The sequence below is a fragment of the Pseudomonas sp. GQ91 genome, assembly GCF_059758795.1.
This window is the reverse complement of the sequence record NZ_JCAXED010000014.1, coordinates 1-57,671: the sequence shown is the minus strand read 5'-3', so window position 1 is coordinate 57,671 and position 57,671 is coordinate 1. Positions and strand designations below refer to the sequence as shown.

General features: G+C 59.0%; 50 protein-coding genes and 2 tRNA genes (1 of these 52 running past the window's edge). 33 read left to right on the top strand and 19 right to left on the bottom strand.

Translation table 11 applies throughout. The features are described 5' to 3' along the window. The 3 genes in view from carB to AC6CIA_RS20425 are tightly spaced (at most 28 nt apart) and all read left to right on the top strand, a layout consistent with a single transcriptional unit that may run on beyond the window. Positions 1-2,028: the 3' portion of a carbamoyl-phosphate synthase large subunit gene (gene carB / locus AC6CIA_RS20435; RefSeq protein ID WP_498314609.1), read on the top strand. The gene continues 1,194 nt to the left of window position 1, outside the view; 2,028 of the gene's 3,222 nt are visible here — the last part of the coding sequence; its start codon lies off the left edge, out of view; the stop codon is at positions 2,026-2,028. Next, positions 2,025-2,501, top strand: a complete 477-nt coding sequence (greA, locus tag AC6CIA_RS20430; RefSeq protein WP_339530974.1) for a transcription elongation factor GreA — start codon at positions 2,025-2,027, stop codon at positions 2,499-2,501. Before carB ends, greA begins: the two co-directional genes overlap by 4 nt. Positions 2,502-2,529: 28 nt before the next feature. Next, a complete protein-coding gene (locus AC6CIA_RS20425; RefSeq protein WP_498314607.1) occupies positions 2,530-2,934 on the top strand; it encodes an MFS transporter in 405 nt (134 codons plus the stop codon). An 8-nt stretch (positions 2,935-2,942) separates the two neighbouring features. Here AC6CIA_RS20425 and yhbY read toward each other — a convergent pair whose 3' ends face one another. Next, entirely contained in the window at positions 2,943-3,251 is a 309-nt protein-coding gene (yhbY, locus tag AC6CIA_RS20420; protein WP_498314605.1) for a ribosome assembly RNA-binding protein YhbY, read from the bottom strand. Between the two features lie 105 nt (positions 3,252-3,356). Between yhbY and rlmE the strand changes: the two genes are divergently transcribed. The 16 genes from rlmE to AC6CIA_RS20340 all read left to right on the top strand — a co-directional run bounded on the left by rlmE (position 3,357) and on the right by AC6CIA_RS20340 (position 19,561). After that, entirely contained in the window at positions 3,357-4,007 is a 651-nt protein-coding gene (gene rlmE, locus AC6CIA_RS20415) for a 23S rRNA (uridine(2552)-2'-O)-methyltransferase RlmE (RefSeq protein WP_084379076.1), read from the top strand. 200 nt (positions 4,008-4,207) lie between these two features. Beyond that, the gene (gene ftsH / locus AC6CIA_RS20410; RefSeq protein ID WP_498314604.1) at positions 4,208-6,118 is read left to right on the top strand and encodes an ATP-dependent zinc metalloprotease FtsH; all 1,911 of its coding nucleotides are present in this window, start codon (positions 4,208-4,210) and stop codon (positions 6,116-6,118) included. Positions 6,119-6,126: 8 nt separating this feature from the next. Then, positions 6,127-6,978, top strand: coding sequence for a dihydropteroate synthase (gene folP / locus AC6CIA_RS20405; protein ID WP_498314602.1), 852 nt, complete (start codon positions 6,127-6,129; stop codon positions 6,976-6,978). Between the two features lie 16 nt (positions 6,979-6,994). After that, positions 6,995-8,332, top strand: coding sequence for a phosphoglucosamine mutase (glmM, locus tag AC6CIA_RS20400; protein ID WP_498314600.1), 1,338 nt, complete (start codon positions 6,995-6,997; stop codon positions 8,330-8,332). A 66-nt stretch (positions 8,333-8,398) separates the two neighbouring features. Further along, the gene (gene tpiA, locus AC6CIA_RS20395; protein WP_498314598.1) at positions 8,399-9,154 is read left to right on the top strand and encodes a triose-phosphate isomerase; all 756 of its coding nucleotides are present in this window, start codon (positions 8,399-8,401) and stop codon (positions 9,152-9,154) included. Positions 9,155-9,158: 4 nt separating this feature from the next. Next, entirely contained in the window at positions 9,159-9,542 is a 384-nt protein-coding gene (gene secG, locus AC6CIA_RS20390; RefSeq protein ID WP_084379081.1) for a preprotein translocase subunit SecG, read from the top strand. 29 nt (positions 9,543-9,571) lie between these two features. Then, positions 9,572-9,657: transfer RNA gene (locus tag AC6CIA_RS20385), tRNA-Leu, on the top strand. Positions 9,658-9,753: 96 nt separating this feature from the next. Then, a tRNA-Met gene (locus AC6CIA_RS20380) sits at positions 9,754-9,830 on the top strand. Between the two features lie 140 nt (positions 9,831-9,970). Next, positions 9,971-10,429, top strand: a complete 459-nt coding sequence (gene rimP, locus AC6CIA_RS20375; protein ID WP_032873230.1) for a ribosome maturation factor RimP — start codon at positions 9,971-9,973, stop codon at positions 10,427-10,429. A 47-nt stretch (positions 10,430-10,476) separates the two neighbouring features. Further along, positions 10,477-11,958 carry a transcription termination factor NusA gene (gene nusA, locus AC6CIA_RS20370; RefSeq protein ID WP_339530960.1) on the top strand — a complete coding sequence of 494 codons (1,482 nt, stop codon included), beginning with the start codon at positions 10,477-10,479 and terminating at the stop codon, positions 11,956-11,958. 27 nt (positions 11,959-11,985) lie between these two features. After that, a complete protein-coding gene (gene infB / locus AC6CIA_RS20365) occupies positions 11,986-14,502 on the top strand; it encodes a translation initiation factor IF-2 (RefSeq protein WP_498314596.1) in 2,517 nt (838 codons plus the stop codon). 159 nt (positions 14,503-14,661) lie between these two features. Further along, on the top strand, positions 14,662-15,057 hold the full coding sequence (gene rbfA / locus AC6CIA_RS20360; protein WP_003176137.1) for a 30S ribosome-binding factor RbfA: 396 nt from the start codon (positions 14,662-14,664) through the stop codon (positions 15,055-15,057). A gap of 3 nt (positions 15,058-15,060) precedes the next feature. Beyond that, complete coding sequence (gene truB, locus AC6CIA_RS20355; RefSeq protein ID WP_339530954.1) at positions 15,061-15,978, top strand: tRNA pseudouridine(55) synthase TruB; 918 nt, start codon at positions 15,061-15,063, stop codon at positions 15,976-15,978. 115 nt (positions 15,979-16,093) lie between these two features. Continuing rightward, positions 16,094-16,363, top strand: coding sequence for a 30S ribosomal protein S15 (rpsO, locus tag AC6CIA_RS20350; protein WP_003176135.1), 270 nt, complete (start codon positions 16,094-16,096; stop codon positions 16,361-16,363). A gap of 194 nt (positions 16,364-16,557) precedes the next feature. Next, a complete protein-coding gene (pnp, locus tag AC6CIA_RS20345; protein ID WP_339530950.1) occupies positions 16,558-18,663 on the top strand; it encodes a polyribonucleotide nucleotidyltransferase in 2,106 nt (701 codons plus the stop codon). Between the two features lie 295 nt (positions 18,664-18,958). Continuing rightward, a complete protein-coding gene (locus AC6CIA_RS20340) occupies positions 18,959-19,561 on the top strand; it encodes a BON domain-containing protein (RefSeq protein ID WP_498314594.1) in 603 nt (200 codons plus the stop codon). 176 nt (positions 19,562-19,737) lie between these two features. On the opposite strand, the gene AC6CIA_RS20335 is transcribed toward AC6CIA_RS20340, so the two are convergent. The 14 genes from AC6CIA_RS20335 to dksA all read right to left on the bottom strand — a co-directional run bounded on the left by AC6CIA_RS20335 (position 19,738) and on the right by dksA (position 39,367). Further along, positions 19,738-22,671 carry a DUF748 domain-containing protein gene (locus AC6CIA_RS20335; protein WP_498314592.1) on the bottom strand — a complete coding sequence of 978 codons (2,934 nt, stop codon included), beginning with the start codon at positions 22,669-22,671 and terminating at the stop codon, positions 19,738-19,740. A 109-nt stretch (positions 22,672-22,780) separates the two neighbouring features. Then, positions 22,781-23,797: a class I SAM-dependent rRNA methyltransferase gene (locus AC6CIA_RS20330; protein WP_498314591.1), complete on the bottom strand. Its 1,017-nt coding sequence runs from the start codon at positions 23,795-23,797 to the stop codon at positions 22,781-22,783. A 77-nt stretch (positions 23,798-23,874) separates the two neighbouring features. Next, on the bottom strand, positions 23,875-24,744 hold the full coding sequence (locus tag AC6CIA_RS20325; RefSeq protein ID WP_498314590.1) for an oxygenase MpaB family protein: 870 nt from the start codon (positions 24,742-24,744) through the stop codon (positions 23,875-23,877). A 15-nt stretch (positions 24,745-24,759) separates the two neighbouring features. Beyond that, positions 24,760-26,697 (bottom strand): acetate--CoA ligase, encoded by a 1,938-nt coding sequence (acs, locus tag AC6CIA_RS20320; protein ID WP_498314589.1) that lies wholly within the window; start codon positions 26,695-26,697, stop codon positions 24,760-24,762. A 106-nt stretch (positions 26,698-26,803) separates the two neighbouring features. Beyond that, on the bottom strand, positions 26,804-28,468 hold the full coding sequence (gene pgi / locus AC6CIA_RS20315; protein WP_498314588.1) for a glucose-6-phosphate isomerase: 1,665 nt from the start codon (positions 28,466-28,468) through the stop codon (positions 26,804-26,806). A 224-nt stretch (positions 28,469-28,692) separates the two neighbouring features. Further along, positions 28,693-29,547 (bottom strand): pantoate--beta-alanine ligase, encoded by an 855-nt coding sequence (gene panC / locus AC6CIA_RS20310; protein ID WP_498314587.1) that lies wholly within the window; start codon positions 29,545-29,547, stop codon positions 28,693-28,695. Beyond that, the gene (gene panB / locus AC6CIA_RS20305; protein ID WP_498314585.1) at positions 29,544-30,344 is read right to left on the bottom strand and encodes a 3-methyl-2-oxobutanoate hydroxymethyltransferase; all 801 of its coding nucleotides are present in this window, start codon (positions 30,342-30,344) and stop codon (positions 29,544-29,546) included. The genes panC and panB overlap by 4 nt, the downstream gene beginning before the upstream one ends. 250 nt (positions 30,345-30,594) lie before the next feature. Next, complete coding sequence (gene folK, locus AC6CIA_RS20300; RefSeq protein ID WP_498314583.1) at positions 30,595-31,077, bottom strand: 2-amino-4-hydroxy-6-hydroxymethyldihydropteridine diphosphokinase; 483 nt, start codon at positions 31,075-31,077, stop codon at positions 30,595-30,597. Positions 31,078-31,082: 5 nt separating this feature from the next. Then, positions 31,083-32,489, bottom strand: coding sequence for a polynucleotide adenylyltransferase PcnB (locus AC6CIA_RS20295; protein ID WP_498314581.1), 1,407 nt, complete (start codon positions 32,487-32,489; stop codon positions 31,083-31,085). A gap of 723 nt (positions 32,490-33,212) precedes the next feature. After that, positions 33,213-34,646 carry a sigma-54-dependent transcriptional regulator gene (locus AC6CIA_RS20290; protein WP_498314579.1) on the bottom strand — a complete coding sequence of 478 codons (1,434 nt, stop codon included), beginning with the start codon at positions 34,644-34,646 and terminating at the stop codon, positions 33,213-33,215. A gap of 22 nt (positions 34,647-34,668) precedes the next feature. Continuing rightward, on the bottom strand, positions 34,669-37,623 hold the full coding sequence (locus AC6CIA_RS20285) for a sensor histidine kinase (RefSeq protein ID WP_498314577.1): 2,955 nt from the start codon (positions 37,621-37,623) through the stop codon (positions 34,669-34,671). Continuing rightward, positions 37,607-37,783, bottom strand: coding sequence for a hypothetical protein (locus AC6CIA_RS20280; protein WP_003176118.1), 177 nt, complete (start codon positions 37,781-37,783; stop codon positions 37,607-37,609). Before AC6CIA_RS20280 ends, AC6CIA_RS20285 begins: the two co-directional genes overlap by 17 nt. Positions 37,784-37,951: 168 nt before the next feature. Then, positions 37,952-38,839, bottom strand: a complete 888-nt coding sequence (gene gluQRS, locus AC6CIA_RS20275; RefSeq protein WP_498314575.1) for a tRNA glutamyl-Q(34) synthetase GluQRS — start codon at positions 38,837-38,839, stop codon at positions 37,952-37,954. 84 nt (positions 38,840-38,923) lie between these two features. After that, a complete protein-coding gene (gene dksA / locus AC6CIA_RS20270) occupies positions 38,924-39,367 on the bottom strand; it encodes an RNA polymerase-binding protein DksA (RefSeq protein ID WP_498314573.1) in 444 nt (147 codons plus the stop codon). Between the two features lie 310 nt (positions 39,368-39,677). Between dksA and AC6CIA_RS20265 the strand changes: the two genes are divergently transcribed. Next, positions 39,678-40,850, top strand: coding sequence for a pyridoxal phosphate-dependent aminotransferase (locus tag AC6CIA_RS20265; protein WP_498314571.1), 1,173 nt, complete (start codon positions 39,678-39,680; stop codon positions 40,848-40,850). Beyond that, the gene (gene sfsA, locus AC6CIA_RS20260) at positions 40,850-41,563 is read left to right on the top strand and encodes a DNA/RNA nuclease SfsA (RefSeq protein WP_498314569.1); all 714 of its coding nucleotides are present in this window, start codon (positions 40,850-40,852) and stop codon (positions 41,561-41,563) included. The genes AC6CIA_RS20265 and sfsA overlap by 1 nt, the downstream gene beginning before the upstream one ends. Here sfsA and AC6CIA_RS20255 read toward each other — a convergent pair. Further along, entirely contained in the window at positions 41,560-41,877 is a 318-nt protein-coding gene (locus AC6CIA_RS20255; RefSeq protein ID WP_498314567.1) for a Rieske (2Fe-2S) protein, read from the bottom strand. The two genes, sfsA and AC6CIA_RS20255, sit on opposite strands and share 4 nt — an antisense overlap. A 206-nt stretch (positions 41,878-42,083) precedes the next feature. On the opposite strand from AC6CIA_RS20255, the gene AC6CIA_RS20250 reads away from it, so the two are divergent. Genes AC6CIA_RS20250 through AC6CIA_RS20240 form a run of 3 tightly spaced genes read left to right on the top strand, consistent with a single transcriptional unit; the run spans position 42,084 to position 44,763 of the window. Then, a complete protein-coding gene (locus AC6CIA_RS20250; protein WP_498314565.1) occupies positions 42,084-42,962 on the top strand; it encodes a heme/hemin ABC transporter substrate-binding protein in 879 nt (292 codons plus the stop codon). Positions 42,963-43,012: 50 nt separating this feature from the next. Continuing rightward, positions 43,013-43,996 carry a FecCD family ABC transporter permease gene (locus AC6CIA_RS20245; protein ID WP_498314788.1) on the top strand — a complete coding sequence of 328 codons (984 nt, stop codon included), beginning with the start codon at positions 43,013-43,015 and terminating at the stop codon, positions 43,994-43,996. Beyond that, a complete protein-coding gene (locus tag AC6CIA_RS20240) occupies positions 43,996-44,763 on the top strand; it encodes a heme ABC transporter ATP-binding protein (RefSeq protein ID WP_498314563.1) in 768 nt (255 codons plus the stop codon). Before AC6CIA_RS20245 ends, AC6CIA_RS20240 begins: the two co-directional genes overlap by 1 nt. A gap of 256 nt (positions 44,764-45,019) precedes the next feature. On the opposite strand, the gene AC6CIA_RS20235 is transcribed toward AC6CIA_RS20240, so the two are convergent. From AC6CIA_RS20235 to AC6CIA_RS20225, 3 genes are all read right to left on the bottom strand, one after another. Beyond that, positions 45,020-45,292, bottom strand: a complete 273-nt coding sequence (locus AC6CIA_RS20235; protein WP_339530922.1) for a TfoX/Sxy family protein — start codon at positions 45,290-45,292, stop codon at positions 45,020-45,022. 205 nt (positions 45,293-45,497) lie between these two features. Then, on the bottom strand, positions 45,498-45,842 hold the full coding sequence (locus tag AC6CIA_RS20230) for a pentapeptide repeat-containing protein (protein WP_498314561.1): 345 nt from the start codon (positions 45,840-45,842) through the stop codon (positions 45,498-45,500). Between the two features lie 92 nt (positions 45,843-45,934). After that, on the bottom strand, positions 45,935-47,491 hold the full coding sequence (locus AC6CIA_RS20225; RefSeq protein WP_498314559.1) for a bifunctional aminoglycoside phosphotransferase/ATP-binding protein: 1,557 nt from the start codon (positions 47,489-47,491) through the stop codon (positions 45,935-45,937). Positions 47,492-47,608: 117 nt separating this feature from the next. Between AC6CIA_RS20225 and mrcB the strand changes: the two genes are divergently transcribed. The 9 genes from mrcB (at position 47,609) to msrQ (ending at position 57,423) form a co-directional block, all read left to right on the top strand. Next, positions 47,609-49,933 carry a penicillin-binding protein 1B gene (mrcB, locus tag AC6CIA_RS20220; RefSeq protein WP_498314557.1) on the top strand — a complete coding sequence of 775 codons (2,325 nt, stop codon included), beginning with the start codon at positions 47,609-47,611 and terminating at the stop codon, positions 49,931-49,933. A gap of 16 nt (positions 49,934-49,949) precedes the next feature. Beyond that, on the top strand, positions 49,950-50,681 hold the full coding sequence (locus tag AC6CIA_RS20215) for a tetratricopeptide repeat protein (RefSeq protein WP_498314555.1): 732 nt from the start codon (positions 49,950-49,952) through the stop codon (positions 50,679-50,681). Continuing rightward, positions 50,681-51,010: a YqcC family protein gene (locus tag AC6CIA_RS20210; protein WP_084379111.1), complete on the top strand. Its 330-nt coding sequence runs from the start codon at positions 50,681-50,683 to the stop codon at positions 51,008-51,010. The genes AC6CIA_RS20215 and AC6CIA_RS20210 overlap by 1 nt, the downstream gene beginning before the upstream one ends. Positions 51,011-51,441: 431 nt before the next feature. After that, positions 51,442-53,166, top strand: coding sequence for an acetolactate synthase 3 large subunit (locus AC6CIA_RS20205; RefSeq protein ID WP_339530913.1), 1,725 nt, complete (start codon positions 51,442-51,444; stop codon positions 53,164-53,166). A 2-nt stretch (positions 53,167-53,168) separates the two neighbouring features. Next, a complete protein-coding gene (gene ilvN / locus AC6CIA_RS20200; protein ID WP_339530912.1) occupies positions 53,169-53,660 on the top strand; it encodes an acetolactate synthase small subunit in 492 nt (163 codons plus the stop codon). Between the two features lie 47 nt (positions 53,661-53,707). Beyond that, on the top strand, positions 53,708-54,724 hold the full coding sequence (ilvC, locus tag AC6CIA_RS20195) for a ketol-acid reductoisomerase (RefSeq protein WP_339530910.1): 1,017 nt from the start codon (positions 53,708-53,710) through the stop codon (positions 54,722-54,724). A 145-nt stretch (positions 54,725-54,869) separates the two neighbouring features. Continuing rightward, positions 54,870-55,727, top strand: a complete 858-nt coding sequence (pssA, locus tag AC6CIA_RS20190; RefSeq protein WP_084379112.1) for a CDP-diacylglycerol--serine O-phosphatidyltransferase — start codon at positions 54,870-54,872, stop codon at positions 55,725-55,727. A 62-nt stretch (positions 55,728-55,789) separates the two neighbouring features. Next, a complete protein-coding gene (gene msrP, locus AC6CIA_RS20185) occupies positions 55,790-56,803 on the top strand; it encodes a protein-methionine-sulfoxide reductase catalytic subunit MsrP (protein WP_498314551.1) in 1,014 nt (337 codons plus the stop codon). Then, positions 56,803-57,423, top strand: coding sequence for a protein-methionine-sulfoxide reductase heme-binding subunit MsrQ (msrQ, locus tag AC6CIA_RS20180; protein WP_498314550.1), 621 nt, complete (start codon positions 56,803-56,805; stop codon positions 57,421-57,423). The genes msrP and msrQ overlap by 1 nt, the downstream gene beginning before the upstream one ends. Positions 57,424-57,671 lie beyond the last annotated feature (248 nt).

Here is a 57,671-nt window from a genome sequence, read left to right as displayed (position 1 = left end):
CTGCGCGGCCTCGAAGTGGGGGTTTGCGGCCTGGACGAGAAGCTCGACCTGAGCAACCCGGAAAGCATGAGCGTGCTCAAGCGCGAGCTGACCGTGCCGGGCGCCGAGCGTATCTGGTACGTGGCGGATGCGTTCCGCGCCGGTCTGAGCGTCGAAGATATCTTCGGCATGAACATGATCGATCCGTGGTTCCTGGTGCAGATCGAAGATCTGATCAAGGAAGAAGAGAAGGTCAAGACGCTTGGCCTGTCCGCCATCGACCGCGACCTGATGTTCCGTCTCAAGCGCAAGGGCTTCTCCGATCAGCGTCTGGCCAAACTGCTGGGCGTGACCGAGAAAAACCTGCGGACCCATCGTCACAAGCTGGAAATCTTCCCGGTCTACAAGCGCGTTGATACCTGCGCGGCAGAGTTTTCCACCGACACCGCCTATCTCTACTCGACTTACGAGGAAGAGTGCGAGGCCGCACCGTCGGGCCGCGACAAGATCATGATCCTCGGCGGCGGGCCAAACCGTATCGGCCAGGGCATCGAGTTCGACTATTGCTGTGTTCACGCCGCGCTCGCCCTGCGCGACGATGGTTACGAGACCATCATGGTCAACTGCAACCCGGAAACGGTTTCCACCGACTACGACACCTCCGATCGCTTGTACTTCGAGCCGGTGACCCTGGAAGACGTGTTGGAAATCGTCCGCGTCGAGAAGCCGAAAGGCGTGATCGTCCAGTACGGCGGCCAGACCCCGTTGAAACTGGCGCGTGCCCTGGAAGCCGCTGGTGTGCCGATCATCGGCACCAGCCCTGATGCCATCGACCGTGCGGAAGACCGTGAGCGCTTCCAGCAGATGGTCGAGCGCCTGAACCTGCGTCAGCCGCCAAACGCCACTGTGCGCAGTGAAGACGAAGCCATTCGTGCGGCCAGCAAGATCGGGTACCCGCTGGTGGTGCGTCCGTCCTACGTATTGGGCGGCCGGGCGATGGAAATCGTCTACGAAGAAGATGAACTCAAGCGTTACCTGCGTGATGCGGTGAAAGTCTCCAACGACAGCCCGGTGCTGCTCGACCACTTCCTCAACTGCGCCATCGAGATGGACGTGGATGCGGTCTGTGACGGCAAAGACGTGGTGATCGGTGCGATCATGCAGCATATCGAGCAAGCCGGCGTGCACTCCGGTGACTCCGCGTGCTCCCTGCCGCCATACTCGCTGCCCGCGCACATCCAGGACGAGATGCGCGAGCAGGTCAAGAAAATGGCCCTGGAGTTGGGCGTGGTCGGCCTGATGAACGTCCAGTTGGCGCTGCAAGGCGAGGATATCTACGTCATTGAAGTCAACCCGCGCGCTTCGCGTACCGTGCCGTTCGTATCCAAGTGCATTGGCGTGTCCCTGGCGATGGTCGCGGCGCGTGTGATGGCCGGTAAGACCTTGAAGGAAATCGGTTTCACCAAGGAAATCATTCCGAACTTCTACAGTGTGAAAGAGGCGGTGTTCCCATTCGCCAAGTTCCCTGGCGTGGACCCGATCCTGGGCCCTGAAATGAAGTCCACGGGTGAAGTGATGGGCGTCGGCGACACCTTCGGTGAAGCGTTCGCCAAGGCCCAGATGGGCGCCAGTGAAGTGCTGCCGACCGGCGGGACGGCCTTCATCAGTGTGCGTGATGACGACAAGCCACTGGTTGCAGGCGTGGCCCGTGATCTGATCAACTTGGGCTTCGAAGTCGTGGCTACCGCCGGGACTGCCAAGCTGATCGAAGCGGCAGGCCTGAAAGTGCGCCGCGTGAACAAGGTAACGGAAGGCCGTCCGCACGTGGTCGACATGATCAAGAATGACGAAGTCACGCTGATCATCAACACCACCGAAGGTCGCCAGTCGATCGCGGATTCCTATTCCATTCGTCGTAACGCCTTGCAGCACAAGATCTACTGCACCACCACTATTGCTGCTGGCGAAGCTATCTGCGAAGCGCTCAAGTTCGGTCCGGAAAAGACCGTGCGCCGCTTGCAGGATCTACACGCAGGATTGAAGGCATGATCAAATACCCAATGACCGTCCAGGGCGCCAAGGCCCTGGAAGAGGAGCACGCTCACCTGACCAAGGTCGTTCGTCCGAAGCTCAGCCAGGACATCGGCACGGCTCGCGAGTTGGGCGACTTGAAGGAAAACGCTGAATACCATGCTGCCCGTGAGCAGCAAGGTATGGTCGAGGCGCGGATCCGTGATATCGAAGGTCGCATGCAGAATGCAGTGATTATCGATGTCACGACCATCCCGCACACCGGCAAAGTGATTTTCGGTACCACCGTGGAAATTGCCAACGTCGAGACGGATGAAAGCGTGACTTACCACATCGTGGGTGAGGACGAAGCGGACATCAAGCAAGGCAAGATCTCTGTCGGTTCACCGATTGCTCGCGCCTTGATCGCCAAGGAAGAGGGTGATGTGGTGGCCGTCAAAACGCCAGGTGGCGTGATCGAGTACGAGATTGTCGAAGTTCGTCACATCTGACCCGTGGCGCCCGTTTCGTGCGGGCGCAATGCTCTGGCAACTGACCCAGATGCTTTGGGTGGGTGGTGTGTGGCTATTGCATCTCGGTGTAGTGCCGGCGTTGGGCCTGATTGGCCTGGCGCCGTTGCTGATCGAAGAGATCGGCGGATTATTGAGCGTACTGCTGGTCGGTTTCGCGGCGGCGGGCGTGACGCTTCAAGCGTTGGTGCTGGTCAAGGCCGAGGGCTTGCGGAGTTTGTGGCGGGATATGCGTGGCCAGCTGCTGCTGATGGCGTTGTATGCGTGTGCAATGTATTGCGTGGTGCGCATGCTGCTGCCGGAAGCGTTGCGCTGGCAGCTTTTCAGCTATCTTGTGCTAGGGTTCTCCGGCCTGTTACTGGTTTTGCAGCCGGTGCCCGGATGGAGTGACAGGGCGCGCGAAGCACGCCCATGACCCTTGTATCATTTGAAGCGATGAACGTTCGACAGTTGCTTGTTGGCGCTGAAGTTCTTGCGATACAGCAGTGCCATCTTGCCGATGACCTGAACCAGATCGGCTTTGCCGGACTTGCAGAGTTCTGCAATCGCGGCGAGGCGGGCTTCACGATCCGGGATGCTGACCTTGATCTTGATGAGTTCGTGATCGCTCAATGCGCGTTCAAGCTCGGCTAACACACCTTCAGTCAAACCGTTATCAGCCACAATCAAAACTGGTTTCAGATGGTGGCCAATGGATTTGTACTGTTTCTTCTGCTCTTGAGTGAGCGGCATAATCTGACCCCTGCGTCTGATCTTGTAAAAAGCGGCGGCCAGTTTACCCGAGCGAGTCCGGGACCGCCCAGTTAATCACGACCCGTTTTATTTTCGAGGTGGCCCGTGGCCCGTTCCAAAACCAGCCTTAACTGGCTCAAAGAGCATTTCAACGATCCTTACGTCAAAAAGGCGCAAAAGGATGGCTACCGTTCCCGGGCCAGCTACAAGCTGCTTGAGATCCAGGAAAAGGACAAGTTGATCCGACCAGGCATGAGCGTTATCGATCTTGGCGCGGCCCCGGGTGGCTGGTCCCAGGTGACCAGTCGTCTGATTGGTGGGCAAGGTCGATTGATTGCGTCCGATATCCTGGAAATGGACAGTATTCCCGACGTGACCTTCGTTCACGGCGATTTTACCCGGGACGACGTGTTGGCCCAGATTCTCGAGGCCGTTGGAAATTCGCAGGTAGACCTTGTGATTTCCGATATGGCCCCCAATATGAGTGGATTACCCGCCGTGGATATGCCACGTGCGATGTTCCTCTGTGAATTGGCATTGGATCTGGCCGGGCGGGTTTTGCGTCCTGGCGGTGATTTTTTGGTCAAGGTCTTCCTGGGTGAAGGTTTTGACGAATACCACAAGAACATGCGCAAGCTGTTCGACAAGGTTCAGACGCGCAAGCCTGACTCCTCGAGAGACCGGTCCCGCGAGCAGTATTTGCTGGGCCGCGGGTACCGTGGCATTGAAGGTGCCGCCAGTGAGGAGCGTCTTTAAGAGATTCAAGGGAGTCGATAGGTTTTTTTATATCGCTTTCGTCATGAAGCTTTACGAATATTGTGTAGTCAAAGTTTCACAAAGGGTTACAGACGGCGCCTGCCAGAGTTGTAGGTAATGTAGTAAGTTAGGCCGGTGAATATCATGCGAAGCGCGCGCCAGTAGCGGAGCTTGCTTCAGAGGGTAGTTAATTGAACGATATGGCAAAGAATCTGATCCTGTGGTTGATCATCGCGGCAGTCCTGGTGACGGTGATGAACAACTTCTCCAGCCCTAACGAGCCGCAGACCCTCAACTATTCCGACTTCATCCAGCAAGTCAAGGATGGCAAGGTCGAACGCGTCGCCGTCGATGGCTACGTGATTACTGGTAAGCGCAACGATGGCGACAGCTTCAAGACCATCCGTCCGGCGATCCAGGACAATGGCTTGATCGGCGATCTTGTGGATAACAAAGTCATCGTTGAGGGCAAGCAGCCTGAGCAGCAGAGCATCTGGACCCAGCTTCTGGTGGCCAGCTTCCCGATCCTGGTGATTATTGCCGTGTTCATGTTCTTCATGCGCCAGATGCAAGGTGGCGCGGGAGGCAAGGGCGGGCCGATGAGCTTTGGCAAGAGCAAGGCGCGGCTGCTTTCCGAAGACCAGGTGAAGACTACGCTGGCTGACGTCGCGGGTTGCGACGAAGCCAAGGAAGAAGTCGGTGAGTTGGTCGAGTTCCTGCGCGATCCGGGCAAGTTCCAGCGCCTCGGTGGTCGTATTCCTCGCGGTGTGCTGATGGTCGGTCCTCCGGGTACCGGTAAAACCCTGTTGGCCAAGGCCATCGCTGGTGAAGCCAAGGTCCCGTTCTTCACCATTTCCGGTTCTGACTTCGTTGAAATGTTCGTCGGTGTCGGTGCGAGTCGTGTGCGTGACATGTTCGAGCAGGCCAAAAAGCACGCGCCATGCATCATCTTCATCGATGAGATCGACGCTGTGGGTCGCCATCGTGGCGCCGGCATGGGCGGTGGTCACGACGAGCGTGAGCAGACCCTCAACCAGTTGCTGGTCGAGATGGATGGCTTCGAAATGAACGATGGCATCATCGTGATTGCCGCGACCAACCGACCTGACGTGCTTGACCCTGCGCTGTTGCGTCCAGGGCGTTTCGACCGTCAGGTAGTGGTCGGCCTGCCGGATATCCGTGGCCGTGAGCAGATCCTCAAAGTGCATATGCGCAAAGTGCCGATGGGCGACGACGTGGCTCCGGCCGTGATCGCCCGTGGTACACCGGGTTTCTCCGGTGCCGACCTGGCCAACCTGGTCAACGAAGCGTCGCTGTTTGCCGCCCGTACCGGCAAGCGCATCGTTGAAATGAAGGAATTTGAACTGGCGAAAGACAAGATCATGATGGGCGCCGAGCGCAAATCGATGGTCATGTCCGAAAAAGAGAAGCAGAACACCGCTTATCACGAGGCTGGCCACGCCATTGTCGGTCGTGTCGTGCCTGAGCATGACCCGGTCTACAAGGTCTCGATCATCCCACGTGGTCGCGCACTGGGTGTCACCATGTTCCTTCCGGAAGAAGACCGCTACAGCCTCTCCAAGCGGGCCTTGATCAGCCAGATCTGCTCGCTGTACGGCGGGCGGATTGCCGAAGAGATGACGCTGGGCTTCGACGGTGTGACCACGGGCGCCTCCAATGACATCATGCGCGCCAGCCAGATTGCGCGAAACATGGTCACTAAGTGGGGTCTGTCCGAGAAACTGGGTCCATTGATGTATGCCGAGGAAGAAGGCGAAGTATTCCTGGGGCGTGGCGGTGGTGGTCAAGGTGCCAGCTTCTCGGGCGAGACAGCCAAACTGATCGACTCCGAGGTGCGCAGTATCATTGACCAGTGCTATGGCACGGCCAAGCAGATCCTGACGGATAACCGCGACAAGCTCGATGCCATGGCGGATGCCTTGATGAAGTACGAAACCATTGATGCCGAGCAGATCGACGACATCATGGCGGGGCGTACGCCGCGTGAACCTAAGGATTGGGAAGGTGGCTCGGGGACTTCGGGCACTCCGCCAGTAGTACAGAACGAGCGTCCTGATGCCCCGATTGGCGGCCCGGCTGCCGACCTTTAAGGTTTGAAATGACTTCTGTGTTGCCCTCCACCCGGTTGCCTTGCGGCAGCCGGGTTCTTGATTTGGCCCGTGCGCATGTCATGGGTATTCTCAATGTAACTCCAGACTCCTTTTCCGATGGTGGGCGCTTCAGCCAGCTTGATGCGGCGCTGCGTCATGCCGAGGCGATGGTTGCTGCGGGTGCGACTTTGATCGATGTGGGCGGCGAGTCGACTCGTCCCGGTGCGCGTGCTGTTTCGCCGCTGGAGGAGTTGGAGCGTGTTGCGCCGATTGTCGAGCGTATCCATGGCGAGCTTGATGTGATCATCTCGGTGGACACCTCGACGCCGGCTGTCATGCGTGAAACCGCTCGCCTGGGCGCCGGATTGATCAATGATGTGCGCTCGTTGCAGCGTGACGGAGCGCTTGATGCCGCGGCTGCGACCGGGTTGCCGGTATGCCTGATGCATATGCTCGGCGAACCTGGAACGATGCAGGATGACCCGCGCTACGGCAATCTCGTGGGTGAAGTGACTGCGTTTCTCGCCGAGCGCATTGCGCAGTGCGCCACGGTCGGCATTGCTCCCGAGCGGATTATTCTCGATCCAGGGTTTGGCTTTGCCAAGACCCTGCAGCACAATTTAAGTCTGTTCAAGCATATGGAGGCCCTGCATGCCCTTGGTCGGCCGCTATTGGTCGGCGTTTCGCGCAAGAGCATGATAGGCATGGCATTGAATCGTCCGGTGGGGGAGCGGCTGCATGGCGGCCTGGCTCTCGCGGCGCTTGCGCTGGTCAAGGGTGCGCGCATCTTGCGCGTGCATGACGTTGCCGAGACGATGGACGTGGTACGGATGATTGAAGCAGTAGAATCAGCCGAATAAGAATGATGGAGCACTTATGACTAAAAAATATTTTGGCACCGACGGTATTCGTGGTCGGGTCGGCGAGTTTCCTATCACTCCAGACTTTATGCTCAAGCTCGGTTGGGCGGCTGGCATGGCGTTTCGCAGTATGGGTGCGTGCCGCATCCTGGTAGGCAAGGACACGCGAATTTCGGGTTACATGTTCGAGTCCGCGCTTGAGGCGGGCCTGTCTGCCGCCGGGGCTGATGTGATGCTGCTGGGGCCGATGCCTACGCCGGCGATCGCTTACCTGACACGCACCTTTCACGCTGAAGCCGGTATCGTGATCAGTGCTTCGCACAATCCCCATGATGACAATGGCATCAAGTTCTTCTCGGGCCAGGGCACCAAGCTGCCGGACGAGATCGAACACATGATTGAAGAGCTGCTGGATGCGCCGATGACTGTCGTCGAGTCGAGCAAGCTGGGCAAGGTTTCGCGGATTAACGATGCTTCCGGTCGTTATATTGAGTTCTGCAAAAGCAGCGTGCCCACCAGTACCAATTTCGCAGGCCTCAAGGTGGTCATCGACTGTGCTCATGGCGCGACCTACAAGGTTGCCCCCAGCGTGTTCAAGGAATTGGGCGCGCAGGTCACAGTGTTGTCGGCCCAGCCTAACGGCCTGAACATCAACGATAACTGCGGCTCGACCCATATGGAGCAGCTGCAGGCCGCGGTATTGGCTGAGCACGCCGATCTTGGGATTGCCTTCGATGGCGATGGCGACCGGGTGCTGATGGTTGATCACACGGGTGCCATAGTCGACGGCGATGACCTTTTGTTCATCATTGCCCGCGACCTGCATGAGCGTAACAAGCTGCAAGGTGGTGTTGTCGGCACCCTGATGAGTAATCTGGGGCTGGAATTGGCCCTGGCGGACCTGGGGATTCCGTTTGTGCGCGCGAACGTTGGCGACCGTTACGTGATCGCCGATTTGCTGGAGCGCAACTGGCTGGTCGGGGGTGAAAACTCGGGGCATATCGTTTGCTTCCAGCACACGACCACCGGGGATGCGATCATCGCCGCGCTGCAGGTGCTGTTGGCCTTGCGTCGCCGTGAAGAAAGTCTTGCCCAGGCACGTCAGGCGTTGCGCAAATGTCCGCAAGTCTTGCTTAACGTTCGTTTCGCCGGCGGTGAAAACCCTATCGAGCACCCGGCGATCAAGGAAGCCTGTGAGCGCGTTACCGTTGCTATGGCGGGCCGTGGCCGGGTTTTGTTGCGCAAGTCGGGAACGGAGCCTTTGGTGCGTGTCATGGTCGAAGGTGACGACGAAACGCAGGTTCGCGGCTATGCCGAAGAGCTGGCAAAACTGGTAACTGAAGTTTGCGCCTGAATTCGGCTTGCCAGTGTTGATGCGGTTGGGTAACATCTGCGCCCACTTTGACCGACGAGGTACAGCATGCGTCGCACTATGGTAGCTGGTAACTGGAAAATGCACGGTACCCGCGCCAGTGTCGCTGAGCTGATCAATGGCCTTCGTCATTTGGCCTTGCCGAGCGGTGTCGATGTCGCGGTATTCCCGCCTTGCTTGCATATCAACCAAGTGGTTGATGGCTTGAAAGGCAAGTCGATTCAGGTCGGCGCGCAGAATTCCGCGGTAGAAGCCATGCAGGGTGCGTTGACCGGTGAGATTGCGCCGAGTCAGCTGGTTGATGCGGGCTGCTCCTATGTACTTGTAGGGCATTCCGAGCGCCGCCAGGTAATGGGCGAGCGTGATGCGGTACTCAATCGCAAGTTCGCGGCAGCACAGGCTTGTGGCCTGATTCCGGTGTTGTGTATAGGGGAAACTCTGGAGCAGCGTGAATCTGGCAAGACCCTTGAGGTTGTCTCGCGTCAGCTGGGCAGCATCATCGAAGAGCTGGGTGTTGGTGCGTTTGCAAAGGCGGTCATAGCTTACGAGCCGGTCTGGGCCATTGGCACCGGGCTGACTGCTTCGCCGCAACAGGCGCAGGATGTGCACGCAGCCATTCGCGCGCAGTTGGCGGCAGAGAATTCTGAGGTTGCACGAGGTGTGCAGCTTCTATACGGCGGCAGCGTGAAGGCGGCCAATGCGGTCGAACTGTTCAGCATGCCGGATATCGATGGGGGGCTCATTGGTGGAGCTTCCCTGAATGCAGATGAGTTCGGTGCGATTTGTCGCGCCGCGGGAAACTGAAAAAATGCTGGAAACAGTCATCGTTGTTTTTCATCTGCTGGGTGCGCTGGGCGTTGTCGCTCTGGTATTGCTGCAGCAGGGTAAAGGTGCGGACGCTGGTGCGTCTTTCGGGGCAGGTGCTTCAAATACTGTGTTCGGAAGCCAAGGTTCCTCTACCTTTCTTAGTAAGTTTACTGCTATACTTGCCGCCGGTTTCTTCATAACCAGCTTGGGGTTAGGTTACTTTGCTAAAGAGAAAGCTCATGTGCTGACTCAAGCAGGTTTGCCAGATCCAGCAGTGATGGAAGTTCCAAAAGCAAAACCGGCTTCTGATGATGTCCCGGTGCTTCAAGAGCAAAAGTCGGCTAGCCCAGCGACTGACGTACCTCCAGCTCAAGAGCAAAAGTAAGAAGGGTTTCATGTTGTAAACGTTGTATTGCCGAGGTGGTGGAATTGGTAGACACGCAACCTTGAGGTGGTTGTGCCCATAGGGTGTAGGGGTTCGAGTCCCCTTCTCGGTACCAATTATCAGGAGAGCCCGCTGTTGCGGGCTTTCTTGTAGGTGGAAGGTTACATTGACCCTGTAAGGGATCGGTCGTATACTTCCGCCCCAGCTTTGTCGCGGGGTGGAGCAGTCTGGTAGCTCGTCGGGCTCATAACCCGAAGGTCGTCGGTTCAAATCCGGCCCCCGCAACCAGTTTTAGCGGAGCCCCTTTTAAGGGGCTTTTTGTTAGCTGGACACTTTCAACGCCGCTGTTCGACGGCGTTTCAAGGATGGGCGTTTCGCCCATTTTTTTATTTTGCACAGCATGCACATACATGCACGAGGGGGTTCAGGTGTCGAGCAAGCTAGAAGAGTTGCAGGCCTTGTTGGCCCCGGTGGTCGTGGCCCTAGGCTATGAATGCTGGGGTATTGAGTTTTCGGCTCAAGGTCGCCACTCAATGTTGCGCGTTTATATCGATAAAGAGGGCGGCGTGCTGGTGGACGATTGTGCAATTGTCAGTCGCCAGATCAGCGGCGTGCTGGATGTTGAAGATCCGATCTCCGTTGAATACACCCTCGAAGTTTCCTCGCCAGGCATGGAGCGCCCACTGTTCACTATCGAGCAGTTTGCCAAATATGCCGGTGAACAAGTGAAGATCAAGCTGCGCTCGCCGTTCGAAGGGCGACGCAACTTTCAGGGCCTTCTGCGCGGTGTAGAAGAACAGGATGTCGTGGTGCAGGTAGAAGACCATGAGTTCCTGTTGCCGATCGATATGATCGACAAGGCCAACATTATTCCCAGTTTTGACTGAGACGCGGATCCCGCGGATCCAATGGCTTGCGAAAGGCGAGGCGTACGATGAGCAAAGAAGTACTGCTGGTTGTTGAGTCGGTATCCAATGAAAAGGGCGTACCGGCAAACGTGATTTTTGAAGCGTTGGAGCTGGCCCTGGCCACTGCTACCAAAAAACGTTTTGAAGACGAAGTTGATCTGCGTGTGGAAATCAACCGCCACACCGGTGCCTATGAGACTTTCCGTCGCTGGACGGTAGTCGAAGAAGCCGATCTTGATGATCCGGCCATCGAAACCTGGCCAAGCAAGGTTGCTGAAACGCATCCTGGCGCCCAGGTCGGTGATGTTGTCGAAGATAAGATCGAATCGATCGAGTTCGGCCGGATTGCTGCACAGACTGCCAAGCAAGTCATCGTGCAGAAGGTTCGCGAAGCCGAGCGTGCTCAAGTCGTTGACGCTTATCGCGAGCGCCTGGGTGAAATCATCTCCGGCACCGTGAAAAAGGTCACCCGCGACAATGTGATCGTTGACCTGGGCAACAACGCCGAAGCGTTGCTGGCCCGTGAAGACATCATTTCCCGCGAAACTTTCCGGGTTGGCGTGCGCTTGCGTGCGTTGCTCAAGGAAATCCGCACCGAGAACCGCGGCCCTCAGTTGATCCTGTCGCGTACTGCGCCGGAAATGCTGATCGAGCTGTTCCGTATCGAAGTGCCGGAAATTGCTGAAGGTCTGATCGAAGTCATGGCTGCGTCCCGCGACCCGGGTTCGCGCGCCAAGATCGCGGTCCGCTCCAAGGACAAGCGCATCGACCCGCAAGGTGCTTGCATTGGTATGCGCGGTTCGCGCGTCCAGGCAGTGTCGGGCGAATTGGGCGGTGAGCGTGTGGACATCGTCCTGTGGGACGATAACCCCGCGCAGTTCGTGATCAACGCCATGTCGCCAGCTGAAGTGGCGGCAATTATCGTTGACGAGGATGCCCATGCGATGGACATCGCCGTTGGCGCCGACAATCTGGCTCAAGCCATTGGTCGTGGAGGTCAGAACGTGCGTCTGGCCAGCCAGTTGACCGGCTGGACCCTGAATGTCATGACCGAATCGGACATCCAGGCTAAGCAGCAAGCTGAAACCGGTGACATCCTGCGCAACTTCATCGACGAGCTGGAAGTCGACGAAGAACTGGCGCAGGTGCTGGTAGATGAAGGCTTCACCAGCCTGGAAGAGATTGCCTACGTACCGTTGGAAGAAATGCTCAACATCGACGGCTTTGACGAGGATATCGTCAACGAGCTTCGCGCTCGGGCCAAGGATCGTTTGTTGACTAAAGCCATCGCTACTGAGGAAAAGCTGGCAGACGCCCATCCGGCCGAAGACCTGCTCTCGCTTGAGGGTATGGACAAGGATTTGGCGATGGAACTGGCGGTGCGCGGCGTGATTACCCGCGAAGACCTGGCCGAGCAGTCTATTGACGATCTGCTCGACATCGACGGCATTGACGATGATCGTGCCGGCAAGTTGATCATGGCCGCCCGAGCCCATTGGTTCGAGTAATTAGGCGCGGCCTGAGGAGAGAAGTGCATGACGCAAGTCACGGTGAAACAACTGGCCGATGAGGTCAAAACACCGGTAGAGCGCCTGTTGCAGCAGATGCGTGAGGCAGGTCTGCCGCACACCGCCGCCGAGGAACATGTGAGCGACAGTGAGAAGCAGTCTTTGCTGACTCACTTGAAAAGCAGCCACAAGGCGAAAGTGGAAGAACCGCGCAAGATTACACTGCAGCGCAAAACGACCAGCACCCTGCGTGTTGCTGGTAGCAAAAGCATCAGCGTTGAAGTACGCAAGAAGAAAGTCTTCGTACAGCGCAGCCCGGAAGAAATCGAAGCCGAGCGCAAACGCGAACTGGACGAACGTCGCGCAGTAGAAAATGCTGCTCGTCAGAAGGCTGAAGAAGAAGCCAAGCGTCGCGCCGAAGAAGAAGCGCGTCGCCAGCCTGCTGCTGCGCAACCTGCTAGCACTGAAGCAGTCGCCGCGCCTGTAGAAGCTGTGCGTGAGGCCGCTCCGGTGGCCCCGGCGCCAGCTCCGGCAGCCGACGCCCGCAAGCGCGACGAACCACGTCGTCCGGACAAGCCACGTGCTGACGATAACAATCGTCGCGGTGGTGGTGGCGATGGCGAGCGTAAAAACGCTCCGCATCGCGCTTCGGTCAAGGAAAAGGCGCCTGCTCCACGGGTTGCTCCACGTACTACCGACGAAGAAAGCGATGGCTTCCGTCGTGGTGGTCGTGGCAAGGCCAAGCTGAAGAAACGCAACGCCCACGGTTTCCAGAGCCCAACCGGTCCTGTCGTGCGTGAAGTGAAGATCGGCGAGACCATCTCTGTTGGCGATCTTGCCCAGCAGATGTCGGTCAAGGCTGCTGAAATCATCAAGTTCATGTTCAAGCTGGGTACGCCAGCCACCATCAACCAGGTACTGGATCAGGAAACTGCCCAGCTGGTCGCTGAAGAACTGGGCCACAAAGTGGTTCTGGTCAGCGACACCGCCCTGGAAGATTCCCTGGCCGAGTCCCTGAAGTTTGAAGGTGAGGCGGTTTCCCGTGCGCCGGTCGTGACCGTAATGGGCCACGTTGACCACGGTAAGACATCCCTGCTCGACTATATCCGTCGTGCGAAGGTTGCAGCTGGCGAAGCCGGCGGCATTACCCAGCACATCGGCGCCTACCACGTTGAAACCGAGCGCGGCATGGTGACGTTCCTCGACACCCCAGGTCACGCTGCGTTTACCGCAATGCGTGCCCGTGGTGCCAAGGCAACCGATATCGTGATCCTGGTGGTTGCGGCGGACGACGGCGTGATGCCACAAACCATCGAAGCCGTCCAGCACGCTAAAGCGGCGGGTGTGCCGCTGGTCGTGGCAGTGAACAAAATCGACAAGCCGGGCGCCGATCTCGATCGCATCCGCAGCGAACTGTCGGTTCACGGCGTGACGTCCGAGGAGTGGGGTGGCGACACCCCGTTCGTACCGGTCTCCGCGAAGATGGGTACAGGTGTCGACGAGCTGCTCGAAGCTGTCCTGCTGCAAGCCGAAGTCCTGGAACTGACGGCTACGCCTTCGGCTCCTGGCCGTGGTGTCGTGGTTGAATCGCGTCTCGACAAGGGCCGTGGCCCGGTGGCGACCGTGCTGGTCCAAGACGGTACGCTGCGCCAAGGCGACATGGTGCTGGTCGGTTCGAACTATGGCCGTGTCCGTGCCATGCTCGACGAGAACGGCAAGCCAATCAAGGAAGCCGGTCCAGCCATCCCTGTCGAGATTCTCGGCCTGGACGGTACTCCGGATGCCGGCGACGAAATGAGCGTAGTGGCTGACGAGAAGAAAGCCCGTGAAGTGGCGCTGTTCCGTCAAGGCAAGTTCCGTGAAGTCAAGTTGGCCCGTGCTCACGCCGGCAAGCTTGAGAACATCTTCGAGAACATGGGCCAGGAAGAGAAGAAGACGCTTAACATCGTCCTCAAATCTGACGTTCGCGGCTCCCTCGAAGCGTTGAACGGCGCCTTGAATGGCCTGGGTAACGACGAAGTGCAAGTGCGTGTTGTCGGTGGCGGTGTCGGTGGTATCACCGAATCCGACGCCAACCTGGCACTGGCTTCCAACGCTGTACTGTTTGGCTTCAACGTGCGTGCCGATGCTGGCGCACGGAAGATCGTCGAGCAGGAAGGCCTGGACATGCGTTACTACAACGTCATCTACGACATCATCGAAGACGTCAAGAAAGCCCTTACCGGCATGCTTGGCAGTGACGTCCGGGAAAATATCCTGGGTATCGCTGAAGTCCGTGACGTGTTCCGTTCGCCGAAGTTCGGCGCGATCGCAGGTTGCATGGTGGTCGAGGGTACTGTGTACCGTAACCGTCCGATCCGTGTACTGCGTGACGACATCGTTATCTTCGAAGGCGAGCTGGAATCCCTGCGCCGCTTCAAGGATGACGCTGCCGACGTACGTGCCGGCATGGAATGCGGTATCGGCGTCAAGAGCTATAACGACGTCAAGGTCGGCGACAAGATCGAAGTCTTCGAGAAGGTTCAGGTTGCTCGCAGCCTCTAACTCGCGCACTTCAGGAGCCACGCCGCGTGTGGGGATGCAAATGCCCCGCGCAGCGTCAGGACTCTAAACGCAACGCCCGGTCTGGCTTTTGTCAGGCCGGGCGTTTGCCGCTTTCAGACCCCACGGGTTTCACCGTGTGGCAGTAACAGGTAACAAGACATGGCAAAAGAATACAGCCGCACCCAGCGTATCGGCGATCAGATGCAGCGTGAGCTGGCACAGCTGATCCGTCGTGAAGTCAAGGATCCACGGGTTGGCCTGGTCACCATCACCGCTGTTGAAGTGAGTCGTGACGTGGGTCACGCGAAGATCTTCATCACCGTGATGGGTCAGGACAACAGCGAAGAAATCGCGCAAAGCATCAAGGTGCTCAACTCGGCCGCGGGTTTCCTGCGCATGCAGTTGGCGCGTGAAATGAAGCTGCGCAGCGTGCCACAGTTGCATTTCCACTATGACGAAAGCGTTGTACGTGGCGCACACCTGTCGGCACTGATCGAACGTGCGGTGGCTGAAGACAGTCAGCACCCGTCCACGCCTGAAGACGCCAAGGAGTAATCGGTGGCTCAGGTCAAGCGTATCCGTCGTAACGTCAGCGGTATCATTCTGCTCGACAAGCCCATTGGTTTTACTTCCAATGCGGCGTTGCAGAAAGTCCGCTGGCTGCTCAATGCCGAAAAGGCAGGGCATACCGGCAGCCTCGATCCCCTGGCAACTGGCGTATTGCCATTGTGCTTTGGCGAGGCCACCAAGTTCTCGCAATACCTGCTCGATTCCGACAAGGGTTATGAAACCCTGATGCAACTGGGCAAGACCACCACCACGGCCGACGCCGAAGGTGATGTCTTGCAGGTTCGCGAGGTGACCGTTGGTCGTACTGATATCGAGGCGGCTTTACCGGCTTTCCGTGGGCAAATCAGCCAGATACCGCCGATGTACTCGGCGCTCAAGCGTGATGGCCAGCCTTTATACAAGCTGGCACGTGCCGGTGAAGTAGTGGAGCGCGAACCGCGTTCTGTTACTATTGCGCGCTTGGAATTGCTCGCCTGTGAAGGCGACACCGCCCGGTTGGCGGTGGACTGCAGCAAAGGCACCTATATCCGTACCCTGGTGGAAGATATTGGTGAGCGTTTGGGCTGTGGCGCATACGTTGCTGAACTGCGACGTACCCAGGCTGGCCCTTTCACCTTGGCCCAGACGGTCACGCTGGAAGAGTTGGAAGCGGTGCATGCCGAAGGTGGCAACGAAGCGGTCGATCGCTTCCTGATGCCGTCGGACAGTGGTTTGCAGGATTGGCCCTTGCTGCATTTTTCGGAACACAGTGCGTTCTACTGGCTCAACGGCCAGCCGGTACGTGCCCCGGATGCCCCGAAATTCGGCATGGTGCGAGTACAGGATCATAACGGTCGCTTTATCGGTATCGGTGAAGTGAGCGAAGACGGGCGGATCGCGCCGCGTCGACTGATTCGGTCAGAATGACCGAACGAGGGTGGCTGTTAACAGGCATGGTCACTACTCATTTTTAGATACAGGGATTTGTCCCTGGCCTGTTGAAACTGCCCTTTGGGTGGTTTCCTGAAAAAAGGATTGCCTCATGGCTCTCGACGTTCAAGAAAAAGCACAAATCGTAGCTGACTATCAGCAAGCTGTTGGTGACACTGGTTCGCCAGAAGTGCAAGTTGCACTGCTGACCCACAACATCAACAAGCTGCAAGGTCACTTCAAGGCCAACGGTAAAGATCACCACTCCCGTCGTGGTCTGATCCGCATGGTAAACCAGCGCCGTAAGCTGCTGGACTACCTGAAGGGCAAGGATCTGGGTCGTTATCAGGCTCTGATCGGTCGCCTGGGTCTGCGTCGCTAATCAGCGATTGCGCTAGAGGTTGGTTGTCTGCCGTGTGTCAGTGGGATTCCCGCTGGCCCATGGCAGGCTCCCAGCCTCAAGTTTTATCTGGATACACGTTTTACCCTGGACGAGGGTTGGGCCGATTCCCGACATTGCCCAAGAATTTCGCAAGAAGACAAGTTCCCCAAGAGCCACAAAGAAGGTAGGACACCGTGAACCCGGTTATCAAAAAATTCCAGTTCGGTCAGTCGACCGTTACCCTCGAGACAGGCCGTATTGCCCGTCAAGCCTCCGGCGCAGTGCTGGTTACCGTTGATGACGACGTTACCGTTCTGGTGACCGTTGTTGGCGCCAAGACCGCTGACCCAAGCAAAGGCTTCTTCCCTCTTTCCGTTCACTACCAGGAAAAGACTTACGCCGCCGGTAAGATCCCTGGCGGTTTCTTCAAGCGCGAAGGCCGTCCTTCCGAGAAAGAAACCCTGACTTCCCGACTGATCGACCGTCCGATCCGTCCGCTGTTCCCAGAAGGCTTCATGAACGAAGTGCAGGTTGTCTGCACCGTCGTCTCCACCAGCAAGAAGACCGATCCGGACATCGCCGCGATGATCGGTACTTCGGCCGCCCTGGCTATCTCCGGTATTCCTTTCGATGGTCCGATTGGCGCAGCACGCGTTGCGTTCCACGAAAGCACCGGCTACCTGCTGAACCCGACTTACGAGCAACAGAAAGCCTCGAGCCTGGACATGGTCGTGGCCGGTACTTCCGAAGCTGTGTTGATGGTTGAATCCGAAGCCAAAGAGCTGACCGAAGACCAGATGCTGGGCGCCGTACTGTTCGCCCATGACGAGTTCCAGGTGGTGATCAACGCTGTCAAGGAACTGGCCGCCGAAGCCGCCAAGCCAACCTGGACCTGGGCTCCGCAAGCCGAAGCCACCGAACTGCTGGGCGCTATCCGTGCCGAGTTCGGCGAAGCCATCTCCCAGGCCTACACCATCACCGTCAAGGCCGACCGTTACGCGCGCCTGGGTGAGCTGAAAGACCAGGTTGTGGCCAAGCTGTCCGGTGAAGAAGGCCAGCCTTCTTCCAGCGAAGTGAAAGCGGCTTTTGGCGAGATCGAATACCGCACCGTTCGCGAAAACATCGTCAACGGCAAGCCGCGTATCGACGGTCGCGACACCAAGACTGTACGTCCGCTGAACATTGAAGTCGGTGTTCTGCCGAAGACTCACGGTTCGGCGCTGTTCACCCGTGGCGAGACCCAGGCGCTGGTTGTTGCGACCCTCGGTACCGCCCGCGACGCACAGTTGCTGGACACCCTCGAAGGCGAGAAAAAAGACCCCTTCATGCTGCACTACAACTTCCCGCCGTTCTCGGTGGGCGAGTGTGGTCGCATGGGCGGCGCTGGTCGTCGTGAAATCGGTCACGGCCGTCTGGCCCGTCGTTCGGTGCAGGCCATGCTGCCGGCTGCTGACGTGTTCCCGTACACCATTCGCGTGGTGTCGGAAATCACCGAATCCAACGGTTCCAGCTCCATGGCTTCGGTCTGCGGTGCTTCCCTGGCCCTGATGGACGCCGGTGTACCGATGAAGGCGCCGGTTGCCGGTATCGCGATGGGTCTGGTTAAAGAAGGCGAGAAGTTCGCCGTCCTGACCGACATCCTGGGTGACGAAGACCACCTCGGCGACATGGACTTCAAAGTAGCGGGTACCGCCAAAGGCGTGACCGCGTTGCAGATGGACATCAAGATCAAGGGCATCACCGAAGAAATCATGGAAATCGCTCTGGGCCAAGCCCTGGAAGCGCGCCTGAACATCCTCGGTCAGATGAACCAGATCATCGGTCAGTCCCGTACCGAGCTGTCGGAAAATGCTCCGACCATGATCGCGATGAAAATCGACACCGACAAGATCCGTGATGTCATCGGTAAAGGCGGCGCGACCATTCGTGCGATCTGTGAAGAGACCAAGGCTTCGATCGATATCGAAGACGACGGCTCGATCAAGATCTTCGGTGAAACCAAGGAAGCTGCTGAAGCTGCACGTCAGCGCGTTCTGGGCATCACTGCCGAAGCCGAGATCGGCAAGATCTATGTCGGTAAGGTTGAGCGCATCGTCGACTTCGGCGCATTCGTCAACATCCTGCCAGGCAAAGACGGTCTGGTTCACATCTCCATGCTGAGCGATGCTCGCGTCGAGAAAGTGACCGACATTCTGAAGGAAGGCCAGGAAGTGGAAGTGCTGGTACTGGACGTGGACAACCGCGGTCGTATCAAGCTCTCCATCAAGGATGTAGCCGCAGCCAAGGCATCGGGCGTTTAAGCAACCCGTAGCCTCACGCTGAAAAAAGGACTCTTCGGAGTCCTTTTTTTATGCGCGCGGGAAACTGAATGAAAATCAGCGTTTTAGCCTTTCCCAAAACCCGCAACTTGCACGCAGGTGCGCAGGGCTTCATGCAAGTTGCACGATTACGCAAATTGGCGATTATTTTAAGCTGTTGTTTTATAACGACTAATTTCCTGTTCATGAGTTGGCACACTGCCTGCAACATCCCTTGCAACGCTGCGGCATCAAGGTTTAAACGCTGCAGGTTTTCGATAAAACAGGAGTTACTCGTATGAAGAAGTTCGCTCTCGCTACCGCAACAGCTACCGCTCTGACCCTGGCAATGGCTAACGCGACCTACGCTCAAACTTCCCAGGCCCCAATGACACTGGCGGCAGGTGAAGCTACTCAGGTTAAGGAATCGGCTTCAGACACTTGGATCACTACCAAAGTCAAAGCGGACCTGCTGACCGAGAAAGGCATTCCTGGTTCCGATATCAAGGTTGAGACCAACAAAGGTGTGGTTTCCCTGTCTTCGGATGAAGCGATTTCCGATTCGCAGAAAGAAATGGCCGTTAGCATCACCAAGAAAATCAAAGGTGTAAAAGCGGTATCCGCTGATGGCCTGATGGCTGGCGGCGCTGCCCAAGCTGACAATGTCGACAAGGCTAAGGAAACCACTTCGGATACCTGGATCACCACTAAAGTCAAAGCCGACCTGGTAACCGAAAAAGGTATTCCTGGTACCGACATCAAAGTCGAAACCAACAAAGGCGTGGTTTCCCTGTCCTCGACTACCGCCGTGACTGAGTCGCAGAAAGAGATGGCAGTCGCCATCACCAAGAAAATCAAAGGCGTCAAAAGCGTTTCGGCCGATGGCCTGAAAGCCGAGTAACGCACGATGTATCGACTGGACTGAAGAAAGGCGGCGGCGAGCGAGTCAGATTTCCGCTCAATGCACCTTACGGGTTCATGCGACCGACCACACGGATGTGGTCATTACGGGCCCCGACACTTGCAGTGTCGGGGCCCGTTCTATTGGGGAAGGGAATTTATACGTTGAACGATCGGTTATTCGGCATCCAGGTGCATCGGCGTGATCACCCGGCCATCCTTCTCGGCTTGCCCCAGGCTTGCATCAATAAAGTACACCCTGTCGTCTTCCAGTTGCCCTTTGTCCACCAAGTAATCCTTGATGGTGCTGGCCCGATCCTGGCCCAGTTGGCGTAACAGCACTTCACTGCCACTCCAGAACTTGATCACGCCGTCACGCAGCTTCGCTGTGCGCTCATCGCGGCTGAGGTCTTTCCATTCGGCCGGCGGCTGTAGTTTCAGGCGAGTCCGGTAGATGCCCTCGAGCAGCGGTGCTTTCTCGCTCTCCGGTACTTCCAGCAACGATGCCTGGGCCGGAACCTTGTCGCCCCGACGCTGGAGGATCTTGTAGTAGTTGTACTGGTATTCGCGTTCCAGGCGCTGAGCGGCGAGCAAAGGCCCGTCGCTGCTGGCTGCCGCAGTGCCTTCGATTTCCAGGCGCAGGGCAGGGCGCTCCTTGAGCGCCTTGGAAAGGCTAACCAGTGCGGACTCGGCGTCCTTGCTCAGCTCGCTGGAGCCGGCGGCGAACGAGACGTTGCCAAGGTCTTCCGAGCCGCCACCGGTCACCAGCCCGCCGATAAACTTGAACGGCGCCGTGGCTGCGCGTACCACCAGGTTACGCAAGGTTTGCCAGACGATCGGCATCACACTGAATTGCGGGTTGTTCAAGTCGCCCGTCACTGGCAGCTCGATGGATATCTTGCCATCGGTGTCCTTGAGCAAGGCAATCGCCAGGCGAATCGGCAGATCCACGGCATCCGCGCTGTCTACCTTCTCGCCCAATTGCAGTTGTTCCACCACCACCTTGTTCTCGGCCTTCAACTGGCCTTTGGTGATGACGTAATGCAGGTCAAGGTTGAGCCGGCCCTTGCGGATACGGAACCCGGCGAACTTGCCCGAGTAGGGCGTCAGTGTCGTCAGTTCGACGCGTTTGAAGCTGGTGGCGATATCCAGCGCCGCCATCGGGTCAAACGGGTTCACGCTGCCCTTGATCGTCACGGGCGCATAGCGGTCAACCTTGCCCTTGATATCGACGCTGGCAGGTTTGGCCTGACGGCTGTCGATAGTGCCGATCTGGCCGTTGAGTTGCTGGATGGCCGTGGCGAAGTTGGGAGTCAGGCTGAAGTCGGCAAAGTTGGCCGAGCCGTCATTGATCGCAATCTGGCCAATATGAATGCCCAGGGGCTTCTCGTGGCTTGCAGTGGATTTGGCGGCTGACTTGGCGCCACTGTTGGCCGGTTGGGGAATCAACAGGTCATCGACGTTAGTGCTGCGATCATCGTTGATCATGAAGCGCGCGTAGGGTTGCAGCAGGTTCACCTTGTCGATCGACAGGCTGTCACCGTGCTGATAGTTCAAGCCTTCAACCACCAGGCGCTGCCATTTCAGGAAGTCACGGGTCTTGAGGGTGTCCAGGGTGTGTAACTGGTCCACCTGGGCGCGGCCGGTGATTTGCAGTGCGAGGGGCTCGGTGCCCTTGAGGTTCACATCCAGGTTGCTGCCCAGCATGCCGCTTCGCAGCTCCAGGCGAATGAACGGGCTGATATAGGCCTGGGCGACCCGCAGGTCGATATCCTTGGTGTCGACTTTGAGCTTGGCGCTGATCGGATTCAGATTAACCTGGCCGCTCGCCTGGAGCTTGCCCTGTTTACCCAGGCCGGTATCGATCTTGAGCGTGAAAGGGCTCTGGTTGAGGCTGTCGAAGTCCTGTATGTCGACATTCAGTGGGCCCAGGTCCAGCGCCACCTCAGGTTTGACCTGACGGTCTGCCAGATGCACTTGGTAGTTGCGCAGTTGGACATCCTTGAGCAGTACTTGCCAAGGCTTGCTCGGGGCGGCGGGTTCCGCGGCCGGTGAGTCGGCGGTGGCGGGAGCACTCGCGGGTTCCGGGGCCGCGGCCGGTTTGCTCGGTTGACTGGCGAACAGCTTCTGCCAATCCATCTGGCCGTCGGCTTCGCGCGCGGCCCAGGTTTCGAGTTTGTTGCTGCGGATCTTGCCGACAATCACCTGCTGCTTGGCCAAGTCGATTGAGGTTTCGCTGACATCCAGGCGCTCCAGGCGCGCCAGCGGCCTGCCATCCGGCGCTTTGATGGCGAAAGGGGCGATGCTCGCGGTGGTGTTGGTCAGATTCAGTTCGGTTTCTTTGGACAGGTTCAGCGAGTAGTCGGTGCTGAAATTCAATACACCGTTTTCCAGCACCAGTGGCAGAGCGTCGCGCACATAGGGCCACCAGGCTTTCATCTGGCCATCGGTCACCTTCAGCTTACCCTCGGACGCGATGGGCACCAGGCTGAAGTTGCCGGTCCAGTCGATCTGGCCGCCTTGGGGGCCGGCTGCCACGAGGGTCATGTCGGCGTTGTCTTCGGGCAGGGTGCTGAGGTTTTTCAGCTCGAAGTCGAGTGTGTCGTAGAGAAATTCAATGGGCTCGCTGGGGCGCAAGTCTTCAAACCGGACGTACCCGGCGGCCAGCTTGATACGCTCGATGCGCAGCGGGAACGGTTTGCTCTCGGGATCATCCGGGGTGGGCTCGCTGGCGGGCAGTTTGAACAGTTGCGTCAGGTTGAGCGTGCCGGATTTGTCGAACAGCACTTCGGTCTTTGGTTTGTCCAACTGCACGTCGGCCAAGTGCAGGACCCGGGTCCAGAGACTGTCGATCTGCAGATTGGCATAGAGGCGTTCAAAACCTACCTGCTCCTTGCCCGGCTCGCCGATATTCAGGCCCCAAAGGGTCAGTTCAAGGCTGAAGGGGTTGAACTCGATGCGTTCGAGGCGGGCCGGTACCGTGGCGTAGTCGGCTAACTGTTGATTGGCCACGCGAAGGGCTATACCGGGGAGAATCAGGAAGCCCAGCAAGCTGTAGAGTGCAAGGGCGGTCAGCAAGGCGCCAGTGGCGCGAATCAATCCTTTGGGCATGGGTGACGCCATCTATGTCGATCAAAGAGTGCCTTGGAGTATGGCACGGGTTTACGGTTCCGAAGAACCGCACCTTTATTACGGTAACCGGGTTCTTTTAGGACAGGTCCTACAGTTGCAGGATCAGGGTCTTCAACGGGGGCTGCTGGTCCTGGGAGGGAAAGTCTGCGCCTGGCGTCATGATTGTCCAGTCGCGCACCGGCCTTCCGGCTTTTTCGGCGCAGCGCAGCACTTGCTCACGCCAGTCATCCATGCTGACTTTTGCCAGGTTGTTGCAGCAGATCAGCACGCCGTTATCGGCCGTCGCCAGCAACGCAGGCTTGAGCAAACTCTGGTAGTCGCGCAGCAGGTCGACGGTACCAAAGGCGCTTTTGGCCCAAGCTGGAGGGTCGAGCAGCACGAGGTCGTATTGGCGTTGCTCCAGGCGTGGGTAGCTGGGCAGTTTTTGACCGCGACGCTGGGTAATCGGCAAGCCCGCCAATTGGCGGATGGCGGGGAAATAGTCGGATTGCACAAACTGCATTGCCGGCAGTTGCGGGTTCAGCTGGCCGTTTTCGCGACCGACCGCCAGATTGCCCTCGGCAAAGTCCAGGTTACACACTTCACGGGCGCCACCGGCTGCTGCGCTCAGGCCCACGCCACAGGTGTAAGCGAACAGGTTCAGCACACGTTTGCCGGCACTGTGTTCCTTGACCCAGCCACGGGTGTTACGCAGGTCCAGAAACAGCAACGGGTCTTGCCCGGCATGGCGACCGCGTACGCGATAGTTCAGGCCCCACTCATGGCCGACCAGGTCTTCCAGGGCGGCGGGTTCGGCGCGGTAGACCGTGTCTTCACGGTCGATGCGCGAGTTGCCACGGGAGCGATCGTTGTAGACCAGCAGCAGCTCAAGGCCCATGTACTGGTTGACCTGCTGGTGCAGCTGCAGCAGGACGTCGCGTTCCAGGGACTGGTGAAAACTCTGCACCAGCAATTGCGGACCATAGCGGTCGATGGTCAGGCCACCTGCGCCTTCCTGGCTACCATGGAACAACCGATAACAATCGCTGCCTTGGGCATGCAGCTCGGCGAGCAGGTCTTGGCGGTGATCGAGAGCGGCGCGCAGCGCCTGATTCAGGGAAGACATGGAGCGCGCCTTGCGGGTTGATTGGGGCGCAGGAGTTTAACAGCTATCGGGTTTACTGTAGGAGCCGAGGGGCACGCCTACAGTAAACCCATGCGTCGATGCGCTCTTTGTGCCGAACCATTGCGCATCGCCCAGCGCAACAACGGCGCGCTACGCCTGACACCGGCACGGATCAGCTGACGTTGCAGCGGGCTTGGTTGTTGTCCAAGCATGCTGCCGGCCCAATCCGGCAACAGGTCGATGCCGGCGCGCATCATCAGCGAGCCGAAAGGCTTGGCCAGCGTGCTTGGGGCCGGCGCATCCAGCAGCAGGCGCAGCACTTCATGGCTGCGTGTGTCACACAGCAGTTGCGGGCGGATACGTTGCAGGTAATCAGCCACTTCCTGGCGTGAGCGCGGCACATGGCGCGCCCCCAGTCGTTCGGCGACCAGGGCAATCTCGGTGTAGTACCGATCCTGATCCCGGGGCGATAAATCGGGGTTTCGGTAGCGCAGGTGTGCGGCGAGGAAGCTACTGACCTCGGCAACATGAACCCAGGTCAGCAATTCAGGATCGCTGGCCGCATAGGGACGGCCGTCAGGCGCATGACCGACGACTTGCAGGTGGATGGTGCGCACTTTTTCAATCAGCCAATCGGCGTCGCGGCGTGAGCCGAATGTCGTGCCGGAAATAAACTGCGAAGTACGCCGTAAACGGCCGAGCATATCCTGGCGAAAGTTCGAGTGGTCCCACACCCCGGCCAGGGCCAGAGGATGTAGTGCTTGCAGCATCAAGGCACTGATGCCGCCGATCAACATGCTGCTGAAGTCGCCATGGACTTTCCAGCTCACCGAATCCGGTCCGAACAGTCCGGGATCGCCCTTGGGGTGTTCCAGGTCCAGGTTGCCCAGGGACAGGCCGGTCAGGCTCATCAACTGGGATTCGATGCGGCTACGCAGAAATTCCATGGCGGCTCAGGGGTCCTATCGGTTCAGGCGCTTGTCGATCAAACCGTCGACCACGCTGGGGTCAGCCAAGGTAGACGTGTCCCCCAGGCTGTCCAGCTCATTGCAGGCGATCTTGCGCAGAATACGTCGCATGATCTTGCCTGAACGGGTTTTGGGCAAGGCTGGCGCCCATTGGATCAACTCAGGCTTGGCGAAGCTGCCGATCTCTTTGCTGACCAGATCCAGCAAGTGTTTTTTCAACGCGTCGCTGGGCTCGACGCCATTCATCGGCGTGACGAAGGCATAAATGCCCTGGCCCTTGAGATCATGGGGATAGCCGACTACTGCTGCTTCGGCCACTTGGTCGTGGAGCACCAGCGCGCTTTCCACCTCGGCGGTGCCGATGCGGTGCCCGGAGACGTTGATTACATCGTCGATCCGCCCGGTGATCCAATAGTCACCGTCCGCGTCGCGCCGTGCGCCATCGCCGGTGAAGTAGTAACCGGGATAGGGTTTGAAGTAGGTGTCGAGCATGCGCTGCGGGTCGCCGTAGACACTCCGGATCTGCCCCGGCCAAGTGGATTTTATGGCAAGCACGCCGCTTCCCGCGCCGCTGATTTCCTTGCCCTGTTCATCCAGCAGGACGGGCTCTACACCAAACATGGGCCGGGTCGCGCAACCGGGCTTGATGGTTTGTGCGCTGACCAGCGGACTGAGCATGATGCCGCCGGTTTCAGTCTGCCACCAGGTGTCGACAATCGGGCAGCGCTGCTCGCCGACGGCGTTGAAGTACCAGTCCCAGGCTTCGGGGTTGATCGGTTCGCCGACGCTGCCCAGCAAGCGCAAACTGGCGCGTGAGGTGTTTTCCAGGGGGCCGGGACCTTCGCGCATCAACGCACGCAAGGCGGTGGGCGCGGTATAGAAAATATTCACCTGATGTTTATCGATCACTTGCCAGAAGCGCGAGCTGTCCGGGTAGCTCGGGACGCCTTCGAACATCAGCGAGGTCGCGCCATTGGCCAGCGGCCCGTAGACGATGTAACTGTGGCCGGTGACCCAGCCGACGTCAGCAGTACACCAGAACACCTCGCTGTCGCGGTAATCGAGCACGTACTTGAAGGTCATCGCCGCTTGCAGCAGGTAGCCGCCGGTGGTGTGCAGCACACCTTTGGGTTTGCCGGTGCTGCCGGAGGTGTAGAGGATAAACAGCGGGTCTTCGGCGTCCATTGGCTCGGGAGGGCAATCCTCGCTGGCACTGTCCACGGCCTGTTGATATTTCAGGTCGCGGCCTTCAACCCAGTCGATCGCCACGCCGGTACGCTCTACCACCAGCACTGAGCTGACATTCGGACAACTGGCCAGGGCCTTGTCGACATTCTGCTTCAGTGCCACGGGTTTGCCGCCACGCACGCCTTCGTCGGCGGTGATCAGGGTACGGCAGTCGGCATCGAGAATCCGGTCACGCAGGGCGTCCGGCGAGAAACCCCCGAACACCACTGAATGCACCGCACCGATGCGGGTGCAGGCCAGCATCGCATAGGCGGCTTCGGGGATCATCGGCATGTAGATGCAGACGCGATCACCTTTCTTCACGCCGCGGCTTTTCAGCACATTGGCCAGGCGGCAGACGTTTTGATGAAGTTGGCGGTAGGTGATGCTGGAGGTTTTCGTCGGATCATCGCCTTCCCAGATAAACGCCGTTTGTTCGGCGCGCCGGGACAGGTGGCGATCGATGCAGTTGTAACTGACGTTCAGTTGGCCGCCGGCAAACCATTGGGCCTCACCGGTCTTGATGTCCGAGTGCCGGACGCGGTTCCAGGGTGTGATCCAGTCGAGAAATCCCTTGGCCTGTTCGGCCCAGAACGTCTCCGGTTGCTCGATGGACTGGCGATAGAGGCGCTGATAATCCTCTTGACTGAGTTGCGCAGCCCGGCGGACGGCATCGGCCTTGGGGAAAGTGCTGATATCGAACATGAGGGATCCTTATTCTTGTTATGTGCGACAAGAGATAAAGATGCACCCTGTGGCGGGTAGGTTCAAGGCCAACGTCCAAACGGACGTTGGCCCTGGTGACCTCGCATCAGCCGCGGTGGCGACCGCGGAAGTAGTTGATCAAACCCTGGGTCGAAGCGTCCTCGGCAGACGTTTCCTCGTTGCCGGTCAGGCGGTTATAGACGCCCTTGCCCAGCTCCTTGCCCAGCTCGACGCCCCATTGATCGAAGGCGTTGATGCCCCAGATGACGCTTTGCACGAACACTTTATGTTCATACATCGCCACGAGCGCGCCCAGACGGCGCGGGCTGATGCGCTCCACCACCAGCGTGTTGCTCGGGCGGTTGCCCGGAATCACCTTGTGCGGGGCCAGCTTCTGCACCTCGTCTTCGCTCAGGCCCTTGTCACGCAGCTCGGCCTCGGCTTCGCTGCGTGTTTTGCCGAGCATCAGCGCCTGGCTTTGCGACAGGCAGTTGGCGTACAGCCATTGGTGGTGGTCGGAAACCGGGTTGAAACTGACGATCGGCACAATGAAGTCGGCCGGGATCAGTTGGGTGCCCTGGTGCAGCAACTGGTGGTAAGCGTGTTGACCGTTGCAGCCCACGCCGCCCCAAATCACCGGGCCGGTATCGGTGGCGACCGGCGTGCCGTCCTGGCGTACGCTTTTGCCGTTGGATTCCATGTCCAGTTGTTGCAGGTGTTTGGTGATGTTCCGCAGATAGTGGTCATACGGCAGGATTGCGTGGCTTTGCGCGCCCCAGAAGTTGCCGTACCACACGCCGAGCAGCGCCAGCAGCACCGGCATGTTCTGCTCGAACGGCGCGCTCTGGAAATGCTGGTCCATGGTGTAGGCGCCGGACAGCAACTCCTTGAAGTTGGACATGCCGATGGCCAGGGCGATCGGCAAGCCGATGGCCGACCACAGCGAGTAGCGACCGCCCACCCAATCCCACATCGGAAAGATGTTTTCTTCGCGGATACCGAAGGCCACGGCCGCGGCGTTGTTGCTGGATACGGCGATGAAGTGGCGATACAGCTCAGCTTCCGAGCCGCCCTGGGCCAGGTACCAGGCGCGAGCGGCCTGGGCGTTTTTCAGGGTTTCCAGGGTGTTGAAGGATTTCGACGAGACGATGAACAGCGTGGTCTCGGCGCGCAGCTTCATGGTCAGCTCGTGGAACTCGCTGCCGTCGATGTTCGCCAGGTAGTGACAGCGCACGCCCTTGTGGGCGTAGGACAACAGAGCCTCGGACACCAGCTGGGGACCGAGGAACGAGCCACCGATACCGATGTTGACCACGTCGGTGATCGGCTTCTCGGTATAGCCGCGCCACAGACCGTCGTGGATGCGCCCCACCAGATCGGTGATCTGGTTCAGTACCTTGTGCACGTCCGGCATGATATTCGTGCCGTTGATCGACAGTTTGTCACCCACCGGCCGACGCAACGCGGTGTGCAGCGCTGGGCGACCTTCGGAGGAGTTGACCGGCTCGCCGTCGAACAATGCCTTGATCGCACCTTGCAGATCAACTTCGTTGGCCAGGCCCACCAGCAGGTCGCGGGTTTCACGGGTGATGAGGTTTTTTGAGTAATCGAGGAAAAGTCCGCAGCTGCTCAAAGTGAACTGGTTAAAGCGCTGGGGATCGGCATTGAAGGCTTCGCGCATGCTGAAATCCTGCATGGCTTGGCGATGTTGATTGAGCGCTTGCCAGGCGGGCAGAGCGGTAACGTCGTGAGGAGTGCGGTAGTACGCCATCGCTGCGGGTTTCCTTTTTATTGCTGGGACTGCCTTTAAGACACTTGAAAGCCCGGAACGTCCAGCTTTTATAGCTGATGTTATAAAAGGGCGGGTTCCGACCAACTGCGTCAACGCTACAAATAGCGTCGGGCGATTACATTAAACCTAGCGTGTCGATATGTCTTGGCTTTGTCTGCGCTGCGGCCGGTACTTTTTTGTACCGGCCGCAGCGCTGGGGCTATTTAGGCGGGCAGGTTCAGGTGCAGGTTGTCGATCAAGCGGGTCGCGCCCAGGTAGGCGGCCACCAGGATAACCACATCCCGATCCTCGGCGGTTGCCGGGCGCAGGTGCAGGCCCTGGCGAACTTCCAGGTAGTCCAGGCGCAGGCCGGCGGCCTCGATTTGCTGGATTTGCTCGGCGCGCAGCCTGGCAAAGTCCCGATCACCGTTTTGAAGGGCGCTGGCAATGTGGCGCAGGCTGCGGTACAGCACCGGTGCAATGGCCCGCTGTTCTTCGGTGAGGTAACCATTACGGGACGACAGGGCGAGACCGTCTTCGGCACGGACCGTGGGCTCGCCGATGATCTGTATCGGCATGTTCAGGTCGCGGACCATGGCGCGAATGACCGCCAGTTGCTGGTAATCCTTTTGGCCAAATACCGCCAGATCGGGTTGCACCATATTGAACAGCTTGCTGACCACTGTCGCCACGCCTTCGAAGTGACCGGGCCGGCTGGCGCCGCACAGGCCTTCGGACAGTTGCGGCACGCTGACACGAGTCTGGACGCTCATGCCGTCGGGATACATTTCCTCGACAGTCGGGGCGAACAGCAAGTGACAGCCGGCCTGCAGGAGCTTTTCCTGATCGGCTGCGAGCGTGCGTGGGTATTTGTCCAGATCTTCGCCGACGCCGAATTGCAGCGGGTTGACGAAAATGCTCGCCACCACGAAGTCTGCTTGTTCGGCGGCCTTGCTCACGAGTGTCGCGTGGCCGTGGTGCAGGTTACCCATCGTGGGTACGAAGCCGATGCGTTTGCCGGCACTGCGCGCGTGGGTGACGGCCGCTCGCAGTTCGCGCAGGGTCTTGACGGTGTTCATGCGGAGAATCCGTGTTCGGTGCCAGGGAAAGTGAGCGCCTTGACTTCGCTCACGTAGGCGCTCAGGGCCGCTTGAATACTGTCCTGGCCAGCCATGAAGTTCTTCACGAATTTCGGCGCGCGACCGGTGAGGGCCAGGCCGAGCATGTCGTGCAGGACCAGGACCTGGCCGTCGGTGGCAACCCCCGCGCCGATACCGATGACAGGGATTTTCACCGCTTGAGTGATTTCTTCGGCCAACTCGCTGGGCACGCACTCCAGCACGATCATGGCGGCGCCGGCCTGCTCCAGGGCAATGGCATCGGCGCGCATCTGCCGCGCCTGGGCTTCGTTCCGGCCCTGAACCTTGTACCCGCCGAGGATATTGACTGACTGGGGCGTCAGGCCCATGTGCGCGCACACCGGTACTCCACGCTCAGCCAGCAGGCGAATCGACTCCGACAACCAGGCGGCCCCTTCCAGCTTGACCATGTGTGCGCCAGCCTGCATCAGTTGCGCACTGTTGTGCAGTGTCTGCTCAAGGGTCGCATAAGCCATGAAGGGCAGGTCGGCAATGATCAGGGCGCCATCGTTGCCGCGTTTGACACTGGCCACGTGATAGGCGATCTCCGCAGTGGTGACGGGCAGCGTGCTGTCATTCCCTTGTAGAACCATGCCCAGTGAATCGCCCACCAGTAACACCTCGACTCCGGCCTGGCAGCACGCCTGGGCAAAGGTGGCGTCGTAGCAGGTCAGCATGGTGATTTTTTCACCGTTGAGTTTGAGGTTCTGCAAGGTGGTCAGGGTAATGTCTGGCATGAAAAGGGTCCTCGTTCAGGCGCTTGGAAACAGCGAGTAACGCGCGTGAGTCTTCGTTTATACAGGCGCACTTTCTTCAGAGCAGTGCTTATAAGGCCTGGATTGCGCCCTTTAGCGCCGGGTTGGCGGCAGCGGGACGCCTATAGTCGTGAGGAGGACTCTGGAAGTCAATTGCATGTGTTACCGCATTGTTACGAGCGCGATGTTACCGCTGTTACTGAGGCGATCGTAGGCGCGAGCTTGCTCGCTCCTACAGTGGCAAGCGTTCCAGGCCGACAAACGGACAGGCAGCCAGCAAGTCGCCGAGGGTTTGCCCGTTGGGCAGTTGCAGGTCGGCCGGCGCCAGTTCCGCGAGCGGGTACAGCACGAATGCCCTGAGATGCAGTTGGTAATGCGGCACCTTGAGGCGCGGCTCATCGATCAGCCGGTCGCCGAATAGCAGGATATCCAGGTCAAGTGTGCGTGGCCCCCAGCGCTCAAGGCGTTCGCGGCCCTGATCGTTCTCGATGGCCTGCAGCGCATCCAGCAATGCCAGTGGCGCAAGGGCGCTGTCCAGCGCCGCGACCGCATTGGTGTAGCGCGGTTGGCCTGGGAGCAGGGAGTCACTTTGATAGAACGCGGACACGCCGACGAAGGTGCTGTCCGGCAATTGCGCCAACGCCTCGAGGGCGCTGCGCAATTGTTGGTCTGGAGCGGCGAGGTTGCTGCCCATGCCGATGTAGATACGCTCCACGGCGCTTACTCGCCCGCTGCGCCCGAGGTGTCGGCGGCGCTGCGCTTGCGCTTGCTGCCACTGCTGCGGCGACGCTTTTTCGGTGCATCGCCACTGCCATCACCCTTGCCGCTCAGCTCACGAATCATCTCGCGGCGCTCGCTGTCGTTGGCGTCCTGATAGTCGGTCCACCATTCGCCGAGGCCGTCGGTCTGCTCGCCGGCGCTTTCACGCAGCAACAGGAAGTCGTAGCCGGCACGGAAGCGCGGATTATCCAGCAGCAGGTCGGCGCGTTTGCCGCTGCGCCGTGGCAGGCGTTCCTGCATGTCCCAGATTTCGCGGATCGGCAGGGTGAAACGCTTGGGAATTGCGATGCGCTGGCACTGTTCGGCGATCAATTCGTGAGCGGCTTCCTGCATGGCAGGGATCGGCGGCATGCCACGGTTCTGCAAGCGCAGGACTCGTGCAGGCAGCGCTGGCCAGAGCAAGGCCGCAAACAGAAACGCCGGGGTCACAGGTTTGTTCTGTTTGATCCGCAAGTCGGTGTTGATCAACGCTTCACTGATCAGCGTGTGGGTGTAGGTCGGGTTGCGCTCCAGGGCTTCGGCGCTGGCCGGGAACAAGGGGTCGAACAATTGCAGGTCCACCAGCATTTCGAAGGTGTCAGCGGCATAGCCCGAAAGAAATAACTTGAGCACTTCTTCGAACAGGCGCGCCGAGGGAATTTCCCGCAGCATCGGCGCCAGGTCACGGATAGGGGCGGCGGTGTGTTTCTCGATACCGAAGTTCAGTTTGGCGGCGAATCTGACGGCCCGCAGCATCCGCACCGGGTCTTCCTGGTAGCGCTGCGTCGGATCGCCGATCAGGCGTATCAGGTTATTCCGAATGTCGTGTACGCCGTTGGCGTAATCGAGGATGCGTTCGCTGACCGGATCGTAATAAAGGGCATTGATGGTGAAGTCACGACGTTGCGCATCGTCTTCCAGCGTGCCGTAGACGTTGTCCCGCAGAATTCGCCCGCTTTCGTTGCGGGAAGACTGGTTGCTGTCTTCCTCTTCATCGTTTTGCGGATGGTTGGCGCGGAAAGTTGCGACCTCGATGATCTCGCGACCAAAGTGGATATGCACCAGTTTAAAGCGCCGGCCAATGATCCGCGCGTTGCGAAACTCGGCGCGCACTTGCTCTGGCGTGGCGCTGGTGGCGACGTCGAAATCCTTCGGCGTGATGTTAAGCAACATGTCCCGCACACAACCGCCTACCAGATAGGCCTGATAGCCAGCGTTCTGCAAGCGTTCGACGATGTTCACCGCATAACGGCTGAATTGGGCACGTTGCAACGAATGCTGGCTGCTATTGAGCACCTCAGGCGTGCTGCGTTTGTGTTGCGTACGACGCAAGGGGGAACGGAATGACTGGAACAACTTCTTCAGCATGGGATGCACTGTTTGAAGGAATGTTCGGCCAAAACGAAGAATGACCGCATGATGGGCCGGGATTCTAGCATTTAGTCAGGGGATGGTGTAGGAACTAGCTGCAAACGTTGAGCCGTACGCTCAAATGAGGAGGGGAGGACAAAACCCGAAAGCCGGATTTCAGAAACTACAAGGGGAGCCGAAGCTCCCCCAGAAAGTAGTTGCGTGCTCTATTTTTATTATTGGTTGCGGGCTTCTTGTTTTTGTTGATCGCCCTCGCCATGAGATTTCACCTTCATGACACTCCCAATCGGGAGTCAAGAGCAAACGGATTGCTTTGGTCGCTGTGTTGCTATGATCAATGATCCAACCAGTTCAGGCTCTGCCTTAGGGCAGTTTTTTGTTGTTCTCGGCCTGGTTGCGGGGCAAGCCCCAAATGCAACGCCTCTCCAAAAGAATCAGTTAGCTGCGCCTCCGCCGTGTTGTTTTTATTGTGCGTGAGTCGATTCGTCTTATTTTTATTGTCTTTGTACGGTGCTTGTTATTGTTCTTGTACCAAACATATAGCAGGGTGCGTGCCAACTTTTGCAATCCCCAGCAAAACAAAGGGTTCGGCGGGTCTTCTGGCTTTTGTTGGACAAAAAAAGCCGGGGTTTCGTTACCGTAAGCCCCGGCTTTTTGTTACGCGAATATCTGAGGTAACAGTTTTTTCACGTTTGAGGTGTTACTCCGTGTGAAGTGGCCTCAGCTCTCGCTGGCAACCCCGGTCTTGCGACGTGGAATCCCCAGGCGTTGGCGGCGTTCCCACAGGCACTTGCGGCTCACGCCCAGTTTGCGGGCCAGCTCTGTTTCGGTCATGTGGTCCTGATGTTCCAGGACGAAGTGCTGGAAGTAGTCTTCCAGTGACAAATCCTCCGTGGGTTCATGACTGGTGTTAGTGCCGCCCTGCTGCGGCGCCAGGCCGATGAAATCGTCATCGTCCAGGTCGCTCAGTTCGATATCGATTCCGAGCAGTTCAGCAGAAATTTCCGGGTTCTCCGACAGAATCACTGCCCGCTCCACGGCGTTTTCCAGCTCTCGCACGTTGCCTGGCCAGGCGTAATGCCGAATGGCCTGTTCGGCGTCTGCGGCGAACTTCAGGTCGGTGCGGTTGACGCGGGCGCTCTGGCGTACCAGGAACGCATTGGCAATTTCGTTGACGTCGGCCCCGCGCTCGCGCAAAGCCGGCAGTTTGAGAGCGATGACGTGCAGTCGGTAGTAAAGGTCTTCACGGAACTGGCCGACTTTTGCCAGGCTTTTCAGGTCCCGGTGAGTGGCCGCGATCAGGCGTACGTCAACCTTTTGCGATTGGACCGAACCGACGCGGCGGATTTCGCCTTCCTGTAGCACCCGCAGCAGACGTGCCTGGGCCTCCAGAGGCAGCTCGCCGATTTCGTCGAGGAACAGGGTTCCGCCGTCCGCCGCTTCCACCAGGCCCGCACGGCCGGCGCTGGCACCGGTAAAGGCGCCTTTTTCGTGACCGAACAGTTCGGACTCGATCAGGGATTCAGGGATCGCCGCACAGTTCACCGAGATCATCGGTGCCTTGGCGCGTTTGGACAAGTTATGCAGGGCGCGGGCCACCAGTTCCTTGCCGGTACCTGACTCGCCCTGGATCAATACATTGGAGTCAGTGGGCGCCACTTTGCGGATCTTGCCGTACAGATCTTGCATCGGCGGGCAGGAACCAATGATGCCAATCTCGCCGTTAGCGTTATCGGCGCCCGGCTTGTCGGCACCGTTGACGGTCTTGCTGGCGGGACGTTCAGCCGGTGCATTGTTGGCCGTCTGTCGGTCGCGCAGGATCCGCGCCACGGCCTGGAGCATTTCATCGTGATCGAAAGGCTTGGCGATGTAGTCCACCGCGCCCATCTTCATCGAATCCACCGCCGAGCGCAGGCTGGCGTAACTGGTCATGATCAGCACCGGGGTGCCCTGGCCGAGCTTGATCAGCTCGGTGCCAGGCGCGCCGGGCAGGCGCAGGTCACTGACGATCAGGTCGAACGTGGGAATGCTGAAACGCTCCTGGGCTTCCTGCACCGAGCCGGCTTCGCTGACCTGGTACTGATTACGTTCAAGCAGGCGACGCAAGGCAGAGCGGATAATGGTTTCGTCTTCGACGATCAAAATGTGCGGCATTGATTCAATTCTCTCGACGGTCTCAGTTCACAGCGGACGTCGCTTCGACATGACGCGGCAAGGTCACCCGAATACGGGTGCCGCGTTGGCTTTCGGTGTCAGCCGGGCTGTCGATGGTGATTTGTCCATAATGCTCTTCAACGATGGAATAGACCAGAGCAAGGCCCAGACCGGTACCTTCACCTGGATCCTTGGTGGTGAAGAAGGGTTCGAACAATCGGTCCATGATGTTCTGTGGAATACCGCTGCCTTCGTCCTCGACGATCAAGTCGACCGTATGCTCGAAAGCCTCGCTCTTGACACGTACCGCGCCCCCGGCCGGGGTCGCGTCGCGGGCGTTGGACAGCAGGTTGATCAACACTTGGGCCAAGCGTTGAGAGTCACCGTCGACCCAGTGTTCCGGGTCGCACAAGTTAAAGAACTGTACTTCGAAATTCCGTCGGTTCAAGGCCAGCAGCCCAATGGCATCCTGGGCGACTTCGGCGAGGCACACCGCTTCATCGAGATTTTGGTGACCGCCGGCGTGGGCGAAACTCATCAACGACTGCACGATGCGTGACACGCGCTTGGTCTGCTCGAGGATCTGCCCGCTGATTTCGGTGATTTCGGCGTCTTCTTCACGCTCTTCCCGCAGGTTTTGCGCCAGGCACGCGATACCGGTGATCGGATTGCCGATTTCATGGGCCACGCCCGCCGCCAGTCGGCCAATGCTGGCCAGGCGCTCGGAGTGAACCAACTTGTCTTCGAGCATCTGGGTGTCGGTCAAGTCCTCCACCAGCAGTACCAGGCCGCTGTTGCCGGGGGCCAACGGCTCGTCGATCGCGGCTTTGTGCAGATTGAGCCAGCGGGTCTGGCCGTCCAGGGCCAGGTGTTGTTTGTGCAAGTGCTCGTCAGGCAGGTCGATAAACCCCTGGAGCAATTCTTTCCAAGGCTCGCCAATCGTATTCAGGCGCGAACCCACTACCCGTTGCGCGGCGATCCCGGTGAGTTCCTCCATGGCCTTGTTCCACATCAGGATTTCCTGATCCTTGGCCAGCGAGCAGACGCCCATGGGCAACTCCTGCAGCGTCTGGCGGTGGTAGCGGCGCAGGGCGTCGAGTTCGGCGGCAAGGCCGGTCAGGCGCGAATGGTAGTCCTCCAGCCGGCTCTCGATGAAGTGGATGTCTTCGGTGACATAGTTTTCGCCACCGGCCTTATAGGGCAGGAAGGTTTCCACCATGTCCTGGGACACGCTGGGGCCCATCAGGCCCGAGAGGTTGGCTTCGATGCGGTCGCGCAGGCGGCGCAGGGCGTAGGGACGGCGCTCGTCGAAAGGCAGGTACAAGTCGCGCAACGCCTGCTCCACTTCCTTCTGTGCCGCCTTGGCACCCAGGGGCTTGGCCAACTGCGTGGCGAACTCCTGGGGCGAGGCGGCGTGCAATTCACGTCGTTGCGGACGGCGCACGTTATCCACCGCGCAGGCTTCGGCAGCGCTGATTTCTTCCGGGCTGGCGTTGGTGAACAGCGAAGTGAGGGTGAACATCAGCACGTTGGCCGCCAGTGAGGCGATCGCCGCCATATGCCAGCTGGTGTCGTCCAGCACATAGATCATGTTCAACAGCGGAATGTAGAAGCCCTGCAGATTACCGACCAGCGGTAACAGCATGGTCACCACCCACACCAGGATGCCCGCCAGCAACCCGGCAATGAAACCGCGCCGATTGGCGGTTGGCCAATACAGGACCGACAAGACGCCCGGCAAGAATTGCAGCGTGGCAACGAAGGCAACGATGCCCAGGTTTGCCAGGTCTTGCTCGGCGGCCATCAACAGGTAGAAACCGTAACCGGCCATGATGATGGCCACAATCAGCGCGCGACGCGTCCATTTCAGCCAGCGGTAGATGTTTCCCTCGGCAGGCGGTTGGTACAGCGGCAGTACCAGGTGGTTGAGCGCCATGCCCGACAGGGCCAGGGTGGTGACAATGATCAATCCGCTGGCCGCCGATAAACCGCCGACATAGGCGAGCAGCGCCAAGGCCTTGCTGTTGGCGGCGATGCCGATGCCGAGAGTGAAGTACTCGGGGTTGGTGGTCGCACCCAGCTTCAGGCCTGCCCAGAGGATCAGCGGCACCGCCAGGCTCATCAGCAGCAGAAACAGCGGCAAGCCCCAACTGGCACTGACCAGCGAGCGCGGGTTGAGGTTTTCGGTGAAGGTCATGTGGTACATGTGCGGCATGACGATGGCCGAGGCGAAGAACACCAGCAGCAGCGTGCGCCACGGGCCCTCTTGCAGCGGCGTGTGCAGAGCGGCGAGGGCCGTCTGGTTTTGCAGCAGCCATAGCTCCAACTGGTGTGGGCCGTCGAACACGCCGTACAGCGCATACAGGCCGACACCGCCGATGGCGATCAGCTTGATCACCGATTCAAAGGCAATCGCAAACACCAGGCCTTCGTGTTTTTCGCGGGTGGCGATATGTCTTGAACCGAAGAAGATCGTGAACAGGATAATCAGCGCACAGAAGCTCAGGGCGACCCGATGCTGCACCGGCTCCTGGGTGAGAATGCCGATGGAGTCGGCCACCGCCTGGATTTGCAAGGCGAGTAGCGGCAGTACGCCGATCAGCATGAAAATAGTTGTCAGTGCGCCAGCCCAGGTGCTGCGAAAGCGAAAGGCAAACAGGTCCGCCAGTGACGACAGTTGGTAGGTGCGGGTGATTTTCAGAATCGGGTACAACAGCACCGGCGCCAGCAGGAACGCTCCGGAAACACCCAGGTAACTGGAAAGGAAGCCGTAGCCATATTGGTAGGCCAGGCCCACCGTGCCATAGAACGCCCAGGCGCTGGCATACACGCCCAGCGACAAGGTGTAGGTCAGCGGATGGCGAATGATCGCCCGCGGAATCATCCCGCGCTCACTGATCCAGGCGACTGCGAACAGCGTGGCCAGGTAGGCGGCGCTGATCAGCAGCATCTGGGTCAGGCTAAAGCTCATCGGCATCTTTTTGGCTCTGCAGAATGAAAGTCACTACGATCAGGATCAGCCAAAGCAGATAGGGGCGGTACCAGGCACCCGTGGCGTCGATCCACCAATCCATGATGGCGGGGGAAAACAGATAAATCCCGACGACCAGCAGGAGGACCAATCGATAGATATACATACTGGCCTCTGATTGAAAATACGGCAGTGCGGTGGTTTTCTGTAGGAGCAAGCTTGCTCGCGAAGGGCGTCGACGTTGACGCGTGTACTCCGGAATAAGGCGCGTTGTCTGTCAGTACTTTGCGCTCCCACGCGATGGTAACGGATGGCTGGCAGGCTGCAAGCGTCTTCAGCGCAATTGCGCTTCGGCCAGGGTGAGCACACGCGGGATTTGGTTCGCATCCCAGTGCTGGATGCCCCAGTCCAACAGCTCCCGTGGGCTGGCGTGGTGCAGTTCATCTCCCGCGTGTTGGCCGAGGGCACGCAACGCTCTGAGCAGCATCGCAGTGGCTTGATCGCTGTCCAGCGGCGGGGAGCGGTAGGACTTGCCCAGCTTGTTGCCGTCCGGCTGGGTGATCAGCGGCACATGCAGGTAGCGCGGCTGGGGCAGGCCGAGCAGTTCTTGCAGGTACAGCTGGCGTGGGGTGGAGTCGAGCAGGTCGGCGCCGCGTACGATATCGGTCACCCCTTGCCAGGCATCGTCGAGGACCACGGCCAACTGATAGGCATAAAGTCCATCGCGGCGCTGGATGATGAAGTCGCCCACCTCCCGGCCCAGGTGTTGTCGGAATGCACCTTGAACCCGGTCGGTAAAGTGGTATTCCAGTTCCGGTACCCGCAGCCGGATGGCCGCATCTGCCTGGTTGTGGCCGGCGTTGCGGCATAAGCCTGGGTAAATGCCGTGATACGGCTCAAGTTGCTTGCGCGAACAGGTACAGGCGTAAGCCAGGCCCTGGTTGAACAAGCGATTGAGGACTTCGGCGTACGCCTCGTGCCTTTCGCTTTGTCGGACCAGTTCGCCGTCCCACTCAAAGCCATAGCGTTCCAGGGCATCGAGAATTGCCGCCTGGGCGCCTGGTTCTTCTCGCGGTGGGTCGAGGTCTTCCATGCGCATCAGCCACAAGCCATGGTTGGCACGAGCGTCGAGGTAGGAGGCGAGGGCGGCAACCAGGGATCCGAAATGCAAATGGCCGCTGGGGGTGGGGGCGAAACGCCCGATGTAAGAGGAGGCTGTCATGGGCAGGATATTACTGGAAAAGACGCAAGCGCCAGAAACAAAAATGGAGCGTTTGTACGCTCCATTCGGTCAGCTCGGCGGTAATTACTTGCCGACCTGTTTTTCCTTGATTTCCGCCAAGGTCTTGCAGTCCACGCACAAGTCTGCGGTCGGACGGGCTTCCAGGCGGCGAATACCAATCTCGACGCCGCAGGATTCGCACCAGCCGTATTCTTCGTCCTTGATCAATTGCAGGGTCTTGTCGATTTTCTTGATCAGCTTGCGCTCGCGATCACGGGCGCGCAGTTCCAGGGCGAATTCTTCTTCCTGGCTGGCACGGTCGGCCGGGTCCGGAAAGTTGGCGGCTTCGTCCTTCATGTGGTCAACGGTGCGGTCGACCTCCTGCATCAAATCCTGTTTCCATTTGTTCAGGATGTTGGTGAAGTGCGTGCGCATGGGCTCGCCCATGTACTCCTCGCCCTTCTTTTCCACGTAGGGTTCGAAGCCGCCGAGGCCTTGAGTCTGCTGTTGCTTTGCTTGGGTGGACATGAATAGACCGCCTCTCACTCTTCTAATCCATTGCGCAGGATTGCAACATCACCGACACCTGTCGGCCCTGCGGCTGCAAGCGGGCGAACTTACCAGATAGATTCAGGACGCGCCACTCCCGGTTGTCGAGGCGCCATCGCGTCGGGGTTGCAAGCTGCGAACTCTTTGGCAAGAGGGCCTTGAACGATAATTTTAGCCGCTTTGCGGGGCCCTGCCCGGAACATCTGTCGTGATGCGCTTGGAATACGCCATGTTTTACGGCGCCGGTTGGGTAGAATCGTGGTTTGCATTTAACCGTTAAGGAAGGCAGATGGCTCAGCCCTACAGCGCACGCAGTCGCGCTATCGAACCTTTTCATGTCATGGCGTTGCTGGCGCGTGCCAATGAGCTGCAGGCCGCCGGTCATGATGTGATTCACCTGGAGATCGGTGAGCCGGACTTCACCACGGCTGAGCCCATCATCAAGGCCGGGCAGGCCGCCCTGGCGAATGGCAAGACCCGTTACACCGCCGCGCGTGGCCTGCCGCAACTGCGCGAAGCCATCAGTGGTTTCTATCAGCAGCGCTATGGCCTGGAGGTTGATCCCGAGCGAATTTTGATCACCCCGGGCGGCTCGGGGGCGTTGCTCCTGGCCAGCAGTCTGTTGGTGGATCCGGGCAAGCACTGGCTGCTGGCGGATCCGGGTTATCCCTGTAACCGGCATTTTCTGCGTCTGGTGGAGGGGGCCGCGCAACTGGTTCCGGTGGGCCCCGAAGTGCGCTATCAACTGACGGCCGAACTGGTGGCGCGCCACTGGGATCAAGACAGTGTCGGCGCGCTGGTGGCTTCCCCAGCCAACCCGACCGGGACCATCCTCACGCGTGACGAGTTGGCCGGGCTCTCGAGCGCGATCAAGGCGCGTAACGGTCATCTGGTTGTGGATGAGATTTATCATGGTTTGACCTATGGCACCGATGCCTCCAGCGTGCTCGAAGTCGATGACGAAGCCTTTGTGCTAAATAGTTTTTCAAAGTACTTCGGGATGACCGGTTGGCGCCTGGGTTGGCTAGTGGCACCACCCGCGGCGGTCGGGGAATTGGAGAAGCTGGCGCAGAATCTGTATATCAGTGCGCCGAGCATGGCGCAGCATGCCGCGTTATCCTGTTTCACCCCGCAAACACTGGAGATTCTTGAAGCGCGGCGTGACGAATTTGGCCGGCGTCGTGATTTCCTGCTGCCAGCATTGCGGGAATTGGGTTTCACGATTGCGGTCGAGCCGGAAGGTGCGTTTTACCTGTACGCGGATATCCGCGCGTTCGGTGGCGATGCCTTCGCGTTTTGTCGGCATTTTCTCGAGACCGAGCATGTGGCATTTACTCCAGGCCTGGATTTCGGACGTCATCAGGCCGGTCATCATGTGCGGTTTGCCTACACGCAGAATCTTGATCGCCTACAGGAAGCCGTTGAGCGAATCGCCCGTGGCCTGCAGAGCTGGCAAGGCTGATGCGCTTTAATCCTCCCCTCGAAGAAGGTCGGTTGATTCGCCGATACAAGCGTTTTCTCGCGGATATCGAAACCGTTGGTGGCGAGTTTCTGACCATTCACTGCCCGAACACCGGATCAATGCTCAATTGCATGGTCGAGGGCGGCTCCGTCTGGTTCAGTCGCTCCAATGACCCCAAGCGCAAGCTGCCCGGGACCTGGGAGATCACACAAACCCCGCAAGGACGGCTGGCCTGCGTCAACACCGCGCGTGCCAATCAGTTGGTCGAAGAGGCGCTGCGTGCGGGAGTCATTGACGAACTCAACGGGTTTACCGGCTTGAAGCGCGAGGTGGCCTACGGGCAAGAGAAGAGTCGGATCGATTTTCGCCTGGATTACCCCACGGGCGCGGCCTATGTCGAGGTCAAGAGTGTCACGCTGGGATTTGACGGCACGTCCATCGCCGCGTTTCCCGATGCGGTGACCCAGCGTGGGGCCAAGCACTTGCGGGAACTGGCGCATCTGGCGCGCGGGGGCGTGCGGGCGGTGCAGTTATATTGTGTCAACCTGTCCGGTATCGACGCGGTGCGTCCTGCCGAGGAGATTGACGCGGGTTACGCGGCGGCGTTGCGTGAAGCCAAGGCCGCCGGGGTGGAAGTCCTGGCTTATGGTGTACGCCTCACTGCGCAGGAAGTGTGTATCGACCGGCCTTTGGACGTGCTGCTCGGCGATTAGAGTTGTACCCACACACCCTGTTCGTCCTCACGACAGTCCAGGGCGGTCAGGCTTTGGCCTGCACAGGGGCCGGCCACGCATTCGCCACTTTCCACGAGAAACAGCGCGCCGTGGGTGGCGCACTGGATCAGGCTGGCGCTTTGGTCGAGAAACCGGTCGGGCTGCCACTCCAGTGGAACGCCTCGATGGGGGCACCGGTTGATATAGGCGTAGACGACGCCGGCCCGACGCACGGCGAACAGCTTGCGGCCATCCATATCGAAGCCGCGGCTGCTGGCTTCGGCGAGTGCATGTGAGGCACAAAGAAACTTCATGTGGGTCCTCGAAGGGCGTGGATAAAGGGCTGCGGGATTCTCCAGGGTTCGCCGATGTGCCCGGCGCTTGACGTTCAAATGCAAACAATTATCAAATGCTGTCTTCGCCCCGTAGCTGATTGGCGTTCAATACGATGCCAGGTCATGGCGATCTGTCACATGAGTGACTGTTTCAGCGGGCCTACCCTCTGCAAGGAAACCCTTTTATGCGCCTGAGTGCCAGCGCTGTTGCGCTTGTTGTCGGATTGCTGGTCAATCATGGAGTGCACGCTTCGCAACTGCCGCAACGCTGGGTTAGCGCCGGCGGTGCGTTGTCGGAGTGGGTCACGGCACTGGGGGGCGAGTCAAGGCTGGTGGGGGTCGACACCACCAGTCAACATCCAGAATCTCTCAAGGCGTTGCCGAGCATTGGCTATCAGCGCCAGTTGTCGGCTGAAGGCATTCTCAGCCTACGCCCGCAAATCCTCGTCGGCACGGAAGAAATGGGCCCGCCGCCGGTGCTGGCGCAGATCCGCAAGGCGGGCGTGAGGGTCGAGATGTTCTCGGCCCAGCCTGATTTGCCGACGCTTGAGCGCAACCTGCACCATTTGGGCAAGTTACTCGGCAGCGATGCCAAGGCGTCGGCGTTGCTCAGCGGCTACGAGAAGCAACTTGAGCAGCAGAAGGACTGGGTCGCGCACGCACAGGCCACGCAAAAAGCACCGGGCGTGCTGCTGGTGCTGGGGCACGCTGGTGGCAAGCCGCTGATCGCCGGTAAAGACACGGCGGCCGATTGGGTGTTGCAGCAGGCAGGCGGGCGCAATCTGGCGGAGCACAGTGGTTATAAGCCGTTTTCCGTTGAGTCCCTGGCGGGCTTGAGCCCCGAGGTGCTGGTGTTCTCGGATCGTGCCCTCAGTGGCGACGCGGCGCGCGTGGCGCTGTTCAAGGAAAATCCGTTGCTGGCCTCCACGCCAGCGGCCCGGCAGGGTCGGGTGTTCGAGTTGGATCCCACATTGTTGGTCGGCGGCCTTGGTCCGCGGCTGCCGGCCAGCCTGACAAGGCTGTCCAAGGGCTTCTATCCGGCTCAGGGTGAAACCGCTCCATGAGCCCACTGGTTAAACCGCGCACCTTGTTTATCGGCCTGACGCTGCTGTGTATGTTGGCGATCTGGCTGTCATTGGCGCTGGGGCCGGTCAGCCTGCCGTTGATCGACACGCTGCGTGCCGCCTTGCGTTTGTCGGGCCTGCCGATTGACGCCGCGGGCCTGGAGCAGGCTGAGTTGATACTCGGTCAGATCCGCTTGCCGCGAACCCTGTCAGGGCTGGCGGTAGGTGGCGTGCTGGCGCTGTCGGGAGTCGCGATGCAGGGATTGTTTCGCAACCCTCTGGCCGACCCCGGGCTGGTCGGGGTTTCCAGTGGTGCGGCGCTGGGGGCCGCGTTGGCGATTGTCGGAGGAACCTTGTTTGGCGGCCTGCCGGACATCTTGGGACCTTATGTACTGTCGTTATGCGCCTTTCTTGGTGGCTTGGGAGTGACAGCACTGGTCTATCGCCTGGGACGGCGCAATGGCCAGACCAACGTCGCGACCATGTTGCTGGCAGGGATCGCCTTGACCGCTTTGGCGGGGTCAGCTGTGGGGTTGTTTACCTACCTGGCAGATGACGCCACGTTACGCACGTTGACGTTCTGGAACCTGGGCAGCTTGAATGGCGCCAGCTACTCACGGTTATGGCCGCTGTTGCTGGTCAGTGTCGGGGTCGCCTTGTGGCTGCCGCGTCGGGCCAAGGCGTTGAATGCCCTGTTGCTGGGTGAGTCTGAAGCCAGTCACCTGGGGGTCGATGTTGAACGGCTCAAGCGTGAGTTGGTGTTTTGTACCGCGCTGGGCGTGGGCGCGGCCGTCGCGGCGGCGGGGATGATTGGTTTTGTCGGGTTGGTGGTGCCTCACCTGGTGCGCCTGTTGGCGGGGCCTGACCATCGTGTGCTATTGCCCGCTTCGCTGCTGGCGGGCGCGAGCCTGCTACTGTTTGCCGATCTGGTGGCTCGATTGGCCTTGGCACCCGCGGAGCTGCCCATTGGTATTGTCACTGCATTTATCGGTGCCCCGTTCTTTCTTTACCTGTTAGTGCGAGGGCGCGCCTGATGCTGCGAGTGGAAAACCTGCAGATCCTGCGCGGTGGCAAAACCGTCCTCGCCGATGTGACCCTGGACCTCAAGCCAGGCGAAGTGCTGGGCGTGCTGGGCCCCAATGGGGCCGGTAAAAGTACCTTGCTCGCCGCGTTGTGCGCGCAGTTGCCTGTCGATAGGGGCCAGGTATGGCTCGACCAGCGCGAGTTGAAAGACTGGAGTGGGGCTGAACGGGCCCGGCGCCTTGCGGTGCTGCCACAGACATCCACCCTGGATTTTGCTTTTCGGGTTGAGGAAGTGGTTGGCATGGGGCGCCTGCCGCATCACACCGGCCAGGTACGTGACGATGAAGTTATCAGTGCGGCCTTGCAGGCCGCGGACGTCAGTCATTTGAGTGGGCGCAGTTATTTGGCCTTGTCTGGCGGCGAGCGGCAGCGGGTGCATCTGGCGCGCGTGCTGGCGCAACTCTGGCCGGGTGAAGCGGGGCAGACGTTATTGCTCGATGAACCCACGTCGATGCTCGATCCGCTGCATCAGCACACGACTTTGCAGGTGATTCGCAGGTTTGCTGATCGGGGCGCCGCGGTGCTGGTGATCCTCCACGACTTGAACCTGGCTGCCCGCTACTGTGACCGCATCCTGCTGCTGGAGAACGGGCGTCCCCATGCCCTTGACGTTCCGTCGCACGTTCTGCGTCCCGAGCCGCTGAAGGCGGTGTTCGGACTGGATGTATTGGTGCAACCCCACCCCGAACGAGGACATCCGCTGATCATCGCCCGTTGAAGCACGGCATCGGTGATTTTTCCGCAGGCAAAAAAAGACCCGGCAAGAGCCGGGTCAAATAACCGTGATTAGCCTGATGAGGAGATAATCTGAGAGTCCGAACCAATGGTCTTTCAGTTATCGGCTGATCTCGCGACCAGCTGTGATAATCATAACGATTCTCATTTGAGAGTCAACCTTTGTTTTCAGGCTTTTTCAGTTTTCATCAAGCGCCTGTCTGAAATGCCGGAAAGTACAGGGTGTCCTGCGGCTCCTTTCAGTCTTTTTGTCGTTCTGACATGTGCTCGAACTGTCGTTTCAAGGCTTCTTTGCGTTCCGCCGGTAGGTCATTCCAATGCACATCCATCAACGCCCCCTCGATGGCGTACAGCAACACTTTGGATGCCCGGAAACCGCGGGTCCGGACAGCCCGGTAAGCGTCCACCGCGCCCAGGCGCCGCAGGTCCGAAGCGCTATGGATGCCCACCGCATGCAGCCATTGCGCTGACGTCTTGCCCAGATTTTTCAGGTGTTGCAGCTCATCATTCATCAAGCCTCCTTGCAACGGCCGAACGGTGCGATGGGTTTCGTGACCAGGCAAGCCTGCAAGGGAGTGTAGCGCTCAGTAGGAAAAGTGTAGTTCTTTGCTAAGAAACGACCTAAATGCTTCTAAGGCTGACGCTGGAATTTTGACGGCGGGCAGCCAGGAAATCCCCGACCTGCGTTGCACAGGATCGGGAATCGATGCAGAAAAATTACTTGGTGCTGTACCGCAGGCGTGTCCCGAAATTGACCGACATGAGGATTTCGTCAGCGGTCAGCGCGGCGGGGAAGTAAGTGCCCGAGATTTGTGCATGGGCCAGGCTGGCGCCCTCCAGGGAGCACTCGCGCAAGTCCAGCCCGCGCAAGTCGGCGGAGCGGAAGTAGGCATCGGTAAAGTCCACGCCTTCGGCATGCAAGTCGCGCAGATCAAGTCCGCGAAAGTCGCCGCCGCGCATATCAACAGTGCCTTCCTTGGGGCGCTCTTGATTGAAGCCGCGAATATCATCTTTATGCAGCAGCGCGTAAAGCGGGGAGTCAAGAAGCTTCGGCTGGCTCACAACGGCATCTCCTGTTGGATGTGTGGCGCCATTATAGTGCCACTATTTCTGGGTCGTGAGTGACTGGGGACTGCACGACCAAGAAATTTCTCTTACAGGCCTGGCAGACGCTGACGGATGTGCGCAACCAGTGCGTCCAACGTGCCGCTTTCATTGGTCTCGACCCGTTTGCTCAGCAGCACCTCTTCGGCGCTGAGCGGGTCGCGGTTGGCCTGTTGCGTTTCGATGATCGCCAGTGTGGCGTCGGACGGATCGTTCTGGTCGGCCTGACGTTGCGCCAGCCAGCTGGCGATAACCGCCTGAGGTGCATTGCAGTCGAGAATCAGAAACGGTGCCCCGGTCGCTTCAGCGACCTTGGCGGCGGCGTCGCGCTGAGGGTGCTTGAGGTAGGTTGCATCGAGCACCACGGGGAAGCCTGCGCGCAGCACGGTATCGGCGATCTCGTGCAGCCGCGTATAGGTCGCGGCGCTGGCGTCAGTTGCGTAGATCCCGGCGTGCGCGGTGTTTTCGATTTTCTGTTCGCCGAACAGGCGCTTGCGCTCCACGTCGGAGCGTACGCGTATGGCGCCCAAGGCTTCCACCAGGCGCATGGCCACGTGGCTTTTACCGGTGGCCGATACGCCATGGGTGATTGCCAGGAAGCGTGACGGGATAGTGCTGTAGCTTTCCGCCAGGTTCGCGTAGTTGCGGTATTGGCGCAGGGTCGTTGCGCGTTGCACGGCGGCCGCTTCAGCCGGCATGCTGAACAGCGCGACTTTAGCCCGGACCAGGGCGCGGTAGGCTTTATAGAAGTTCAGCAGCTCGAGGCCTTGATAATCGCCGGTCAGTTCCAGGTATTGGCTGATAAAGCGTCGGGCCAGGGATTTCAGGCCGCGGTCTTCCAGGTCCATGGCCAGGAAGCCGGTGTCGGCGTAGACGTCGGTGAAGCGAAACGGCTCATTGAACTCGATGCAGTCGAAGATCACCACGCGGCCGTCAATCAGGGTGGCGTTGCCCAGGTGAATATCACCGTGGCATTCACGAATGAAGCCGTTGAGCTTGCGCTGTTCGAACAGCGGCTTGAGGCGCTCGTAACTGCTTTCGGCCCACGCCTCAAGCGCGGCCAGTTGGGTCAGGTCAGCCTTGTCGCTGAGGAACGGACGGATCTGCTCGAAGTTCTGACGGACCGGGGCCATCACCTCGTCCGGGGTTCCGGCGCGATGAGTCTTTGGAACCTCGGGCGCGTTCAGGTGGAAGTGGGCAATCTGCCTGGCCATTTCATCGATGTGGGCGGCGGTCAGCTCACCGTTGGCCTGCAAGGTGCTGAGCAATTGGCTTTGCGGGAACTGGCGCATTTTCAGCAGGTAATCGACGACTGGCCCTTCACCGTTGAGTTGCGGCGCCTCAAGGCTGCCGGTGACCGGTAAAACCTCAAGATACAAATCTTCTGTCAGGCGCTGGTTAAGGCGCAACTCTTCGTTGCAGAAGTGGCCGCGGGCGTCCAGTTGGGTAAAGTCGAGGAAGCCGAAATTCACCGGCTTCTTCATCTTATAAGCGTAAGGGCCGGTGAGCAGAACCCAGGAAATATGGGTTTCGATGACTTGAAACTCATCTACCGGATGTGGAAACAGGGCCGGGTCTTGCAGGGCTGCAATCAGGGATTGGCTCACGGGCGATCCTTCAGAGTCTGGAAAAATAATGGCGGTCATTATGGCGGCTCACGCTGGTCGTGCAAACCGCTGTCCGGTTCATGTTGAACATCAATAAAGTGCGTATAATCCGCCGCCATGACTCGTACCCGATCTCCCCGTTCCCGAAAAAAACCTCCTTCCCGCAGCCTGCGCCCGTGGCTGGGCTGGGCGTTCAAGCTTGGCCTGGTTGGCCTGGTGATAATCGCCGGCTTTGCGGTTTACCTCGATGCCGTTGTCCAGGAGAAGTTCTCCGGCAAGCGTTGGACCATTCCGGCGAAGGTCTACGCGCGTCCGCTGGAACTGTTCACCGGTCAGAAGTTGAGCAAGGCCGACTTCCTCACTGAACTCGATGCCCTGGGCTATCGGCGTGAAAGCGTGAGCAATGGCCCCGGCGCGGCCGCCGTCAGCGGCAACACGGTCGACTTGAACACTCGTGGCTTCCAGTTCTATGAAGGGCTGGAAAAGGCGCAGCAGGTGCGCGTGCGCTTTTCCGGGGACTACGTCGCCGAACTGTCGTCGCTTGATGGCGGGAAGTTGCCGGTGGTTCGTCTGGAACCGCTGATGATCGGCGGGATTTATCCGAAGAACCTTGAAGACCGCATTCTGATCAAGATCGATCAGGTGCCACCTTATCTGTTGGAAACCCTGGTCGCCGTGGAAGACCGGGACTTCTACAGTCACTGGGGTGTATCGCCCAAGTCGATTGCCCGTGCTCTCTGGGTCAATACGTCGGGCGGCAAGATGACCCAGGGCGGCAGTACGCTGACGCAACAGTTGGTGAAGAATTTCTACCTGACCAGCGAGCGTAGTCTGACCCGGAAGCTCACCGAAGCGATGATGGCGATGTTGCTGGAGCTGCATTACAGCAAGCAGGAAATTCTCGAGGCCTACCTCAACGAGGTGTTCGTCGGCCAAGACGGGCAGCGCGCGGTGCATGGTTTTGGCTTGGCCAGTCAGTTCTTCTTTGGCCAGCCACTGTCGGAACTGAAGTTGCATCAAGTGGCCTTGCTGGTGGGCATGGTCAAGGGACCGTCTTATTACAATCCACGACGCAACCCTGAGCGAGCCCTGGAACGCCGTAATCTGGTGCTTGATGTGCTGGAGCAGCAGGGCGTCGCCACACCCGAACAGGTCGCTGCCGCGAAGAAAATGCCGCTGGGGGTCACCACCCGCGGCAAATTGGCCGACAGCTCGTTCCCGGGCTTTATCGATCTGGTCAAGCGCCAGTTGCGTGAAGACTACCGCGACGAGGACTTGACTGAAGAAGGGCTGCGGATCTTCACCAGTTTTGACCCGATCCTGCAGATGAAGGCTGAAGCCTCGGTCACTGACACCTTCAAGCGTCTGGCGGGACGTAAAGGCGCCGATGCAGTGGAAGCGGCGATGGTCGTGACCAACCCGGAGACGGGGGAAGTGCAGGCGATGATTGGCAGTCGCCAGGCCAGCTTCGCCGGTTTCAACCGCGCGCTGGACGCCGTGCGACCGATTGGTTCGTTGATCAAGCCGGCGGTCTATCTGACCGCGCTGGAAAAACCGAGCAAGTACACGCTGACCAGTTGGCTGTCCGACGAGGCCTTTTCGGTCAAGGGCGCCGATGGGCAAGTCTGGAAACCGCAGAATTATGATCGGCGCTCCCACGGTACGGTGTTCCTGTACCAGGGCCTTGCGCACTCCTATAACTTGTCGACGGCGCGCCTGGGCCTGGAGTTGGGCGTGCCGAACGTGCTCAAGACTTTGGCGCGACTGGGTGTGAGTCGGGAGTTCCCGGCGTTCCCGTCGATGCTGCTGGGGGCGGGTGGCTTGACCCCGATGGAGGTGGCGACCATGTACCAGACCCTGGCCAACGGCGGCTTCAATACGCCGATGCGCGGGATTCGCAGCGTATTGACCGCAGAAGGGGAGCCACTCAAGCGTTACCCGTTCCAGATTCAACAACGCTTTGATCCGGCGTCCATTTATCTGGTGCAGAACGCCATGCAGCGGGTGATGCGCGAAGGCACGGGCCGCTCGGTCTACCGTACATTGCCGGCCAACCTGACGCTGGCCGGCAAGACTGGTACCAGTAACGACTCCCGGGATAGCTGGTTCGCCGGCTTCAGCCAGGACGTGCTCGCGGTGGTCTGGCTGGGGCGCGATGATAACGGCAAGACACCGTTTACCGGTGCTACCGGCGCGCTGCAAGTCTGGACCAGCTTCATGCACAAGGCTGACCCGTTGCCTCTGAACATGCCGCAGCCTGACAATATCGTCCAGGCCTGGATTGATCCCCATACCGGCCAGGGTTCCGATGCAAACTGCCCGGGCGCGGTACAGATGCCGTATATTCGCGGCAGCGAGCCGCCCGCCGGTCCCGCGTGCAACAGCGCAATTCCCGCAGACGCCGAGTCGGTGATGGATTGGGTCAAGGGCTGGATGAATTAAGCAAAGAGGGTTTCAAGTGAACAAGTGGATGATTCCAGCTATTACAACACTGGCTTTGCTCAGTGGCTGCTCCAGCGTGCAGCGCGGGTCCATCCCCGTGGTGGATTCCGGCACCGCCGTTTCCAATAATGACCGGATCTCGGCCACCGGTGGTTTTCGGCAGACCGTGACCACGCGTCCGACGGCGGCGACCACTCAAGCCGTCCCACAGGATTCGGGTGTGGTGGTGATGGTGCCAGGCGGCGGTGCGACCACCTCCGCACCGATCAGTACCCAACCGTTTACACCGGGGCCAATCACACCGGGTCCGGTGGATTCGGCGCCGATCCAGCCCAGCCCGGTCAATCAGGGCAGCTACAACCTGCCCTCGACGCCGAGTGGAATTCCCTCCGCCAATACCGGTGGCTTGTCGGCGGACGAGCAGTTGGACGGTCCAGTCCTGGCCTTGCTCACCACGGCCCAGCAACAACAGGCCGGCGGCGACTTGAATGGCGCATCGTCGAGTCTTGAGCGCGCTCAGCGCGTGGCGCCGCGTGAGCCGCAAGTGCTCTATCGCCTGGCGCAAGTACGCCTGGCCCAGGGCGATGCGCCGCAAGCCGAGCAGTTTGCGCGCCGTGGCCTGACACTGGCCAACGGCCGTCCGGACTTGCAGGCCAGCCTTTGGGGGGTAATTGCCCAGGCTCGCGAGAAGCAGGGCGATGCCGCCGGTGCGGCCCAGGCGCGTCAAAAGGCCAAGGTAAGCCTCTGATGGATGTGCGTTTTCCGGCGATTGCCGAACAACTGTTGTTGATCGAGCGTGAGCTGCGCCTGCAGGGCTGGTGGGATGAAGAGTCTCCCGGTGTCGAGGCGCTGAGCAGCGTCGAGCCGTTTTCGGTCGACACCCTGGACTTTCACCAGTGGCTGCAATGGATCTTCCTCGCTCGCATGAAGCAGATTCTCGAGCAGGACCTGCCGTTGCCGAATGCCTCGGGCATTCTGGAAATGGCCGAGATGGTCTACGCAGACCGGCCGAAAGAGAGCCAGGGCTTGCGCACGGCGCTGAAAAAATTCGATCAACTGATCGTCGACGCTGGTTAATTGCCTGACTGCCGGTTTTTCCGGCAGTCTTGCGCACATTTCTACCGCTTGACGACATTCAGGCGAGTTTTATCCCTCCTCAAACCTCTTTCTTATGCGTTCTCATGCGCTTAGATGGAAAAAAGCGCAATTATTGCTTGACTTGAAGGGGCTGAAACAGAAGAATCCAAAGTCCGCTGTAGAGGGACTGCCAGAAGCAGACCCACTCAGCAGATCATGAGGCGCACATCCGCGCCGACCTGTTACACCCGCAACGCGTTACCTCGCGCTGGGTGGGAAAAGCCCGCAACACTTGGGACGATCCCAATACTTGCTCAGTCAGTGCTGACGTAGTCGGCGACCACCGTCGCTCATGCTCTGTTGAGAAGTAAACCTATTAAGACCCGTCGGTTTTCAACGGACGGTATTCTGGCGTTTTAGAGGTGAACAACGTGGAGCTTTTATCTGGCGGTGAGATGCTCGTCCGCTTTTTGCGTGACGAAGGCGTCGATTATATCTACGGGTACCCGGGTGGTGCTCTGCTGCATGTCTACGACGCGCTGTTCAAGGAACCGGCTGTCAACCACATCCTGGTTCGCCACGAACAGGCCGCGACCCATATGGCTGACGGTTATGCCCGTGCCACCGGTAAAGCCGGCGTGGTACTGGTGACTTCCGGTCCAGGCGCAACCAATGCCGTGACCGGTATCGCGACTGCCTATATGGACTCCATTCCGATGGTGGTTATTTCTGGCCAGGTGGCAAGCACCATGGTCGGCACCGATGCATTCCAGGAAACCGACATGATCGGTATCTCCCGGCCGATCGTGAAACACAGCTTCATGATCAAGCATGCCTCGGAAATCCCGGACGTTATGAAAAAGGCGTTCTACCTCGCACAATCCGGTCGTCCGGGGCCTGTGGTGGTGGATATCCCTAAAGACATGACCAATCCGGCGGAAAAATTCGAATACGTATTCCCGAAGAAAGCCAAGCTGCGTTCCTACAGCCCGGCGGTTCGTGGGCACTCCGGACAAATCCGCAAGGCCGCGGAAATGCTCCTGGCGGCCAAGCGTCCGGTGCTTTACTCGGGCGGTGGGGTGATTCTGGGGGGCGGTTCCGCACCGCTGACCGAATTGGCCAAGATGCTCAACCTGCCGGTGACCAATACGTTGATGGGCCTGGGCGCATTTCCGGGTACCGATCGCCAGTTCGTCGGCATGCTTGGCATGCACGGCAGCTACACGGCGAACCTGACCATGCACCATGCCGACGTGATTCTTGCGGTCGGTGCGCGGTTCGATGACCGGGTAATCAATGGGGCGAGCAAGTTCTGCCCGAATGCCAAGATTATCCACGTCGACATCGATCCAGCGTCCATTTCCAAGACCATCAAGGCCGATGTGCCGATCGTGGGACCTGTGGAAAGCGTATTGAGCGAAATGGTTGCTGCGCTCAAGGACATTGGCGAGACACCGAACAAAGACTCTGTCGCCAGTTGGTGGAAGCAGATTGACGAGTGGCGCGGTGATCGTGGCTTGTTCCCTTACGACAAGGGAGACGGCAGCATCATCAAGCCGCAGACCGTTATCGAAACCCTGTGTGAAGTCACCAAGGGCGATGCCTTTGTCACTTCGGACGTGGGCCAGCACCAGATGTTCGCGGCGCAATACTACAAGTTCGACAAGCCTAATCGCTGGATCAACTCCGGCGGCCTGGGCACGATGGGCTTTGGTTTCCCCGCGGCCATGGGGGTGAAACTGAGCTTCCCGGACACTGATGTTGCGTGCGTTACCGGCGAAGGCAGCATCCAGATGAACATCCAGGAGCTGTCGACCTGCTTGCAATATGGCTTGCCGGTGAAGATCGTTTGCCTGAACAACGGTGTGCTGGGCATGGTTCGCCAATGGCAGGACATGAGCTACAACAGTCGTCACTCTCATTCCTACATGGAGTCGCTGCCGGATTTCGTAAAATTGGTTGAAGCCTATGGCCACGTCGGCATTCGCATCACTGATCTGAAGGATCTGAAGCCGAAGATGGAAGAGGCGTTCGCCATGAAGGATCGCCTGGTGTTCATCGATATCAAGGTCGACACCAGCGAGCACGTCTACCCGATGCAGATCAAAGACGGCTCTATGCGCGACATGTGGCTGAACAAGACGGAGCGTACCTAATCATGCGGCACATTATCTCCCTGCTTCTGGAGAACGAACCGGGCGCTCTGTCTCGTGTGGTCGGCCTGTTTTCGCAACGCAACTACAACATCGAAAGCCTGACTGTGGCCCCGACCGAAGACCCGACACTGTCGCGTCTGACATTGACCACGGTAGGGCATGATGAGGTGATCGAGCAGATCACCAAGAACCTCAACAAGCTGATCGAAGTGGTCAAGCTGGTCGACCTGTCGGAAAGTGCCCACATCGAACGTGAGTTGATGCTGGTCAAGGTCAAGGCCACGGGCGCCCAGCGTGCCGAGATCAAACGCACTACCGATATTTACCGCGGGCAGATCGTCGATGTGAACGCTAGCGTCTACACCGTCCAACTGACCGGTACCAGTGACAAGCTTGACAGTTTCATCCAGTCGATCGGAACAGCTTCGATTCTGGAAACGGTACGCAGTGGTGTCACCGGGATTGCCCGAGGCGACAAAGTACTCAGCATCTAACCCAAATTAGCGAATGGCCTTACGGCCTGGATATATAGAGGAACCTCATGAAAGTTTATTACGATAAAGATTGTGACCTGTCGATCATCCAGGGCAAGAAAGTCGCCATCATCGGCTACGGCTCCCAAGGTCACGCACAAGCTTGCAACCTGAAAGATTCCGGCGTTGACGTGACTGTCGGCCTGCGCAAGGGTTCGAACACCGTTGCCAAGGCTGAAGCCCACGGCCTGAAAGTGACTGACGTTGCTTCCGCCGTCGCAGCTGCCGACCTGGTCATGATCCTGACCCCGGACGAGTTCCAGTCTTCGCTGTACAAGAATGAAATCGAACCGAACATCAAGAAGGGCGCCACCCTGGCCTTCTCCCACGGTTTCGCGATTCACTACAACCAGGTTGTGCCGCGCGCTGACCTCGACGTGATCATGATCGCGCCGAAAGCGCCAGGCCACACCGTGCGTTCCGAGTTCGTCAAGGGCGGCGGTATCCCTGACCTGATCGCGATCTACCAGGACGCTTCGGGCAACGCCAAAAACGTTGCGCTGTCCTACGCCGCCGGCGTCGGTGGCGGTCGTACCGGCATCATCGAAACCACCTTCAAGGACGAGACTGAAACCGACCTGTTCGGCGAACAAGCCGTTCTGTGCGGCGGTACCGTTGAGCTGGTCAAGGCCGGTTTCGAAACCCTGGTTGAAGCTGGCTACGCGCCGGAAATGGCCTACTTCGAATGCCTGCATGAACTGAAGCTGATCGTTGACCTCATGTACGAAGGCGGTATCGCCAACATGAACTACTCGATCTCCAACAACGCCGAATACGGCGAGTACGTGACCGGTCCGGAAGTGATCAACGCCGAGTCCCGTCAGGCCATGCGCAATGCCCTGAAACGCATTCAGGACGGCGAGTACGCCAAAATGTTCATCAGCGAAGGTGCTACCGGCTACCCTTCGATGACCGCCAAGCGTCGTAACAACGCTGCCCACGGTATCGAAATCATCGGCGAGCAACTGCGCTCCATGATGCCGTGGATCGGTGCCAACAAGATCGTCGACAAAGCCAAGAACTAAGTCGGACGGATCAACGGAAAACGCGGCTTAGGCCGCGTTTTTTCGTTTGGGGGGCTGGTTCTGGTATAAAGCTGCATCGTTTGCGGTCGAACATTCGCCGCAAGTTTCTGTCGAATTTTTTTCACACCGTTGCAAGGTAAAGTCCATGAGCGAACGTCCCGAAGAGCCAAACCAGGCCTCTGACGCCGAAAGCCTGCTACCGATCGATGAGCATGTCGAGGAAGGGCATGATGCTGAAGGCCGTAAAGTCCGGCACCGTGGCATCTATCTTCTGCCAAACCTGTTCACCACGGCGAACCTGTTTGCCGGGTTCTACTCCATCATTAATTCCATGAGTGCCCAGAGCGCGCTGGCGGCCGGAGATGCAGCCAGCGCGAGCAAGTACTTTGGTTTTGCCGCAATCGCGATCTTTGTTGCCATGGTCCTTGATGGCCTGGATGGGCGCGTCGCACGGATGACCAATACCCAGAGTGCTTTCGGCGCCGAGTATGACTCGCTGTCGGACATGGTTGCCTTTGGCGTGGCGCCTGCGTTGCTGGCATTTGCCTGGGCGCTGGGTGATATGGGCAAAGTCGGCTGGATGGTGGCCTTCATCTATGTGGCGGGTGCCGCGTTGCGCCTGGCGCGCTTCAATACCCAGGTGGGTACCGCCGATAAACGCTATTTCATCGGCCTGGCCAGTCCGGCAGCGGCGGGTGTCGTGGCGGGGATTGTCTGGGCGTTCAGCGATTACGGAATCCAGGGTTCCAGAATGTCGTTCCTGGTTGCCTTGATGGTGGCGGCGGCGGGGATGCTGATGGTCAGTAACATCAAGTACAACAGCTTCAAGGAGCTGGACCTCAAGGGGCGCGTGCCGTTTGTTGCAATCCTTGCGGTGGTGCTGGTGTTCGCCGTGGTGTTCAGTGATCCGCCACGTATTCTGCTGCTGGTGTTCCTCGCGTATGCCGCGTCGGGCCCGGTGCAATACTTGCTGCATCTTCGCAGACGCAAAACATTGCCTTAATGTAATGTTCCCCATACTCCGCAGTCTATTGGTGCATCACCCTCCAAAACTGCGGAGTTGCCATGTTGATCAAAGTGCCCAAAGCTTCCGACTGCCACGAGTCGGAAGTGACCCCTGAATCCCTCTATTTTTCTCGTCGCAACCTGCTCGGTGGCGCGCTCGCAGGTATTGCCGCGAGCAGCCTTCCGCGCTGGGCCAGCGCCGACGAAGCTGCGCGTTATGCGGATGTAGCGCCCGGCAAGGCTCCAGACTGGTTTGCCGAAAAACTGCCGAGCACCCAGTGGCAGGCCGTTACCTTCAAGGACGAGGCTATTACACCGTTCAAGGACGCGACCCATTACAACAACTTCTATGAGTTCGGCACTGATAAAGGGGATCCGGCAGCCAATGCAGGATCGCTCAAGACCGAACCCTGGAGTGTGGTGATTGATGGTGAGGTCGCAAAGCCGGGGCGTTATGCCCTGGAAGACTTCATGAAACCCTATCAGTTGGAAGAGCGGATTTATCGGCTGCGCTGTGTCGAAGCGTGGTCGATGGTTATTCCGTGGATCGGTTTCCCGATCTCGGCCCTGCTCAAGCAGGTCGAGCCGACATCCAAGGCCAAGTACATTCGCTTCGAGACCCTGCAGGATCCGAAAAGCATGCCGGGGCAGCGCTCCGGTTTTGCCTTGATCGATTGGCCTTATGTAGAAGGGTTACGCCTGGATGAAGCGATGAATCCCCTGGCGATCCTGGCGGTGGGGATGTATGGCCGAGAGTTGCCCAATCAGAATGGTGCACCGTTGCGGTTGGTGGTGCCTTGGAAGTACGGCTTCAAGAGCATCAAGTCGATCGTGCGGATCAGTCTGGTCAGTGAGCAACCGAAAACCACCTGGCAAAGCATTGCCGCGGATGAGTATGGCTTTTATGCCAACGTTAATCCCACGGTTGATCACCCGCGCTGGACGCAGGCACGGGAACGTCGCCTGCCGAGTGGTTTGTTCAGTCCTAACGTGCGTGAAACGCAGATGTTCAACGGCTACTCCGAAGAAGTCGCTGCTCTCTATACCGGCCTTGACCTGCGGAAGAACTATTGATGCGTTACGCGATCTGGCGAGTCGGCGTGTTTATTGCGGCCTTGGTGTGGCCGTTGCTTTGGCTGTATGAGGCCTGGAGTTTTGCGCTTGGGCCTGACCCGGGCAAAGTGCTGGTGGATCGACTCGGCTTGGGTGTGCTGATTCTGTTGCTGATCACCTTGAGCATGACGCCTTTGCAAAAGCTGAGTGGTTGGGCGGGGTGGATCGCCGTACGACGGCAATTGGGATTGTGGTGTTTTGCTTATGTGGTGCTGCATTTGGCGGCTTACTGCGTGTTCATCCTGGGGCTTGATTGGTCGCAGTTGGGTGTGGAGTTGAGTAAGCGTCCCTACATTATCGTCGGCGCGTTGGGGTTCCTGGGGCTGTTGGCGTTGGCAGTAACCTCTAACCGCTACAGTCAGCGCAGGCTGGGCGTGCGTTGGAAGAAGTTGCATCGTCTGGTCTATGTGATTCTCGGGCTGGGTTTGTTGCACATGCTGTGGATCGTGCGTGCGGACCTCAAGGAATGGGTTATCTATGCCTCGATAGGGGCGCTGCTCCTGATCATCCGCGTGCCACCGGTGATGCGTCGAATCCCTCGTCTGACGGCTAAAAAGACTTCTTCTGCAACAAAAGCGTAATTAACGGTTGACGGCGAATTATATCTGTCTATAATTCGCCCCACTTCCGGTGCAGTCGAAACGGAAAACTCCTTGGTAAACAAAGAGTTATGCAGAATTCGACAGCGGCCTGCTTCAGATCACCGAAGCCTGGAAGGAGTTGCTGGGGCCAGGTTGTACGGCGCTATCAACGGTTCGATCTTCTCGGTCGAAAGCGGAGAAAAAGAGGTGTTGACAGCAGCGTATAACGCTGTAGAATTCGCCTCCCG

Bases quoted from the DNA above. Each gene is read 5' to 3' on its own strand.
- ilvC (WP_339530910.1), top strand. From the start codon at position 53,708: ATGAAAGTTTATTACGATAAAGATTGTGACCTGTCGATCATCCAGGGC.
- dksA (WP_498314573.1), bottom strand. From the start codon at position 39,367: ATGTCCACCCAAGCAAAGCAACAGCAGACTCAAGGCCTCGGCGGCTTC.
- ilvN (WP_339530912.1), top strand. From the start codon at position 53,169: ATGCGGCACATTATCTCCCTGCTTCTGGAGAACGAACCGGGCGCTCTG.
- AC6CIA_RS20255 (WP_498314567.1), bottom strand. From the start codon at position 41,877: ATGAAGTTTCTTTGTGCCTCACATGCACTCGCCGAAGCCAGCAGCCGC.
- AC6CIA_RS20295 (WP_498314581.1), bottom strand. From the start codon at position 32,489: ATGCTGAAGAAGTTGTTCCAGTCATTCCGTTCCCCCTTGCGTCGTACG.
- AC6CIA_RS20340 (WP_498314594.1), top strand. From the start codon at position 18,959: ATGAAGAAGTTCGCTCTCGCTACCGCAACAGCTACCGCTCTGACCCTG.
- nusA (WP_339530960.1), top strand. From the start codon at position 10,477: ATGAGCAAAGAAGTACTGCTGGTTGTTGAGTCGGTATCCAATGAAAAG.
- panB (WP_498314585.1), bottom strand. From the start codon at position 30,344: ATGCCAGACATTACCCTGACCACCTTGCAGAACCTCAAACTCAACGGT.
- msrP (WP_498314551.1), top strand. From the start codon at position 55,790: ATGTTGATCAAAGTGCCCAAAGCTTCCGACTGCCACGAGTCGGAAGTG.
- yhbY (WP_498314605.1), bottom strand. From the start codon at position 3,251: ATGCCGCTCACTCAAGAGCAGAAGAAACAGTACAAATCCATTGGCCAC.
- gluQRS (WP_498314575.1), bottom strand. From the start codon at position 38,839: ATGACAGCCTCCTCTTACATCGGGCGTTTCGCCCCCACCCCCAGCGGC.
- rbfA (WP_003176137.1), top strand. From the start codon at position 14,662: ATGGCAAAAGAATACAGCCGCACCCAGCGTATCGGCGATCAGATGCAG.
- greA (WP_339530974.1), top strand. From the start codon at position 2,025: ATGATCAAATACCCAATGACCGTCCAGGGCGCCAAGGCCCTGGAAGAG.
- AC6CIA_RS20235 (WP_339530922.1), bottom strand. From the start codon at position 45,292: ATGAATGATGAGCTGCAACACCTGAAAAATCTGGGCAAGACGTCAGCG.
- AC6CIA_RS20290 (WP_498314579.1), bottom strand. From the start codon at position 34,646: ATGCCGCACATTTTGATCGTCGAAGACGAAACCATTATCCGCTCTGCC.
- AC6CIA_RS20210 (WP_084379111.1), top strand. From the start codon at position 50,681: ATGGATGTGCGTTTTCCGGCGATTGCCGAACAACTGTTGTTGATCGAG.
- pssA (WP_084379112.1), top strand. From the start codon at position 54,870: ATGAGCGAACGTCCCGAAGAGCCAAACCAGGCCTCTGACGCCGAAAGC.
- AC6CIA_RS20250 (WP_498314565.1), top strand. From the start codon at position 42,084: ATGCGCCTGAGTGCCAGCGCTGTTGCGCTTGTTGTCGGATTGCTGGTC.
- infB (WP_498314596.1), top strand. From the start codon at position 11,986: ATGACGCAAGTCACGGTGAAACAACTGGCCGATGAGGTCAAAACACCG.
- rpsO (WP_003176135.1), top strand. From the start codon at position 16,094: ATGGCTCTCGACGTTCAAGAAAAAGCACAAATCGTAGCTGACTATCAG.
- ftsH (WP_498314604.1), top strand. From the start codon at position 4,208: ATGGCAAAGAATCTGATCCTGTGGTTGATCATCGCGGCAGTCCTGGTG.
- AC6CIA_RS20245 (WP_498314788.1), top strand. From the start codon at position 43,013: ATGTTGGCGATCTGGCTGTCATTGGCGCTGGGGCCGGTCAGCCTGCCG.
- msrQ (WP_498314550.1), top strand. From the start codon at position 56,803: ATGCGTTACGCGATCTGGCGAGTCGGCGTGTTTATTGCGGCCTTGGTG.
- AC6CIA_RS20330 (WP_498314591.1), bottom strand. From the start codon at position 23,797: ATGTCTTCCCTGAATCAGGCGCTGCGCGCCGCTCTCGATCACCGCCAA.
- AC6CIA_RS20325 (WP_498314590.1), bottom strand. From the start codon at position 24,744: ATGGAATTTCTGCGTAGCCGCATCGAATCCCAGTTGATGAGCCTGACC.
- AC6CIA_RS20425 (WP_498314607.1), top strand. From the start codon at position 2,530: ATGCTCTGGCAACTGACCCAGATGCTTTGGGTGGGTGGTGTGTGGCTA.
- mrcB (WP_498314557.1), top strand. From the start codon at position 47,609: ATGACTCGTACCCGATCTCCCCGTTCCCGAAAAAAACCTCCTTCCCGC.
- AC6CIA_RS20280 (WP_003176118.1), bottom strand. From the start codon at position 37,783: ATGTATATCTATCGATTGGTCCTCCTGCTGGTCGTCGGGATTTATCTG.
- panC (WP_498314587.1), bottom strand. From the start codon at position 29,547: ATGAACACCGTCAAGACCCTGCGCGAACTGCGAGCGGCCGTCACCCAC.
- AC6CIA_RS20240 (WP_498314563.1), top strand. From the start codon at position 43,996: ATGCTGCGAGTGGAAAACCTGCAGATCCTGCGCGGTGGCAAAACCGTC.
- sfsA (WP_498314569.1), top strand. From the start codon at position 40,850: ATGCGCTTTAATCCTCCCCTCGAAGAAGGTCGGTTGATTCGCCGATAC.
- folP (WP_498314602.1), top strand. From the start codon at position 6,127: ATGACTTCTGTGTTGCCCTCCACCCGGTTGCCTTGCGGCAGCCGGGTT.
- secG (WP_084379081.1), top strand. From the start codon at position 9,159: ATGCTGGAAACAGTCATCGTTGTTTTTCATCTGCTGGGTGCGCTGGGC.
- AC6CIA_RS20265 (WP_498314571.1), top strand. From the start codon at position 39,678: ATGGCTCAGCCCTACAGCGCACGCAGTCGCGCTATCGAACCTTTTCAT.
- pgi (WP_498314588.1), bottom strand. From the start codon at position 28,468: ATGGCGTACTACCGCACTCCTCACGACGTTACCGCTCTGCCCGCCTGG.
- AC6CIA_RS20285 (WP_498314577.1), bottom strand. From the start codon at position 37,623: ATGCCGATGAGCTTTAGCCTGACCCAGATGCTGCTGATCAGCGCCGCC.
- AC6CIA_RS20335 (WP_498314592.1), bottom strand. From the start codon at position 22,671: ATGCCCAAAGGATTGATTCGCGCCACTGGCGCCTTGCTGACCGCCCTT.
- glmM (WP_498314600.1), top strand. From the start codon at position 6,995: ATGACTAAAAAATATTTTGGCACCGACGGTATTCGTGGTCGGGTCGGC.
- tpiA (WP_498314598.1), top strand. From the start codon at position 8,399: ATGCGTCGCACTATGGTAGCTGGTAACTGGAAAATGCACGGTACCCGC.
- acs (WP_498314589.1), bottom strand. From the start codon at position 26,697: ATGTTCGATATCAGCACTTTCCCCAAGGCCGATGCCGTCCGCCGGGCT.